Source organism: Prochlorococcus sp. MIT 1327, assembly GCF_047304785.1.
In the GTDB taxonomy this organism is placed as follows: domain Bacteria; phylum Cyanobacteriota; class Cyanobacteriia; order PCC-6307; family Cyanobiaceae; genus Prochlorococcus; species Prochlorococcus marinus_D.
In genome coordinates this window covers 975,774-1,033,444 of sequence record NZ_CP138972.1, presented here as the reverse complement: position 1 = coordinate 1,033,444, position 57,671 = coordinate 975,774, and the positions used below count along the sequence as shown (strand labels likewise).

The window sequence follows — 57,671 nt, the reverse complement described above, 5'->3', positions numbered from 1 at the left end:
GATCCTGCATCACAAAATCGACATCACAGGCAATATGGTGGGGTCAGCCTTGAAATCGCATATCACCATGAGCATCCTCAACCAACGTCTAAAGCTTGCGCTACTGAGCCGCCAGAAGGGAGTTAACGCTGTCCAGCAAGGCTTCACCCTGGTGGAGCTGATGATCGTAATTGTCATCGTCGGCATCCTTAGCGCCGTTGCCCTGCCGCAATTCACCGGAATTAAAGAAAAAGCTGAGCTCAACACACAACTCGGTGAGGGGGCTGGGCTTGCCAAAGAATGCGCAGCAGCAATCATTACTGACGGGCCATATCCAGGTAATTACCCCACTACATCAACAGGCCTAACCATCTCGGGAAATTGCAATGGCGGAGATTCAACGAAACCCCCTACAGCAAATATCACCTACACAACCGAAGCTGATGTTACTGGAGGCAGGGCAAAATGCAACGGCAAAGCATTAGACGCGGGCAAAGCATGCGAGATCTCTGTGGACAAAAGCACCGGAGAAATTAAGCAAGCATCAAAATAAACTTAAAGATCAATAAAAAAGTCCAATCGAGCACCAATAAGCATGTGAGCTAATTACATATATTTTATCAATAGACAGAATTCGCCGTCGGCCAATGTTCTGTTGTGGGCGATGGGCGAATTCTGTAAAAAGAGGTTTGCCCAGAAAAGTTAGAGCAAAAGCCGGACGTTGCCAAGAGATAATGTACAAAGGCTCTTCCTTGAAGTCACCTTCTGCATAAGACTCTAAACCACTTCTCAGAATTCTCTAAGCCTTGTGTAAAAGCAGGCCTCTAGATTGACAGCATGAAGAACATACTTTACATGAAGCTTCTTGCAAGGAAAAATGGCGAGCAAATTGGCGCCTTTACGCTTGTCGAGGTACTACTTACGGTAGTAATTATAGGGATCCTTAGCGCAGTTGCGTTGCCAACATACTTTAATCAAGTACAGAGAGCTAAGCAAAGTGAAGCAGTCGCAAATCTTGCACAGATACAAAATACCCTGGCAGCCTATCTCGACGAGTTCAATAAAATCCCCACTGGCTGGAAAGAGCTAAATGATATTGCAGCGATCATGACAACTAGCGGACCAGCAAGTCTTACCACATTCGGTTCAATCAATCTACCTGGAGAAAATTACACAGTAAGCCGCACGGACAATCAAAGCAGAAATACCTACTTTGAATTCACAGCCACACCAACAACCAAAGATTCAGAAATGGCCGAGTTCAATGTGATGGCTTGCATTGATCTTGCTACGGGCGCTAGCGATCTAAAACAGGGTAGAAAAGACAGCATAAATGCAATTAGCGAATCTGATCTTGTCTGCATTAGGAAAAGTTGATGCATAAAATCAAGAAAGGATTACTTCATCATTACCCCTGGTCTTCTCTACAGAGAAAAGCCACAAAAGGGGAAGAAGGCCTGGCATTATTGCTAGCACTGCTAACGGGTTTAACCTTACTGACCGGCGCAACTGGGTTGTTCATCCGTCAACTGATGGCCAGGAAGTTAGGGGCAGCAGAAAGCTATCAACAGATGGCCGAAGCCGCTGCCGTCAATGGCTTTAACCGAATCCTAAGCAAACTCAATCAAAATGATCCGGAAAACTATAGAGGATTTCTTTTTACACTCGATAATCTAAAAAATACAAATAACCCCAATGATGGATTCTTCTGGGAACTCATCAATACAACAGAAGCACAACATCTTGAAGAACTATGTACTGATACCTCAATGGGATTACCCATTCATCCATCCAGTGAAGAAGCGCAATGGCCAACAGGCCATATGGGCAAAGGAAATACAGAAACGTTCATCTCAGTACCATTTATTGATGACAAAATGAAAACCCAGCGCAAGGATAAAAAGGGCAGCATCCAAACATTTTACCGACTGCGTGATTACTCAAGCCCAGGCAAAAATGGACTTGGTGAAGGAGTCTTCCAAATTGAGGGTATCGTCAAAAGAGTAGGTACTTCAGACGAAGACTATTTAGCTCGAACACTTCTAACACGTTCTTTATATGTCAGTTCAAGTATTGTGAAACCTGAGGATTGGGGGATACTTGCAGCAAAGCATTTCGACCTAGGGGCTACAGAGATCGAAGGCGATGGCATAATTCTCTGGCATGTGGATGAGAATATAGCGGCTGAGATCCTTAAGTCAGACCGTAGTGGTTGTAAAGATGACCTTCTCAGCAGAATCAATGGCAGCTCGAATTCAAATGTGAATCGTATTTGGCCTATTATGGGTAGAGATAAGCCAAGCTCATTATCAACGATATTATTTGGTGACAATAAAACCGGAGAGAAGAATAATGACTTCTATCCAGGCAGTTCAAATATTGAGCGTGTATGGAGTTTTGATGACACAGGAAATAAGCAAAGTGAGTTTTACTGTGGTGAAGAAAAGATAGTATGCACTAGAGCCAAGAATGGCAAAGATCAAACACCCCCTGAGATAGAAGTTACGAGTAAGGCCATAGGGACAGATACATCAGATTCTGATCAACCAAGCAAAAATCAAGCTGGCCAGAATTCTCTGACTTCATCAAAAGGCATTACTAAGACTTATACTCCTGTAGACAGAAAGAAAGACGCGAACCTATTTTGCCATAAAAACACTTGCAAGCAGAAAGCAAACAATAAGTGGGTGAAGATAAAGAAGAGAAATAATGCCTGGGAATTTAGCAAAAAAAATTATTTTCCACGCAAGGAATTTTGGTGGACCAATGAGATTGTTAGAACAGACTTTATCGATGAAGCAAAGTCCTGGACTGTGCGAATCAAACAAGAAGATATATGCATACAGCAAAGCAATAAGAGCGTTGCTTGCCATATCTACGTAGAGCATATGGACTTAGAAAACACAAAAGTATTCATTGAAAACAACAAGAGGCCTGTTGTCATACATCTAGAACTACCTCCTGATGATTCAAAGTTCATCTCAGGTCTAAGTAGTGGACGGATTGAGCTATCAGACAGTAGTAAACTTTGTGGTGTTAACTCAGGGGAAGTAAAATGTAACAATAAGCCCGAAAGACTTGTCATCAGCCAAGCAGTGAGCAGTGAATCTTTGAACTGCTACGAAAAGCGATTAAAGGGTGATAATGCTAATGCTGGATCAAGTTTGCAGTCAATTCTGAGTATTGCTGGCAATAGCCTACCAGCCGCATGGGTATCTCTAACAGGCGGAACATTTACACTAACCGGTGATGCAACAATGAATGGCGTAGTCTGGGCCAAAAGCTTCTGCTCACAAAACAATAAGCTCTATCTAAGTACTAAGAGTTCAGATAATGATAAAGGGTCTGTTGTACAAGCAGCTGATGAACTCTGGGAGTGGAATGAAAAGGGATTAGTACAAGGTCACAATGCGCTATCCCTTGGTCGCACAATAACCCGCGGCGTACGAGGCACAGGCCTAGATATGTTCAGGCGATGGTGAAATACACGCAATCTAGTGAGAACCTGCAAAGATCTCTATGGAATCAATCCATTGAAAAGATCATAAGCAATCACCTGCTTAAAACAAATCTCAAAAAAATTAATTGGATAACACCTTGCCAAAAAAAACAAGGCTTACGCGCGTATAGACAAAATAATTGGCGAGTAATAACAGATCGGCTAAGAATTTTCACTAATAACCATAATGGCAATCAAATAGATCTCGAAAAAAGTGGGTCAGGCTTCACCATCCTGGAAGTCCTGATTGCTGGTATCTTACTGGCCATGGTGATGACTGCAGTAAGCAGGTTCTCACTTTCGGCGCTGATAAACAGCAAGAATCAACTTGAACGAACGCGAATAGAGGCTGCAATTAATGACAACATTCAGCTCTTGCAACAAGCTGACTCTCTACTTACTTATGACTCAATAGCAAGCGAAGGTGAGCAGCAGTCTGCCTGCAATGACCCTCCCAATTACCTTAAGGAGCAAATCATGGAGAGCGGGGGTCGACTATATGTCCCAGCTCCAACTCTCAAAAACGAATCAAAGAAGAATATGATCAAGAGAACAGTTAATACCACTTCTCAAAAAGAGATAACAGTAGTTATCTACAGCTTTAAAGGGCCAGGAGCAACAATAGTAACCAACAATGATTATGCTGAGCTGATCCATGAAACTGAAATGCAAAATGCTACTGAACAAAGAATTCTAGAACTAAATCCAAATTTCCAGGCAAAGTGCTACAAATGAAATACTTACGTTATGAGGAAGACCACTCGCAAGGCTACAGCCTGCTAGAGCTTTTGGTTGTCATTACAATTGTAAGTATTTTATCTGCTTATGGGTTGCCAAAATTTCGGCGAAATGTAGCGCAAGGACAAGTGGATCGCTACACACAATTTATCGAATCTGGCTTGTTCAGCTTACGGGCAAGGTTGGGGCAGTCAAAAACAAGTTGCAGATTCAGCCTTGATCAGGATCTAACCCAAAAAACATTTGGGCCACCTTGGCTTCTGTTGGAATTTCAGCAACCTGATGGTTCTCAAAGCAATAGTCAACGCCTGAAGTGTTGCTGGAATCAAGATGGCGAGATTGTTAACTGCACACCAGATTTGCTAAAAGGAAAATCACGTTATCGCTTTCTCACCATTGAAGGAAGCAGAGAATCAAAAGAGGTCGAGGTTTCTGCGACACAAGCAAGCTACGAATTATCACCACCGGGAACCAGCGCACAACGTGACAATCTCACAATCCTGGTTCGATCCAGACATAGTGCCCAAGAGCCTCTGCTGAGAACCCGATGCGTCGAGCTCTCTGGCAATGGCCAGATTCACAGCGGAACCTGGAATGATGACACTGGTTTCTGCGACAGCAGTTAATCGATGTCTTCAGACAATCCTCAGGAAACATTCACAGCTGATTGAGAAAAAAAGACCTCAAACCTGTCATCATCAAACTGTCAAAAGCCATAGTTCTATGGCACTTGATTCATGAAACTGCTAAAAAGCCTTTATTATCACCGTCGGTCTTATCCTTTACCCAGCAATGGCTTTGGGATGTCTGAAGCCGTCGTTGCCGCGGGAGCAGGCATTCTGCTAATCGGAGCATCCTCATTAGCGCTGCGCTCAACGCAGACATTAATGGATAGAGCTGAACGCAAGGCAACCCTACGGCAAAACACAACCAATGGTCTCCGCCTGCTGCGATCAGAAATTGAACGGAGTATTCACATCCTGGTGAATAACAGCGAAGCTGTACAAACTGGAATGGAGCATACAGACATGGCAAATGAACAATATCAAGAAACTCTCCAACAATGTGGGCTGCTCGCAGAAGCTCGAAATCAAGTGTTCAAACCAGTCTTCGGCATCAAGATGGCTGAACTGAACACCCCAGTTCTTTATGGGCTAAGTATTAATTCCAATAAAGCAGGCTATGCACTGATGCGATGTGGTGCGCCACTCAGTCTTGATGGACGCTATAACGAAACAGAAGATTCATTTATTGCCAAAGCAATTGAAGATATCGGAGTAATGAAATGTACAAAACCCGAAGGTGACTGCGAACACTTAACAAACAATGAGGGTGAGAATAAAAGCCTAAGAGAAATCATTGATGGCCTTGATGTCACCTTTACAGCTGACAGCACACCAATACGCAAGTTTATGGAACCTGCTCTTGGTGTGATGACAGATAAACAACGCAAACTGATCAAATTTATTGATCCGAACCCCAACAATGATCCTCAGAAATTTGAAACTGAGAGTTATCTTGAGGCGATCAGCGCTGCACGCACAGTCACCAGATACCCACTTTATCTCGCTGCATTCGCAAGAGCAGACAAACGCATTGAGAACTATGGTGATGATGACAATAGTGTACTTAATGGGGCCTACTTCCGCAATGTAAAAAGTAAAAACATCCGCTTCCTTGTAGACGGTTCAGGTTCCATGAGTGCTTGCATCCTTTGGGGTAGTACTTATGGCGAACGGAAAACATATTGGAGTGGAAGTTACTATTTCTCGTCACGCCAGAACTGCTCATTGACCAGAATGGAATCACTGCAAACAGAACTCAGCAATCTCCTTGCAGCACTTTCTCCAGACACAAAAGTCAGCATCCAGTCCTTCAGCTCACCGGGCCGTAAAAACCACAGAGCTTGGGAACAGTCAAGAGATGGCTTGGTTAAGATAGGAGATGATGGCATGCGCGAATCCGCAATTGCATTCGTTAATTCACTGGATAACGGTCGCCCCACTAAGTGGGGCGGAACCTATCCCTGGGAAGGATTAGATGCCTCTTTCAAAGATAACGAAACAGACACACTTTACTTCCTCTCAGATGGAGAGCCTAATGCCGACCGCATGGGTGGTAGCTGGCAGGCCAATGATCATGACCCTACAGTCACTCACTATTCAAACTACAACAACACACGAGAAAAAGTACTCAAAACAAACACGATAGCCCTTGGGTTAGAGTCACCTTGGATGGAGAAATTATCAGCCAAAACCACAGGGGATTATCTACAAGTCGATAAGGATTACGTAACAACCAATTCCAGTCAATAAAAAGATCACAATCAACTTTCTTGATTTAGTTTCAACACAGCCATGAATGCTTCCTGAGGCACATCTACTTTGCCCATCGCCTTCATCCGCTTTTTACCCTTGGCCTGCTTCTTCAGCAACTTTTTTTTTCTTGAGATGTCTCCACCATAACACTTAGCAAGCACATCTTTACGCATCGCACTGATGCTCTCACTGGCAATAATGCGACTACCAATGGAAGCCTGTAAGGGAATTTTAAACTGTTGTCTTGGGATCAGCTCTTTGAGCTTCTCCACCAGACCCTTACCAATGCTATAAGCCTTATCACGGTGCGCAATTGTGGTAAGTGGGTCAGCCTTTTCAGCATTGATCAAGACATCCAAGCGCACCAGATCATTGCGGCGATAGCCAATCAAGTGATATTCCATTGAGGCATAACCCTTTGTGCGACTCTTCATCTGATCAAAGAAATCCGTCACCACTTCAGCCAAGGGCAGCTCATAAATTAAGGTAACTCTCTCAGTGGTGATGTACTTCATATCAATGTATTCACCACGTCGTTCCTGGCACAAACCCATCAGAGTGCCGTTGTACTCATTGGGGGCATAGATCTCCATCCGTACATAAGGCTCCTCTATTGATTCCCGCTTCTGCGGATCTGGCAATGTTGCAGGGTTATCCACCATCAACATCTCTCCATTAATCATGTTCACCTTGTAGATCACTGAAGGAGCAGTAACAATCAAATCCAAGTCGTATTCACGTTCAAGCCGCTCCTGCACAATTTCCATATGCAGGAGTCCTAGAAAGCCACAACGAAAGCCAAAACCCATCGCACTGCTGGTTTCAGGTTCATACTTCAGTGCTGCATCTGAAAGCTGCAGCTTGTCAAGCGCTTCCCTTAGATCTGGATATTGATCTGCATCCGTAGGAAACAAGCCACAAAACACCATCGGCTTTGCCTCGGTGTAACCAGGTAGCGGCTCATCTGCTGGGGCATTGAGGAGGGTAATCGTGTCTCCAACCCGTGCATCAGCAACCGCCTTGATCGAAGCCGCCAGATAACCCACCTCCCCGGCATGAAGTTCATGGACCTCACACTGATCTGGTGACATCACACCGATCTCATCAAGCTCATAGCTCTTCTTGCTGGCCATCAGCAACACTTTGTCCTTCGTGCTGATACGGCCACTGATCACCCGGAAATACACAATTACGCCTCTGTAGGAGTCGTAGTAGGAATCGAAGATCAATGCCTTCGTTGGCTCATCGAGGGTATCTGCAGGGGGCGGGATGCGATCCACCACCGCCTGCATAATCTCTGATACGCCTAAGCCTGTTTTGGCAGAACAGGCAATTGCTGTTGAGGTGTCAAGACCAATGATCGCCTCGATCTCCTCTTTAATCCGTTCTGGATCAGAGCCAGGCAGATCAATCTTGTTGAGCACAGGAATAATCTCTAGATCGTTTTCCAGCGCTAAATAGACATTTGCCAGGGTCTGGGCCTCAACACCCTGACTGGCATCCACCACCAACAGGGCCCCTTCACAGGCCTGCAAGGAGCGGCTCACCTCATAGGAGAAATCAACATGGCCAGGGGTATCAATCAGGTTGAGTACATAGCTTTCGCCATCGGCAGCCGTGTAGTTCATCCGGGCAGCCTGGAGCTTGATCGTGATGCCCCGCTCTCTTTCCAAATCCATGTTGTCGAGAAACTGCTCCTGCATATCCCGACCGGACACCGTGCCAGTGTCCTGCAACAGCCTGTCAGCCAAAGTCGACTTGCCGTGATCGATATGGGCAATGATGCAGAAGTTCCTCAAGCGAGAAACGGGAACGTCGGTCATGCGTTGGCGAATTCCCCTCTCGGGCGCTTTGGAGTCAGAATCAAGATTCTAAGGATCCTGCTGATCTGAACAGCCATGAAGAATGCTGGTAGCAATCTCATCAGGCCCATTGCTGAATGAGTGTATGGAGCAATTTTGCAACATCTACAACCTAGATTTACTCAAAAGCATCAAATGTTCTTCGCTGGGATACTGATGCTTAAAGCTTATTCATCCCCATCACAGATTATCTCGATAGTGTCAAAAGCAAATAAAGCAAGAGACTGTCTCTAAAGAACTAAAGCAAAACTAGCAAAATAGCGCCTTACGGCCCAAGCAACAACCCTAAAAACAATATTCACAGCAACAGAAGTCAACATATTCAAATTGAGAACGGCTTTGCAATAATCATGCAAACAAGAGATATTCAACTAGCAGGATCTATAGCGATCAACTTATACAGACGAGAGTCAAGTATTAAACAGAGACTGAAGATCACAGACCTCGAATTGATGAGCAAAAGCGAGGGAAAGGTCATCTCTGTTGATCAAAATTCTCATACAATCCAAAGGGTGAGATAACAAATCGATCAGCCAACCCTCACTCATCTTCAAGCCTTAAAAGCCCGTTCTCGAAGGAGAATCGCAGAACGCACAAGCGTCTAAACACTGGCTAGTAAATCATGAATTATTCACATAAGACCCATTGAGAAACAAACCTCAAAGCCAGGGCTTTAAAGCTTCTCCTGTCCCCCCAACTTTAGAGCCACTGACCAATTATCACAACATCAAAATCAGACCATCTTTTGATCAAGTGAAACTGAGTAATGTATTGCTGCGTATGCGCATCTGCCTCAGCAGTAAGGGATCAGAATTAGGGTCATGGCCATAACTCGGCAACAATTTTTGCAATCGTTGTTGCCAAGATTCACTTGCCATACGCTCGCTCCAGCAACGCTGCAACACTTCCAGCATGACCGTCACCGCTGTACTAGCCCCAGGCGAAGCCCCTAATAAGGCAGCTAGGGAGCCATCTTCAGCGGATACCACCTCTGTACCCATCTGCAACCGCCCCCCCTCGGCTGTGTGTTTGATGATTTGTACTCTCTGTCCGGCAACTGAAAGCGTCCAATCATTCAACTGCGCATTGGGAAGAAATTGCTTTAAGGTTTCAAATCGATCTTTCTCACTCTGCTGTAGCTCTGAGAGGAGATAAGTGACTAAATCAAAGTTTTTAAAGCCCACCTCCAACATGGAGCGAAAATTGCTTCGCCGTACCGAACGCAAGAGATCCAAGCGGGAGCCTTGCTTGAGGAATTTGCTACTGAAACCCGCATAAGGCCCGAAAAGCAACGAGCGGCATCCATCAATCCAACGGCTATCAAGATGTGGCACAGACATTGGAGGAGCACCCACCTTCGCCTTGCCATACACCTTGGCGTGATGCCTTGCCGTTAAACCTGGCTCAGAGCAGACCAACCACTGTCCGCTCACTGGAAAGCCTGCATAGGCAGCTGCCTCTGGAATGCCAGATCGCTGCAACAAAGGCAATGCCCCCCCCCCTGCACCGAGAAACACAAAAGGTGTCTGCACAGAGCGACTTCCAGAAGAATGCTTGAGATCAAGATTCCACTGGTGCTTGCCGAGCCGGTGCAAATGAACGACTTCGCAGCCGCAACTCAATTCCAAAGCTCCGCTGGCTTGCAATGACTTCACATAGGCCCCTGTCAGCAATCCGAAATCCACATCCGTACCCCGCTTAATGCAGGTTGCAGCAACAGACTCTGCATTGGCTCGCCCTTCCATCACCAATGGCATCCATTCGGCAAGCTCAGCGGCATCAGTACTCCATTGCATGGAGGCAAAGGCAGGCAGTGCACTCAATTGCTGAAAGCGCTGATGCAAGAAAGCCAAATCAGCATCGCCAAAAACCACACTGATATGAGGGACCAGATGTAGAAATTGCTGTGGTAGCAACTTGCCCTTTTCCGTCAACGAAGCCCAGAACTCCAAAGAGCGCTCAAAGGCGGTATTAATGGCCAACGCCTTAGCAGTAGCCACGCTGCCATCAGGCTGACGAGGTGTGTAATTCAGTTCGCAATTAGCCGCATGACCAGTGCCTGCATTGTTTTCTGCCGCACTGCTCTCAAGACCCGGCGCCTGCAAACGTTCGACCATCAACAAACTCAGCTCAGGATCGAGCTCATGCAGCAGGGCCGCCAAAGTGGCACTCATAATTCCAGCCCCGACAAGTACCGCGTCGTAGCGAGATTGGGATCCAGCAACATCAGAGACGGCCACAACTTGAAAGCACCCCTGCTGGCAAGGTTATGAGCGAACCCCCTAGGCTGGATAGATCCAAACGTGCAGAGCATCCATGAGTACAGAAGCCATGGCCCTCACCAACGAGAACGTGGAAACCGTTCTCGATGAACTAAGGCCCTTTCTTATGGCAGACGGCGGCAATGTAGAAATCGTCGAAATTGATGGTCCTGTGGTGAAAGTGCGTCTTCAAGGAGCCTGTGGCAGCTGCCCTAGTAGCACCATGACCCTGAAAATGGGTATCGAACGCAAGTTGCGCGAAATGATCCCCGAAGTCAGTGAAGTGGTGCAGGTGCTTTAAAGGCTGTAACCAGAACAACTCTTCCGCATGAAAATTTTTAGCATTTAGAAATTCATGGCTTCGTCCAAACACGACGGTTGAGATTGAGCTCTTCAACCACACCTATCGCCATCGCCATGTCGTCCACATAGCTCTTGATCAGTGTCTTGCTCCAAAGAGTGCGAAAAACTCTGGCCTCGAACATGTCATGGTCGCTCGGGATAGCCACATAAAAGTTCTCTCCACAAAAAGAAAGACGAAGTTTTTGTCCGGTTCGCTGCCGAAATGAAACAATCCGCTCCATAAGGTTCGGGGTGAGAATGTATCTTGCTTCATTTTGATCATCCCCGTAAACCACAAAATACTTCTCGAAAGCAGGATCTTCCAGAGTGATCAGTTCGGGATGTCGGCCAATCTTTTGAATATTTTGAAAAAATTTTCCAACACACCCAAAAAGACGTTCGGCTACATCTGGAAGCACAACAGTGGTGCCTTTAATTTGCTTATTGAAGTCTGCGACGAAAAACAAACCATTGAAAATCGTGTGCCATGAGGTGTGCGTGGCTCCATCAGAATCGGTGCTCTGAGACTGATATTCCGCATGAACCTCGCTGAACTCGATACGGGTCTTTCCCAAAGTACAAAAAACCCGATCCTCGCAACGGTAACGATCAGGAGCAGTATTAAATAACCCACTTTGCACAAACTGAGACTTAGACACCCGACGGTGTGGATCATATTGAAGAGTTGAATCAAAGAAGTTGACGATCGCTGTAATAACCTGCAGCTTGAACTGCGTCTTATATTGCTTGGTCAGTTACCTGTAGACGATGGCAAAGACAACCACCACTACGGGAAGCAAAATAAAAGCTGCGATCTGCGAGATCAGCTGAAAAGCTAGCAGAATGAAAACAGCAATTATCAACAAAACGATTAAGAATATAATCTTCAATATTTTCTGCAGAATGAGCTTTCGTTTGTCTTCAAATATCCGTAAAACTGGCATGATCTCCTGGCGGAAATAAGAAGGGTGACCAGCAAAAAAGGATCTTTGGTTGACCATTAGTCAGCAAATATTTTAGCCGCGTTAGGGTTCTCTCTTTCGATAGCAGGCATTTCAAAAAGAGGGCGGAGTCGATAGCCGATCAGCCCAGCCAAAAGATTACTAGGAAACATTTCAATGGCATCGTTGTAGTCAGTGGTTACGGGATTAAAGGTACGTCTGGCGGCAGAAAGCTGCTCCTCGATCTCATTCAAGGATCCCTGAAGAGCAAGAAAATTTTGGCTAGCCTTAAGATCTGGATAATTCTCAACTGCAACCATGATTGACTCCATGGCCTGGGAAAATTGATTTTCCAGCTCAACCCGGCCACGGGTGCCCATCCTTCCACTCTGAGCCATCCCTCGAAGCTCGGTTAGCTTGGCGAGGGTAGCTTGGCGAGGGTAGCTTGCTCATGCTGCATATACTGATTCACTGTTGAATGAGGTTCGGGACAAGGTCATATCGCTTCTTGAGCTGAACATCTACAGATGCAAAGGCGTTTTTAACTCGGTTCTTTTTCGCGACTAGTGAATTAAACATCACTGCCACTACAACAAATATTAGCAAGATTGCTAACAGGAAGAGGACAGCGCTAGGTAAAGACAAAAGGAAAAGACAACTGTTTTGGTATTAACATCCCTAACATAGGAGGGCAAGAAAAAGTGAAAAGTTAGAAGAAATGTAAGAAGTCATAGAGCTGGAGCCTTGATTGGTTAGGATCAATTATTACCGTTCATAGAAAAACATTCCATGCCCAACGAAGAAGGGGATCCCCGTGACCAAATGCCCAACCTTTCTCCGCTACCGAGCTCAAAAGAATTGCTGCAGCTTCCTCTGCAAATAGTAGTGTCTTTTATAATTTTGGCCGCATTATCCTATCTAATTGGCATGGGAGGAATAGTGCCAAAATTCGGTTTATAAAACAAGCAGAGAAGCACGACGAACAAATATTCATTTTTTTCATTAAGCTTATCAACCTGTACATTGTTCATCAAAATAGGCGCCAAAGGGGAAATGTCTACTTCTAAACACGATGGTGACCTTCAAGCATTTTTCTATTTTTCCTAAGAACTTCTTGGGAAGCACTAGGATAACTTCGAAGTACAAAAAACCATGAGAAAAGATCAATCGCGAAGTAAACTCATTTCCTTAGATGGCGAGTCATGGGTAAAAGTGTAATGTGATGGTGGTCATGAATATCTAAAAGGGGATGAGCCAGATCATCTGAGAGATGAACTTACAGTACCCCAAAAATCAACATAACATAAATTAAATAATAAAAACCCTCAAGGGTCAGGTTCTAGTGTAAATAAAAAGGATTATGAAAAGTGCTGTGAGGTCAAATAAGATCGATTTCCCTTGATAAAATCTTAAAAATCTTATGGACTTATGAAACTACTGGCAGATTAGTATTAAACCAATAACCAACCCTAAAGAAACTATCGAAAAGAATGATTCGAAGATAGTGAGAGAGGGAATGCTTCTAGTGGTGTCAAAAACCACACCCATAAGACGAAGCCATCTCAGGCCACCTTGGTAAATCATTCTCTGATGATGACCTGGGAGAGGTTTATGGTGTAGCAAGTAGGTTAATATCATGAGAAGCACCTTAGAACAAACACTTACTTTCTCCCCTTTGACGAGTTATGACTAAGGACAAAACTGACTTGGAAATTCTTTTGTCTAAGGATGAAGGCATTGAACCTCCTGATGAAGATGATGGTAGTTGGAGATTTGACTATATGGATGATAAGGTTATCGAAGAGCTGATGAGAGTTGGCATCACCAAACAGACCTATGAGATTTTTCTAATTGACGTCTTTAGAGACAAACAGTCCTTCATAGATGAACACCTAAATGGTGATACCTCAATAGTAGATATTTATTCAAATAATGATGAGATGTTTAGGAATAATTATCAAATAGGTTGTTACTGGGTGGACAAAAACCTGAACGACACCCACTATGGATTCAACTTTCCCTTTGTTGTTTTCTACCATCAACAACACAGAAAGGAAGAATGGACACGTTACGTCTCCGTAGATGATTAATTACCGCTTCATATGAATCATCGTAGCCCTGGCTAGGGAGAATCCTATGATCAGATATTACATAAAATTCTATTCACTGAAATGCACTACAAACCAATACATGGTCTTGATGTGATTCATAGAGACATCTGCCCTGCACTCGCTAACAAGATCTAATTTAACGAGTGGGCTTTACTTCAACAGCCTAAGAAATCTGTTGCAGTGCAATCCTTTTCAGAAATAGAGCATCAAACCCATAGCAACAGCTTTACAAACATTATCCACAGATTTCAGGGGTAATCCCTATAAAAAAGCCATGGAGTATGAGTATCTATTGGCTATAGATACTCAGTAAAAAACTGACTGGATAGATATTAAGCCAGTGAATGGATCTTCTTCGAACCACGTTCTCTCACCAAGGATTTTTCCATAGATAGCGCCCACTGTTCTCTTCCCGCGTGACAGCTATGCAATTAGTAGAAATAAGCCAAAGAGCCTGAAGAATTGGCGTGGGATTGTAAAGGTATACCTTTGGGAAAGCATTTTTTAGGGCAATAGTGGCTTTGCCTGCATGGTAATGAGGCATCCAAGGTGCTATGTGATGAATGGCATGAGTAGAGCCTATCTTGTGATGGAGGAAGTCAATTACTTTTCCATATGGCCTATCAATCGATAGGAGTGCACCTCGCAATTGGGAAAATTCTGAACTGCCAAGGTGGGGAACATCAGTATCAGTATGATGCAACCAAGTGTAGGTCACTAACCAGATATTAACTACTAACAAAGGAGCTATATAAATTGCGAAAACAGTAACAAAGCCATCATGCAGGCTCCAGGCAATCAAAGCAAACAAAGTCAGGCCTATCCCCCAATCGGAAAGCCATACTTTATTGATCCATTTTTTTGTCCACAATTTTTTAGAGAAAGGTGCGATCGGCCAGAAGTGATTCGATAGGCCATATTTTGGGCCTCCCGTCTTCCCAGTAAGCAAATAGGCTGGCCAGCCAAAAATCAGATGAAGCACAAGCTGAAATACACCATATTGAAATTTTCCTAATTTGCCTGCTATGGCAATATCTTTTTCTCCACCAGCTTGCTCATCAATTCCATTGCCACGAATAACCAAAGGCACGTGGGTCTCACCATTAGCGATATGGTTTGTATAAGTATGGTGAACTAAATGTGAACGCTGCCATGAGAAATATGGAACAAGAAGGATCGAATGCAACACATATCCAACGAATGTTTCTAATTGCCTATTTTTCGAAAAAGCACCGTGGCCGCATTCATGGGCGATGACCCATAATCCCATTGCTGTTGTGCCAGATACAAGCCAATAGAGAACCCAAACAGGCAATATTTCCACACTAAGAGGAATGGAAAACCCAATAAAAATTACAATGGCCTGTATAATCAGAGATTGTGCTAGATAAGCAAGGGAAGTATTGGTGCTGCAATTCAAGCATTGATCAGGCAAAACAGCCTTAATTGCAGCCAGATCAGGTATATCGGCTTTGGAAACCTGAAGCGCCTTTCCATTGAGGCCAGACATCATGATCTCTTTAGCAGCTTTTTGTCTGAAAAATGTTTTTTCATGACTGTCTGAATGATCTTGCAATGACTATGATTAGAAAGGGCACATTCGATAGGATAATTGATACAATCCCTGATTGCCGCTTTATGGGCAACTCAAGATGAAGGCAAATCATCTTACTTAGCTTATGAGCCAGCATGCTCCTTGCTTCGCCCAACCATCAGCTGTCTAGATCTAAGTCAATTTCTTTAATCTAAAGTAATAGGACATCAGTAGATAGTTTGAGATTGCCTATAGAGATCGATGAGCTTCAATGACTATCTCTATTTGAAAAGACTTACCTATTGACCCTTTAAACGATGTTTCTCCGATTGTGGCCCCTCACATCCATAGAGATAGCACGTTGCCGCATGTAGCTTAGACGGGCCTTAGTAATGGAGTGCAGAACCTTCCTGTACTACACGTAGGCCAACAGCAATATCAATACCAATCCAATAATGCTTAGAGATCTCTGCCCAGCACTTGCTAACAAGACCTACTTCAACTAAGCAGCACTACTGCATCTCCCTATGAAATCGCTTGCACTACAATGCTTTTAAGGGATAGAGAATCAGACCTATACCAACAGCTATACCAACAGCTATACCAACATTTTCCGCAGATATCAGAAGTAATCCCTACAAGTAAAAATCCATGAGGGATAGGAGTTTGTGAATATCAAGCAGGCTCCTTCGCTGTGATTGTCACCGCTCAACGCACCTTGTTTGCCCTAACTAGATCACGTCTCCAAGAAATAGCTGTGCGTTGCAGAGGGACTATGGGTACAATGAGGCCCGCTTCCGATCGTTAAATGGCGTGAAAGATTTGTTTGGTTTTTCTCTCTGTCTCCTGCTGACTGCTAAATATAAAACATAAATCTAAAATCTAATGTCAGAAGAACAACTGAAGGCATTCATCGCCAAAGTTCAAGCCGATACTTCACTACAGGAGCAGCTCAAAGCAGGAGGAGCTGATGTTGTTTCTATTGCAAAGGCTGCTGGGTTCACGATTACCACAGAAGACCTAAACTCTGATCGCCAAAATCTGACTGATGATGAGCTGGAAGGTGTGGCTGGGGGGGGCTGTGGCTGTTGGTCCAAGTTGGTAAACACTTTGGACGGCATCTAGTGCCACAATTACAATTACACTAACAATTACTGCTAAAAGCCTACACACTCAAAGCCGCCCATACAGATCACGAATCAGGCAAGATCTGTTCTCAATTAGCTCATTTATTGAGAATCTTGTAGAAAGTGTTGATAGTACTTTGACTCAAAGTATTCTAGCCCAGTCATAGCAGTTATTTTAAAGGAATATTGTATAGGAGATAGGAAATCTATTGTATAGACATCTTCGGACGACTCTTTTCCACAGGATATACAACTTCTGAAGGGGGCTAAGGGGCAAATGAGGTCCTTCTACCTACGTAATAACACTTCAGACATTTGTGTCATGAAATCTTAGCCCGATCTGAAATTATTTTTTCTGGTAATTTCTTCGGAGGCTAGCTATGCTAACAAGAGTTAAAAATCACTAATGTCAGAGGAACAACTCAAGGCATTCGTCGCCAAAGTTCAAGGCGATCCTTCACTGCAGGAACAGCTAAAAGCAGAAGGAGCTGACCCTGTTGCTATTGCAAAGGCTGCTGGGTTCTCGATCTCCACAGAAGACTTAAACACTAATTATCGCCAAAACCTGTCTGAAAAGGATCTGGAAAATGTGGCCGGTGGTGTGAAGAATTGGGAAGAATGGTTTTGTACTGAAATTTTGACTTGCTGAATGTCTGCTACTGTTAAATTGTGATGCTTCTCAATGAGCCTACACACTCAAAGCCCCTGCATTGACAGGGGCTTTTTACTTCTTCAATGACTTCCCTATTCGCTTAAAACGGCATCCGATACCTGGTATGATCTTAAAGAGTAGAAGCTAGGTAATCTCAGGTAAGTTCCTAAAATATTCTAGTTCTAGAAATTCCTCTCAGGACCTGTGACCAAGATCACAACTAGCAATGATTCGGATCAATGACTTAGTAGAGGAATTGGCAGATGATGTGTTCATCCGAGGGATAGATCTCTCACAACCCATTCAAACCAATGACAAATAACGAACTTACAATTGAAGAGCTGAAAAGTGTTTGTGGTGGTGTTTATTGCCAATCAAAAGAGGAAGGTTGTCCTTTCGTGGGTTGGCATCCAAGAAACAACAATTTCTCACAGGGGCAGACATCTTTCTCACAAGGACAAACCTCTTTCTCACAAGGACAAACCTCTGTGGTGAATGACAGTCGCTGGCAGGTCAATACCTTTGGGTTGAATAATTCTGAACTACCACAAGCACAAAGGGCGGATTAGAACAGGTGTAGTTTCTATTATTGGTGATGAAGGGTAAATAGACCTAACCAATCCTTACGTTATTCAACCAGTCCAACATCTCCTGCTTCTGCTTTTTGAGTTCTGCTGGTGATGGCTTGCCAGGTTTAGTTGGATTAGGTTTATAGGGAGCCTCCAATCGGTTGGCTCTTTTTTGTTGTGTTGGCTTTGCAGTCTGCTTAGGGATCTGTTTGATTGGTTTGTTAATGGTAAGTGGTTGTTGCGCTTGAAGTTGCTGTTGTTGTAGCTGTTTTATTTCAGATATTAGTAGTTGTTGACCTGGAGAAACCCTCTTCTTCTTGCTTCTAGTTCATTCAATGCTCACCAGCCGTTTAAGTATGCGACTACCCCAGTGGCATTTGGAGCCGCTTTACTCTTATGGCGGTAGTGCTTACAAAAACGCTCATAGCATTTGGCACATCCATCAATCGTTGCCGAGAGCCTTAAAAAGGCAGGCGGCCATTGGCTAATGCCGTCAGCTTGCAACCTGCTGTAGTGAAAGTTTCATACAATTCAATGATGCTTAAACTCATCAGCCTTAGATTGGGCTATAGATAAAGAATAGACAAGTACATCTGATGCCAGAAGAACAACTCAAAGCATTCATCGCCAAGGTTCAAGCAGACACTTCACTGCAGGAACAGTTAAAAGCAGAAGGAGCTGATGTTGTTGCTATTGCCAAAGCTGCTGGGTTCACGATTACCACAGAAGACCTAAACTCTCATCGCCAAAATCTGTCAGATGAGGAGCTAGAGGCTGTGGCTGGTGGGGCTGTGGATGGAGGTCTGACACTGGCAACCTGGCCATGCTGCTGACATCACTGCCTGCTGGGTTCTGTTACTAGCTACTAATAGCGAACTAGCACATAAGTCATTAGAACAGCCTACACACTCAAAGCCCCTGCATTGACAGGGGCTTTTTACTTCTTCAATGACTTCCCTATTCGCTTAAAACGGCATCCGATACCTGGCACCTTAAACTTACAAACAAGAACTAATTTCTAATCCAATGTCAGAAGAACAACTGAAGGCATTCATCGCGAAAGTTCAAGCAGATACCTCACTACAGGAGCAGCTCAAAGCAGAAGGAGCTGATGTTGTTGCTATTGCACAGTCTGCTGGGTTCTCGATCTCCACAGAAGACCTAAACACTCATCGCCAAACCCTGTCTGATGATGAGCTGGAGAGTGTAGCCGGGGGCGGGAATGATACTGTTATTACGAAAGAATACAGTTGTTATGTAACCTCGGACAAGGGCTGTTGTTAAACTTTTCTACCACGCTTGCACACGCATTAGCAGGGGCTTTGATTTCTTCAACGACTTCACTATTCGCTTAAAACGGCATCCGATACCTAGCAAGAACTTGATGAATAGAAACTAGCCAATCCTCACGTTATTCAACCAGTCCAACATCTCCTCCTTTTTCTTTTTAAGTTCAGCTGAAGAACGCTTACCAGGTTTAGTTTGATTAGGTTTTGCATACGGAGCTTCCAATCGGTTAGCTCCTTTTTTATGTGTTGGTTTAGCTGTTGTTTTTACAGTCTTCTTTGATGTCTGTTTGATTGGTTTGTTAATGGTAAGTGGTAGTTGAGTATTTAGTTCTTGTTGTTGTAGCTTTTCTATTTCAGGTATGAGTAGTTGTTGAACTTTGAGTTGTTGTCTTGCGTTGGGTTGGGCTTGCTTGGGGCGTAATGATTGAGTAGGCATGTATTGATCAGTTTAAGCAGTTAAGGAAGTTGTATTAAAGATGGAGGTTCACTCGCTCGCTTTGCTCGCTCGTTCACCTCACCATTAGCAATAGGAAGCTAAAGAGCTGTTGTGTCTTGCGTAAATGGTGTGTGGTCCTTATGAGCAGAGCACCTTCTCTAACCTGTTCATCAGATGAGTGTGATGCAGGTAGAGGTGTTTGATTGTCTCTGTGTCTTTGTCCTCTTGTGCTGCTAGCAGCATCTTCTCGTAGATGCCGACTTTGCTGAGCATGGAGCGGCAAAGCTTTTCTTTAGCGGTAGTGAGTGTCGTCATGGTGTTGGTATGTCTATGTTGTCTTTCCTCTTAGAGTAGGGGGGTAGGCGTCTTTTTCTAGTGCTTGCAAGGGTTCTCAGTCAAGAGCATCAAAGAAGCGGTTGATGATTAGCTCTTCTGGTGTCGTTGATTCTTTAGGTCTTTTAGGAATCAGCTGTAAGGGGGTAGGCGTTGGGGGATCTTCTTTGTCTTGAGTCTCTTCTCTAATCCCCTTGAGCCATTCATCGAGCATCTCATCTGTCATTTCAGGTTCTAAGGCTTCTGCTTGTTTTCGTTGTTGCTCTTGTTGCCAGATCTCAGTTGCGAGCTGCTCATCCCAAATCTGGTAAGAGAGCATGATGCGGAAGATCTCCTTTTCTTTTTGATTGAGAGCTTCTGTGTCTTTGAAGTCATTGATGATCTGATCGATGAGATCGTCTGCATCTAGCTGCAGCATGGCGTCGATAGTCGTTAGCTGTGCTTGATCGCCAAGCTGCTGCATCATCAAGCCTCGTTGCTCGTAGAGCTGCTTGTCTTTTTCTTGGCCCAATGCTTCTGCTTGTTGGTAAGCAGCTTTGGCTGATACTTTGAGCCTTGTGAGTTTGGATGGCTCGCCTTTGTGCGTTTGGCTCCATTGCTTAGCCAATGAATCTTGAGAGAGCTTGGGAGTGTCTTGCAGCTTGGTGATGGTTTCATCTTTGATGGCTTTAGCGAGCCAGATGATTGCAAGCCTGAGGATTTCTTTGTCTGTAAGTTCGAGTTGATCAGCTAAGCAGATTGCCTGATGCTTTTCTGCTTTAGGAAGACTCACCCAGAGAGGCCTAGAGCGCCCTGTATGGCCCTTTTCTGCTGTTGACGCTCTAGCGTATCTAGAGGCGCTTTGCAGGGCCCCAAAGCCGCTCCTGGAGGCCTCGTGAAAGGCGATGCGAATGGCTTCTCTTTGATTGCATTGAAGAGAGTTAATCAGACCTTCTAGCATTTGCTCTTCTTGCGCAGATAGCATCGTTGTCATGCGTGCTGCACACTTTTGAGTTGATTGAATGATTGGATGCTTTGAAGAATCAAAGCGATGCTGCTTGATGGGAAAGAAGGCCTTGGACTTTGATGTTGTATTGAACTTGTTTTGATTATTGTTGTCCATAGTTAATCTTTAAATATTTTTAGTAAATCGACTGTCTCTTTTCAAGACAACGAATGAACTGCCTCAACAACCTTTTTCCATACCGAGCCTCCATACATTTGTGTCGTAGATCGAGGGCTATGGCCTAGAAGCAAACCTATGACCTTTTCTGAATAGTCCTGCTCAACGAGCTGGGCAGTCACTCGATCTCTGAAATCCTTGGGTGATAGGCCTGTTATTTGTTTGCATGGCTTTGAAAGATTATGCCCCCAACGAATTTCATCTGTTTTGCGATCAATCGTTTTTAGACTTGGCCATATCAGACCATTAATTCTACGCAGTTCCTGCATTAATTCATAGATCTGTGGATGCAAAGGGATTTGACGTTGTGAATAATGGGTCTTTAAACTTCTCTCATCAGACCAAGTAACATTAAAGCGATCATCATTGATGTCTTCTCCTTTTAAACCACATACCTCAGAAAGACGGCAACCACTGTAATAAAGAATTTGAAAGATTGGGAGATATTGACTGTTACTTTGGTCCCACTCATTAATCGGCCGACAAATAAATGAGCCTTTCTTTTGCAACTGCCTAGCAACCTCTCCAGGAGTCAATCGCACTGAAGCTGGCAAACCCTTAAAAATATGCGCTACACCTCGTGCTTCACTCAAGCTGGTCCATAGACCTGAGAGATAAGCCAGCTGCACTTTTACAGTGTTCTTACTTAATCCCCTCCCTAACAACTTTTGCTTGTAGGCCTCAGCCATTTCGCGAGTACACGAAAGAGGGCTCGCTACTTGGCAGAAATTCATGAACGCTTCTAGAACCTTGACCCACTGCACGTAGGTTCTTGAGGCAGGTTCTTTTTGCTGACGTCGTAACTCAAGCAAGTCTTCTGGCATCAACAAGCTCTCAGACTTTTCGATGCCTTGGAGCAGATCAAAGCCTCTTTTGGCCTGTTCACTACTTAAGAGGCCTTGCACTCTCAACATCTCAAGGCCGATTGCCATATCACCCTTCTCAGCCTGAGGAGTCAGCCCAGGCAGAACCTCTAACAGCTCATCAGTAGTCAGGGCAGCTTGCCCCCGTGCCTCTGCAATCAGCGCATCAGTTCTCTGCAAGAAAGCCTTCTGGCGGGCTCTTGCCTCATGCAGAGTCTTCCCACCTGGCTCTTTAAACACTGCTTTGCCGATCACGCTCCTCAAATCCCTAGGAACTGCCCGTTGCAGCACGTAGCTTTGACGAGCCTTAGTGATGTAGTTCGGGACCTTTCTGAACGGCACCTATACCAACAGCTATACCAACGCTATTCTAGTGATGCTTAGAGATCTCTGCCCAGCACTTGCTAACAAGACCTACTTCAACTACGGCGGCCAAGGACCACTGCCAACGCCTTCCCTTGAAGCGATTACTGCAAGCTGGCAGAACATTCAAGAGCTGGGTCCCTTTACTAACAGCGTATGGCCCTATGTAGCCAAAGAAATCCAGGCCACTCGTTCACACTTAGCCAAGCTCTGCGGCGTTACCCCCCATCGCATCGCGCTCACTGAAAATGTCACCAGTGGCTGTGTCTTACCGCTCTGGGGCCTGCCTTTCTCAGAAGGCGATCGCTTGCTCATTAGCGACTGTGAACATCCAGGAGTTGTTGCGGCATGCATTGAACTGGCCCGCCGACAACACCTGGCAATAGACACGCTGCCTGTAAAAAACTTGCGTCATGGTGCTAACGATCAAGCGACTAGCGACAGCCTTGTACTGGAAAGACTTGAGCAACACCTCAAACCAAGCACAAGGCTGGTGGTGCTCTCCCACCTGCTATGGAATACAGGCCAGGTGATGCCGATCTCGGCTGTTTCAACAGCCCTCAGCCATCATCCACAACAGCCTTTCTTGCTCGTGGATGCGGCACAAAGCTTCGCCCAAATGCCTGTACAGGAAGCCGCTGCCGCTTCAGATATCTATGCCTTTACGGGGCACAAATGGGCCTGCGGGCCTGAAGGGCTTGGTGGAGTCGCCCTCTCAGAACGGGTGCTCACCGAAGCGAATCCCACCCTGATTGGCTGGCGCAGCTTGCAGAACGAAGGCCATCTTCAAAACAACCAGGCCGAACTCTTCCATCACGACAGTCGCCGCTTTGAGGTAGCAACCTCTTGCGTGCCGCTGATGGCAGGCCTGCGCTGTTCGTTGGAGCTGCTCGAAACCGCAGGCTCGCAGCAGGAACGACTGAGCCAGATTCGCCAAGGCAGCCAAAAACTATGGAATCAACTACAACAGCTCACAGGCGTTGAAGCACTGCTCAACAGTGCCCCAGCCGCTGGTCTTGTCAGCTTTGAGTTACCCCAAGGCCCCCCAGCTCCTGATGTGGTTCAACAATTAGGCAACGATCAGCTCTGGATTCGGCATCTCGAAGATCCAATCTGCCTACGTGCCTGCGTGCACATCACCACTGAAGAGAAAGAACTCAACACACTTACAACCGCACTCAAGCAGCTAGCTAGCAAAGGAGAGCCAAGCAATTAACCGTTAGCTGCGTTATCTTATTTGCCAAAAACAGATATATAATCGATCTCAAAAAATTGATCTCAAAAGTTCCATTATCGACAACAAAACAAGCCTATGAATCATAAAGAAAATGAAATCAAGCCACTAACAGCATGCCTGACGTGCATCAAATCATAAAGCCCTTAATTAAATAGATTTAAAAGGAAAAACAGCCGATAACTAGACATTAGAGGTGGTTTTATTCAGCATTTAATTAGCACTTAGCCAAGCCGGCAAAGTGCTACATCGGCAATGATCTCACAAAATGACTATGCTTGAATCGTCAAGTCGGTTTCAGCAGGGATCAGCTGCTGAAGGAAAGGGGGAAAGTCCGGTGAAAGTCCGGCGCTGTCCCGCAGCTGTAAAGCGCAACCGCCCTTCTTAGGGCACTTGCGCGAGTCAGAATACCCGCCGAATTTCTATCGACGAGGATCGAATCATTCCTACCAAGCTTGCCCATCGGCACTCTTCCACACTATTGCGCAGCTACAGCTGGCTCATTGCAGCCATCCTGTCCACTCCAGCATTACTAGCGATGCTGGTTAAGCCAGCTTTCGCCCATCACCCCTTCGCAATGCCAGAGGCGGGAAATCTCAATGCCCTGCAGGGTTTAATCAGTGGGGTTGGCCATCCACTACTGGGGCCAGACCACCTCTTGTTTCTGTTGGCGATTGGCTTCGTGGGCTTGAACAGACCACGCCAATGGCTGGCACCATTACTAGCAGCTGGTCTTCTCGGTAGTGCGATCTCCCTACTCATCCCCCTGCCAGAAACTCTCTCTGTTTATGCAGAAGCACTTGTCTCACTGAGCCTTGCCGTTGCTGGCCTTGTGGCTTTAGGCAAAGCATCTCCCTTGCTTTTGGTCCCTTTAATTTCCCTACATGGATATCTATTAGGTGGAGCAATCATAGGAGCAGAGCCAACTCCACTAACAGCTTATTTCCTAGGCTTGTTCATTAGTCAGGGAAGTATTCTTTTGCTTGTCACAACATATTCAAAGCGTCTTCTTGATAGCATCGGCAACGGTGGACAACACATTACCGCAGGCATTTGGATCGGCATTGGAGCCGCTTTTACCTGGTCACTATTAATTCCTTAAAAGACAGTCTACTTGCAAATTAAGTCTTCTATTTTAAACAAAATAAACAGTTGGCCATATGATGCAAAATACAAGACTTCAGCCAACGATCACTAGACCCTTTAAGAGCCACAATAAGACCAACAACGTCAAGGCCTTATTTTGTTCTTAGTGTGAACTCTTTGTTAACACTAAGAACAAAGCCTCATCAAGCACCCTCTGTTCGATAGAGGGTGCATCAACTTTGCAGTCGCAATCTGAGCGCCCGTTCAGATTCCTCGCGATCATCAAAATGCACCTTGATGGTTCCGAGGATCTGGTAATCCTCATGGCCCTTGCCTGCCACCAACACCACATCACCAGGGGCTGCCTCGGCAATCGCAAGCGCAATCGCCACCGCCCGGTCAACCTCCACAGTTAAGGCTGTGCCTTGAGGGATTCCAGCCACCACATCAACCAGTATTTGCTGGGGATCTTCTGTGCGGGGATTGTCTGAGGTCACCACCACGCGATCGGCCAACCGCGCTGCAATCGCAGCCATCTGAGAGCGCTTGCCACGGTCTCTGTCTCCTCCACAACCAAACACGCAACACAAGTTTTTACTGGTGAACGGCCTGGAAGCCGTCAAGGCATTCTCCAGACCATCAGGGGTGTGGGCGTAATCCACCAACACAGTGGGCACTTGACTGGAATCAGCTGCAGGGATCAACACGCGCTCCATCCGCCCAGGTACGCCGCGGAAGTCTGCGATCGCTTTCAACAACAACTCCAAAGGCAAGCCCTGTTGCAACAAGACCCCAACCGCCTGAAGCAGGTTCATCAAGTTGAAGCGACCCAGTAATGGAGAGTCAAACCAGCCCTCACCACAAGGGCTGATCAGACGACCTTGAACCCCAGCGGAGCTCATCGTCAGCTCCGTCATTGTCAGTTCAGCGTCACCTCGCTGCAAAACACCCTCGGCAAGAGAGCTGCGCCAACAGGTATCGCCGAGACGCTGGGCCAATCTTGCGCCCCAGGGGCCATCAATATTCACCACCGCCTTGGCTGATCCAGATTCCAGCAACGGTGGTGCAAACAGCTGCGCCTTGGCCTCGAAGTAAGCCTCCATCGAAGAGTGATAGTCAAGATGATCTTGAGTGAGGTTGGTAAACACGGCACCAGCAAAACGACATCCCGCCACCCGTTGTTGTTCAAGGGCATGAGAGCTCACCTCCATCGCTCCCAACTCAGCACCGGCCTCAACCGCTTGCGCCAACTGAGCCTGAAGGCGATCAGCAAAGGCCGTGGTATGCGTTGCGGGAACGCTGTAGTTAGGCCAGCGATTCACGAGGGTGCCAAACAAGGCAGTTGATCTGCCCACAGCCACACTGAGATGCTCAATCAGATGGGTGGTGGTGGTTTTGCCATTTGTCCCCGTTACCCCGATCAGAGCAAATCTCGAGGAGGGCTGCTGCCAAAAGGCCGCTGCCAGCTGTCCAACCCATGCTGCAACCGGCTCTGGTACCACCACTACCGCATCTGTAGGCCCAGGCGGCTGCAAGGCTGCTGCTGCGGGTCCAATCACCGCCGCCTCTGCACCAGCGGCCAAAGCCTGACGCCAAAAGCTGCCGCCATCAACCTGTTCACCAGGTAAGCCCAGGAATAAACAGCCTTGAGCAACCGAACGGGAATCACAGCTAACCATTGCAAGAGAGGGATTCGCCAATCCCTCCGGCACAGGGAGTCCGACAGCCCGCAACAATGAATGGAGCATCTGGGTCATTCCAGGCCCGCCCATGGATGGAGCCGTTCTAGTCCGATCCAAGCGCCTTGGTGCAGGCCTGTTGCAACCAGCGGAACAGTCCTTCCCCCCCAAGCCGCGGCGACACCCGCGGCAGCTCTAGCGAAAACTGTTGCTCCAGTTCAACCAACACCAAAACAGGAACCTGCAAGTCGTAATGGTCGCGGATACTGGCGGGTGTCGCACCATCATCGATATCGATCACACATAGCGTTAAAGGTGGCTGGAGTTGATCCAAAGCCAGCTCACGCAGACGTTGTTCAAGCCCCTCACAGAGACAACAACCATTGCGGCTGTAAAGCAACAACCTCAAGGCCTGCATTAATCAGGCACCGGGTCGCAACCACAAGGGGTAAAAGGATGGCAACGAGACAGGCGCCGCAGGGTGAGCCAACCACCGCGCCATGGTCCATGACGCTGGATCGCTTCAAGCCCGTAAGCACTGCAACTTGGGATGAAGCGGCAATGGGGCCCAAGTAAAGGGGAAAGCCAGGTTCGATACAAGCCAATCAAGGCAAGCAGCACTGAACCAATGGCTCGATTGAGCAGTGCAAAGATGCCGCCGGATAGAGTATTGGATTCGCGCATAGCGAGCCGAAGGCTGGGCCTTGAGGTCCAGCATGACGTATCGGGAGCGCGAACTATCCTATCCAACCTGCCTTAACTCATGTCTCGATACCGCGGCCCTCGACTGAGGATCACGCGGCGCTTGGGAGATCTACCAGGTCTCACCCGGAAGGCCGCTAAGCGGTCCCATCCCCCCGGTCAGCACGGCCAAGCCCGTCGCAAGCGCTCCGAATACGCGATCCGCCTCGAAGAAAAACAGAAGCTCCGCTTCAACTACGGGATTTCCGAACGGCAGCTTGTGCGCTACGTGAAGAAAGCCCGTGCCCAAGATGGCTCTACAGGAACCAACCTGCTCAAGCTGTTGGAGAACAGACTCGATAACGTCTGCTTCCGCCTCGGTTTTGGGCCCACAGTTCCAGGTGCTCGTCAACTGGTGAACCATGGCCATGTGACCGTGAACGGCCGTGTTCTCGACATTGCTAGCTACCAATGCAAAGCCGGTGATGTGGTTGCCATTAGAGAGCGCAAAGGCAGCAAAAAGCTGGCCGAAGCGAACCTAGAGTTCCCCGGATTGGCAAATGTGCCGCCACACATTGAGCTCGATAAAGCAAAAATGAGCGCCAAGATCATTAGCAAGTGCGAACGCGAATGGGTCGCACTTGAGATCAACGAACTGCTGGTGGTGGAGTACTACTCCAGAAAGGTTTGAATCAAAATCAGCCAAGCGTTCTTCAACAGGCCCCTGCTTTGCAGGGGTTTTTTGTTGCTGTTGCCTACCCTGCTCAAAGCCCTCTCTAGGTCGTGGCCCCAGCTCAAAGCGATCAACAGCAGGTTGCAGGGATCAGCACCCGCGCCATCCACCACGGCGAGAGCTTTGCAGCAGAGACCGGTGCCGTAATGCCACCGATCTTTACCAGTTCAACCTTTGCCCACGGCAATCCTCAGGGCTTCGACTACACCCGTTCAGGCAATCCCAATTTCCGCATCCTCGAATCAGTGTTGGCAACCGTAGAAAGCTGTCAATTCGCCACTGTCTTCGCTTCAGGGGTGAGCGCCATCACAGCTATCGCCTCCACACTGCAAGCCGGAGATCTGGTGCTCTGTGAGGAAAATCTTTACGGCTGCACCGTGCGCTTATTCGAGCAGGTTTTTAGTCGTTTTGGTGTACAAACAGCCTGGTTGGATTTCACCAATCCATCAGCGCTTGATGCCATTGCAGTTCAAAAACCCGCAATGATCTGGCTGGAGAGTCCAACCAATCCCCTGCTCAAAGTGATCGATCTAGCAGCCGTCTGTGATGCCGCTGCAGCAGAAAAAATCCCAGTTGTCGTCGACAACACGTTTGCCACAGCCCTACTGCAACAACCACTGCAGCTAGGCGCCACCCTCTCACTCACCAGCACCACCAAATACATCAACGGCCATTCCGATGCCCTTGGCGGTGTGGTCTGCAGCGACGACCCGCAATGGCAGCAAAAGATGGTGTTCGCACAAAAGGCCTTGGGATTACAACCCTCCCCATTTGACGCCTGGTTGATTACTCGCGGCATCAAAACCTTGCCACTCAGGCTGGAACGCCAAATCACTAATGCTGCCGCCATCGCTGATCAACTGGCCATCCATCCACGCATGCACTGGGTGCGCTATCCATTCCGTTCAGACCATCCCCAGCAGGCTGTAGCCCGCAAGCAGATGAGTGGTGGTGGTGCCATTGTCACGGCCAGTCTCAACGCTGACCAAAGCCAGACTTACGCCTTCTGCAAGAGCCTGCGCTATTTCACGATGGCCGAAAGCCTGGGCGGTGTTGAAAGCCTCGTTTGTCATCCCGCCACCATGACCCATGCCTCAGTCGATCCAGATGTCAAGCGAAAACTTGGCATCGATGATGGTCTGGTGCGCTTCTCCGTGGGCTGCGAAGACCTCGCTGATCTCAGCACAGATTTAGAGCAAGCCCTCAAACAGCTGTAGTGAGCCCACGCGACCTACTGCAGGATCCCTGCTGGCACGCTGATGACCTCGGCAAAGCTCTACCAGATAGTCCCCATGCCGTTTCGGTAGCCCTACCCCGCTGGCAAGACGTGGTCGCCTATGAGGAGAAAGACCCTGCTTGTCTTAAGGCCCTGCAGGCCATCTACCCCCGTTTCGGCTTCCATCCACTGGTAGCAGAGATCGCCCAAAAAGCACGAGAAGAGCATGGCTGTGCAGATGGCAGTGCCTGGCCCTATCCCACTGCTGCTGCCGCTGAACGAGCCAGATTTCATTGCCAACGCAGTGAGCCGATGGCAAAAACAAGCATCAAAACCTTACTGGGCCTGCCATGTTTGCTCACCGACGCAAAAGGCTGCAGCGCTGCAAAGGCCTTCTGGCAACACAGCGGCCTTGGTGCATCCTCACGTCAGGCTGCTAGTGCACTTGGGCACGAACCATTCCCCTCACTGCAAGCCAGCGCGAACGCCCAGACGTTGCTAAGACGACGACTCGCAGAGATCTATGGCTGCGAGCCAGAGCTCGTGCAGCTCCATCCCTCTGGGATGGCTGCTCTCACCAAAGCCCTGCAAGCGATCACAGCGTTACGCCCCGGCAAACCCTTCTTGCAGCTTGGCTTCCCCTATGTGGATGTGCTCAAGCTGCCTGAGGTGGTGTTTGAAGGTTGCGACCTTCTACTGACAACAGAGCTGAACCGATTGGCCCTGGAACTTGATCGCAGACAACCAGCCGCTGTGATCGTTGAGCTACCCAGCAACCCCATGCTGCAGTGCGTCGATCTGCCAGCGGTAGCCCGCCTGGCAAAGGCTCGTGGTATCCCCGTGATTGCTGATGACACCATCGGCTCACCACTCAATCTTGATGCGCTGCCCCATGCAGACCTGGTGTTTAGCTCCCTCACCAAAAGCTTCGCCGGCCGTGGTGACATCCTGGCGGGTTCTCTCGTTGTAAGCCCCAACTCCCGCTGGCGAGAGGAGCTGTCCAGAGAGCTCTCGACGGCCCTAGCTCCCCTAGGGGATGCTGATGCCATCGCCTTAGAACAAGCCAGCCGAGATGTGGCCCAGCGGCTGCCGCAGCTCAACAACGCCTGCCAAAGATTGGCAGACAAGCTGGCCTGTCATCCCTCTATTGCTCGAGTACACCACCCAGGCCAATGCACCAACTTCCAAGCCCTGATGCGCCCTGGCGCCGGCCACGGCTGCCTGCTCTCTTTTGAGCTATCGGGGGGGGTAGCGCAAGCCAAGCGGGTGTATGACGCCCTGCAGGTCTGCAAAGGTCCAAGCCTCGGCACAAGCTTCACGCTGGTGTGCCCCTATGTACTGCTCGCCCATTACAACGAACTGAGCTGGGCAGAATCCTGTGGAGTGCCGAGCCATCTGCTGCGTGTATCTGTAGGGCTTGAAGATCCCGATACCCTTTGGCAACGCTTTGAGATGGCGTTGAAGGCCTAACCGTAAGCAACCCATCACATGGACGTCACAACAGATCATCGTCCTCACCAATAGAGCCAAATTCCAGCTAATGATGTGGTCGATTCATATGCACGCATGTCCCGCATTTACGAAGACAACAGCCAGGCAATCGGCAACACTCCACTGGTCAAACTGCACGCCGTCAGCAAAAACGCCAAGGCAACTGTTCTCGCAAAGATTGAAGGCCGCAATCCCGCCTACAGCGTGAAATGCCGCATTGGCGCCAACATGATCTGGGATGCCGAAAAGCGGGGCTTACTGAGCAAAGAGCGCACGATCATTGAGCCCACCTCTGGTAACACAGGCATCGCTCTGGCCTACACCGCAGCAGCCCGGGGCTACAAACTGATCCTCACCATGCCCGAATCAATGTCGCTAGAACGGCGGCGGGTGATGGCAGTGCTTGGTGCAGAACTCATTCTCACAGAAGCCGCCAAGGGGATGCCAGGCGCCATTGCAAAGGCAAAAGAGATCGCCGAAAGCGATCCCCAGAAATACTTCATGCCCGGTCAGTTTGAGAATCCGGCCAATCCCGACATCCACAGCAAAACAACCGGTCCAGAAATCTGGAACGACTGTGATGGCGCCATTGATGTGCTCGTATCTGGCGTAGGCACCGGCGGCACGATCACAGGTGTCTCCCGTTACATCAAACAGGAGAAAGGCAAAGCCATCATTTCTGTAGCAGTCGAACCAACCCATAGCCCGGTCATCAGCCAAACCCTCAACGGGGAAGAGGTCAAACCTGGTCCTCACAAAATCCAGGGCATTGGAGCCGGCTTCATTCCCAAAAACCTCGATCTTTCTTTAGTGGATCGTGTTGAGCAGGTCAGCAATGATGAATCCATCGCCATGGCCCTGCGCTTGGCAAATGAAGAAGGTCTACTGGTGGGCATCTCCAGTGGTGCGGCAGTTGCAGCGGCTATTCGTCTGGCAGAACAACCTGAATTTGCGGGCAAAACCATCGTGGTAGTGCTGCCAGACATGGCCGAGCGTTATCTCTCCTCAGTGATGTTTGAGAGTGTGCCCACAGGCATCATTCAGGCCCCTGTAGCTGCCTAAATCGCCTCCAGCTTGAAACTGATCAACAGGGGCGGGCCGCCGGCAACACCGCCTCTGGATCAATCCACATCGCATCGCCATAAGAGAAAAAGCGATAGTGGTGATCAATGGCCTCGGCATAGAGCGCCAGCAGCCGTTCACGACCAACCATGGCACTCACCAACAGCAATAGAGAGCTTTTGGGCAAATGGAAGTTGGTGAGCAGTCCATCCACCACGGCAAAGCGGTAACCCGGCTGAATCACCAAATCCACTGGTCCACAAAACGACTGCAGGAATCCGCCACCTGCCAAAGCAGCACCTTCAAGGGCCCTGACGCTGGTGGTTCCCACAGCAATCACCCGGCCTGCTCGTGCTCGAGAAGCCATCACCGCCTCAACAACTTCGTCGCGCACCTCCACCCACTCGCTGTGAAGCTGCAAATGCCTCAGATCCTCAGTTTCAACTGGTCGAAACGTGCCTAAGCCCACATGCAAGGTGACACTGGTCAGCATCACTCCCCGCTGCTTGAGAGCCTCCAATAACTCATCACTGAGATGAAGCCCCGCCGTTGGCGCCGCAACGGCGCCGGGGCGAGATGCATAACGGGTCTGATAACGCTCGCTATCACTTGGATCATGAGATTTGATATAAGGCGGCAATGGCACTTCGCCGTAGCGCTCAAGCAGCAACTCAAGCTGCTCGGCATTGGCGTAATGGCTCGGGAACTGCACAACCCGTCCGCCACTAGCGCTGTCTTTGCTAATCACCTGCAAAGCAATGGGCTCCTCGCCTAGAGCCTCGAGCCAAAGCTGATCACCTGGGCGCAAACGTTTAGCAGGCCGGCCCAAACACAGCCAGCGACCCTCACCACGCGGCTCAAGCACTAACAACTCGGCCAAGCCACCACCTGATCGCCGCACCCGCAGCCGAGCCTTAAGAACGCGAGTGTCATTGATGACAAGCAGATCACCAGCTCGCAATTCCTCCTGCCAATCCCAAACCTCGGCATGTCTAGCGATGGGAGGCTTCATCCCCAATGGCTGCACAATCAAAAGCCGCGCCGAATGTCTTGGCTCCACCGGCAGCTGAGCTATGCGCTCAGGATCAAGCGGATAGTCATAAGAACTGAGCAGAGAATCTCTTGGGTCTAGAACCATTCTTGAAGACTTGCTTTATGAGTGACGTTCAAAAAACCGTTCAGAAAGTTCTGGGTTCACAAACCACCAATTTTTTGGTCCGCTGGTCATTCATATCCATTTTAATGCTCGAACAGGGAAGAGCATCCACCAGAGCAGAGCGACAGATCAGCAGCCCTTGCACAAAGGGTGAGAGCAAACCAAAGCAAATCTCCTGGTAATCAGCATAGGTTTTCTATCTTCTCTGCTGAGGGCGTTCAGCATCATCCTCATCGCGCATTGCGGCACCATGCCTTGATGCTATTCAGCTTAAAATGAATAGGGCGAAAACTATTGATTTACAGTTCAAAAATTCTCTTGCAAAAATCATGCAAAAGCCTGCCTCTGTTGGGATTAAGTAAAAACTTGTGCGATCTAAGACGCAATTGATGAATGCATTTAATTGTTTGCATAGGATTACCTCTCAATGTCAATTCAAAATCATGATATTGACAAAATTGATCTTTACCTATGGCCCTGAGAAGAAATCACATCATGCCATTACTTACATCAGATTCCTTGCAGAAATAAACCATCATGCTGAGCATTGCAAACTCGATCCTTTCGCATCTGTGCTCATTGTTCAAGACTATACAATTGTCAGTAGCAATACAAGGTCAAAAGATTTGTCTATGCATGGGCATTAAAAGGATCAATTGCATCGCCTAACCAGTTTAACCTCCCAATCTAGTATGTTTCAATAGCACACGATTAAAAATTACTAGAAAAGCGAATCTCTTTACTGCTTATTTTCTTTTCCTAATCACTGTATTCTTCCCTCTATCAATTAAATCACAACCAAGCAAAGGTATCACTAATGACCATGATTATTACTCTCCATGGAGCCCTGGAGACGCTGGGGTTCATGTGAATAAAGATGGCTATGTCTTTGATGCCTGCATGTCAAGATTTCCCGAAGATTGTGAAAAGGAACCCTACATAAATCTTGGCAAGTGGCAACGGATAAGTGATGAAGTCATGCAAACACAAAAGGGAACTTATTTCTGCAGAAATGAATCTCTTAAGAGAGGCACATCTACCAATAACCTATTCAGTTGCACAAAAGAGGGATGGGTGAAGAAGATTTGTCCGCAAGGGAGATGTGTAATGGGTGGAATGAGAGATCTTTAATGCTTACTTGAGTTTGTTGCTCTACTTCAACTCAATTCTGACATTTAGCAAACCTCAGTCGCCCATCCAACCTCTAGTTCCCTTCTCATGATCCATGAATGACACGTGCAGTTGAGCTGCGCTCATTTGAGCGTGGTGCCTACTGCTGGAGTGAATAGATAGCAGCAATGCAAGGATGTTTTTCCAAAAACCCTCTACGCCCTCTTTCAAGCTGAAACGCCAAAGTGTGTGGGAAAAAGTTGTCAACCCAAACGACCTTGCCGATCAACTATCCGGCTAGGTAATAACGCACCACGCAAAAAACTCGGCTGTAGTCGCCAGACAGGGCCTTAAACAAATAGACAGCCCGCTGATTGAGAAGCGTCTGATCCAGCCAATAGCGAGTGATCACCAACGCCATTACCACAGTGGTCGTGCGCTCCGGATGAAGCTCTTCCTGCTCCACGACATAATCACAAAAAGGATCAATCACTGAACTAAAGCGACTCTCCAAAAGGCGGAGCTCGAGTTCACCTGGATGATCGCCAACAAGTCTGTCCCAGGCGGTACGAATTGCGTCTGGATCATCATCGTCGCCCAGCACAAAGACAGCCGTCACGGAATCAGCAATGGAACATCCATAACGCAACGCTTCCATGGAGGCACGCCACCAACCCGGGATCCAAACGATGCAGTGATTACCCAAAGGAGGTTGGCGAGGCTCCACCTGCAATGGGCCAAAGTCAGGCTCCAAAGCGAGCGCTGCATAAGCCTTTCGATAGCGGCGTCGAATCTGCGCCAGACCCCAGACCAATGCAGGGATGGCAATCACCACAGTCCAGGCCCCCTCCTGGAATTTGCTCACCACGATCACCATAAGCACCACAAAAGTGGTGACTGCACCAAAAGCATTCATCAACAGTCGACCCTGCCAACCATTCCCCCGCAACAGCCACCAACGACGGACCAATCCCAGCTGAGAAAGGGTGAAGGCAGTGAAGACCCCCACGGCATAAAGGTTCACGGCAACAGTGGTATCGCCGTGGCAGATCACGATGATCAGCGCCGTGACCAGCAAAAGAACGCCGATACCGTTCTGGTAGACCAAGCGATAACCAATCCAGCTCAACTGCCTTGGCAGGCAATGATCTTCTGCCAACATCGCCGCTAAACGAGGAAAACCTGCAAAGGCGGTGTTGGCCGCCAAAACAAGGATTAAGAGAGTGGAAAGCTGCAGAGCCCAAAGCAGAACACTGCCCGAACCAAAAGCCCGCGAACCGATTTGAGCCAACACAGTGACCCGATCATTCGGAGCAATGCCATACATGTAACCGAGCCCACTAACCGCCAAAAACATGGCTGCGAGCAACACACCCATCACCAACAACGTGCGACGAGCATTGACCACCGCAGGTTCCTCAAAAACCTTCACGCCATTGGCAATGGACTCAATACCAGTCATCGCTGAACAACCTGAACTGAAGGCCCGCAGAATCAAACAGGATCAAAAACCACCCCAACGGCTGAACGGATTGAACAGCTGGTGGCATATCCGGCACGAAGCCATGCTCAAAAATCAGATCCTTCAAACCGGCAAGGATCAACAAAGCCACCATCACCACAAAGGCATAGGTGGGCAAAGAAAACAGACGTCCAGTCTCTTTGAGGCCCCACAGATTGGCCCAGCCAATCAACGCCAACAAAAGCAAGGCAAGCGATACCTCGTGATCAAGCATCGATGGCACAAGGGAGGAGAGAGCCTGAGTGCCAGCCATGAGGCTCACCCCCGCGGTAAGGGTGTAATCGATCAGCAATGCCGCAGCTGCGATCAAACCAACGTTGCGGCCAAGGTTGTCGCGTGCCACGACGTAGGAGCCGCCCCCTTTCGGATAAGCCTCAATCGCCTGGCGGTAGGAGAGCACAACGATGGCAACCAGAGCAATAATCCCCAGGGTGATCGGCACAGAAAGGCCAAGGGCACCGCTGCCGCCAAGAATCAGAACGCCAAGTGCAGCTTCAGTGGCATAAGCCACTGACGACAAGGCGTCCGACGAGAGGATCGGCAAAGCCTGAACACTGGGCAGCCGCTCATCGTCAGCCTTGTTGCGGAGGAGTGGATGCCCCAGAAGTTTCTGGAAAAAGCTCAAGTCGTCTTGGAATCGTTTTCTTCAGGATGCACACAAGGAAGCAAACGGCACTTTCATAGGTCTATGACGTAACACCGAGAGCTGATGAGCTTGCACTACTTACTTACTACAACTAGAAGAACCAACAGAACGGTCTGAAGCGATGAAACCCATTTCCTTTCCCACCCTTGGAGGTGCATTGCTGGGCTCGCTGTCGGTCTTACTTGCCTCCTGCGATGTCTCCAGAATCACGGGTAATGCGTCAAGCTTCTCAGGGAGTGTTTCCGTATTAGGAAAGCCCGTCAGTGAAGCCAAGGTTTTGCTCTGGCAGTCTTCCGCCAAGGATGGAGCGAAGAAAATCGTTGAGACAAAAACCTCTAAAGATGGGGCGTTCAAATTGTCCATACCCCGCAATAAGGATAAGGTCACTTATTTAATTTCTGAAGGAGGAAGTATCGATGGGCAAGATGCTGGCAACTTGAAAATGCTCAGTGTTCTTGACTCCAATTCCAACAAGTCTGTCGTCATCAACGAACTGACGTCCGTGGGATCGGTGTGGCCCAATGCTCAACTGATCAACGAAAATAAGATCAGTGGTAGCAAAACAGCTTTAGCTATTGGTTCGGGACATGTAAGTCACCTAGTCAATACAAGCACTGGCAAATATGGCGAAACACTTCTGAATGGCTTAAACCTACCCAACTCCGAGACGATGGTTCGTCTCAACGTTCTTTCCAACCTATTGGCCCTTTGTGGCAATAGCAATACAGCCGGTGGCTGTAATCAGTTCCTCAATCTAACCAATTCAGATAACAGCCTCAACGCACTAATTTCTATCGCCAAAGAGCCGTGGGCAAAAGCCAGTGAGCTCTACAAACTGTTCACTCAACAATATCCACTCAACAAGGCAGCACAAATACGAGAAGGCGCAACCCTTCCCTACCTGTTATTTGAACCGAAGAGCTTCTCACTCTCGATCCGTCTGGAAGGTGGCGGCGCCATGGCACTCGGAAAAATGATGTTTGACAACAACGCCAATATGTGGAGTGGTGCCAACTGGATGCCTGGTTCACAATCTGGTGTCATCAACTCTATTGGCGGAGGTCTCACCAGGTTCAACGCCAGCGGAGAAGCCTTATCTCCCTCTCCCCAGGGGTATAACGGACAGGGGCTGAATGGCGTGGGCTGGGGAACAGGAGTCTCGAAGAATTATGCCTGGGTAGGCACTTTTAACAACAAGATCGGGGTCTTTGATCTTGAAGATGGCAAACCACTTGGCCCCGCGATTATTGATGGCAAGATCGGCCAACTGCAGGCAGTAACAACCGCAGCGAATGGAGATGTATGGATCGCAGATAACACCAAGGATCACATGATTCGTTTCCCCGATGGTGACTATAAGAATGGCGAGCGATTAACAATCAAAGGATTACAAGCTCCTTTTGGTATTGCCGTGGACCAGCAAAATAGAGTCTGGGTAACCAGCAGCTACAACAATAAACTCACCATCTTCCCTGGAGAAAACCCTGAGGCAGTGAAAACCATTGATATCGCCTTAGGGGCAAGAGGTGTAGCAATCGATTCCAAAGGCAATGCTTGGGTCGCCCAGCAGACTGATTCAGCAACGCTAGTTTTACCTCCTGGGTTCAGCAAGGCACCTCCACGCCCAACAACAATCATGCAGGAATTCATGCAAGGGCTTGAATATGCAAAAGCAAATCCGCAGCAAACAAGCTCTGGAATGATTGCACTGATCTCACCTGATTTGAAGACGATCAAATCAGACATTGCAAAAGGAGATGTCTATATTCCCTGGGGTGTAAGCATCGATGGCAATGACAATGTATGGGTTGCAAATCTTTTTGGTAGCAGTTTGATGCATATCTGTGGAGCTAATACATCAAATTGCCCTGAAGGGAAAACGACAGGTGATGTGATTCATGATTATCAGAGTGGTGTTATTCAAATGAACACCGATGTAATTATCGATGATGCCGGCAATATCTGGAGTGCGAACAACTGGTATGACGAAAATGCCGTCATCAACAAGAGCTATTTAGGTCGAACGTCGACGTTTGCTGGTGGTCAAGGATTCGTGGTGACCTACGGGGTCGCCGGTCCGGTCAAGAACCCTTTACTTGGTGTGGTTAGGCGTCCTGAATGAAATCAAGGCCGCTCGCTATCACTTTTTGGCGAGCGGCAAAAGATTGTCAAACCTGGATCTGAATCCTGTTTAGAGCGCCAAACTCTCTACCCGCGTCTCAATCAGCTCTGCCAGATCCTTTAGGAAGGCGGCCCCATCGGCGCCATAGATCACGCGATGGTCGGCAGTGAGGTTCACCTGCATCTGGCGCTTGACCGCAATCGAGCCATCCTTTCCTGCCACCACAGCAGGCCGCGATGCCGCTACCGCCAAAATTGCACCAGTGCCAGGGGGCAAGATTGCATCAAAGCGGTCCACTCCAAACATACCCAGATTGGAGAGTGTGAAAGTACCAGTGCTGTATTCCTCGGGTTGCAACTGCTTGCTGCGTGACCGCTTCACAAGATCTGCCCACTGCCGCGACATCTCATAAAGATCGGTGCGATCAGCGTTCTGCAAAACCGGTGTAATCAGACCGCCATCGTCCATCGCCACTGCAACAGCAACATTCACCTGCTCTGGATAGACCATCCCAGCGGTGCTGTAAGCAGCATTCACCTGGGGATGACGCACTAGCGTCAAGGCCACGGCTTTGACCAGAAGGGCTGTCATCGTGACGCCCTTAGGCTTCACCTGCTTGTAAAAAGCATCCAACTGATCAGTCGTGATCGTGTAGCCAACCCTGAAGCAGGGGAAGGCCAAACTAGCCTCCATATTGCGGTTGACCGCTTGTTGGAGGTTGTTGAAGGCTGCGGTTTCTCCCGGGGCCCCAAAACTCTGACCTACAGGAGATGACACTGCATGAGCAACGCCTGCAGAAGTTGCATGCGTCGTTGCGAAAGAAGCGTTTCCTTCAGCAACCTGAGGCACACTGATCGGCTGACCTGCAGCCAGCTGCACGTCTTCAGCCTGGATACGGCCATGGGGTCCGCTACCCCTCAACTTGGCCAGATCAACACCCATCTGCGCAGCAAGTTTTTTAGCCCGCGGTGAAGCAACGATGCGTTTGTCAGTGTCTACTGCTTGGCTGGCAACAGGCGGCGGAGCAGCAACAGGGGGACTCTCCACGACGGGCGCTGGAGTAGATGCTGGGGCAGGGTCATCGACAACTTTTGCAGCAGTCTTGAGAGGGGCAGAATCAGACGGTGGCGCAGCAGGGGCATTGGCCTGAACAGCCGCGATTTCGCCCTCACTTTCAACGATCAAACCAATCGTTTCGCCCACTGGAGCCGAACGACCAGCAGGCATCAAGACCGCGGCCAAGTAGCCATCTTGAAATGACTCAACATCCATATCCGCTTTATCTGACTCCACCACAAGCACCGACTCACCACGCCCAACCTTGTCGCCAGGTTGCTTAAGCCACTCAACGATCTTGCCCTCCGTCATCGTTGAGCTCAGAGCAGGCATGAAAATGTCGTGAGTTGCGATAGTCCTGTCCTCGACTTGAATTTTGAGGGGTGCTCAAACCTCGTTGCAACTTTCCTAAGGCAAATATCAGGAGTTGGCTGAAGTTGATCAATCAAAATTTTAAAGCGAAGGCCCCCTCGCGGCAGCCTCGCCTATACAAAAGAGTCGCTATGTATAGGCGAGGCTGTTAGATTTGCCCATACACAGTCAGTCGATCGTGAGAGCAGGGCAATTCTCGGCAAACTTTCATCCCGATTTGCTGGATGCATTCAGATCACGCTGTAAGCAGAAGGGTGAAAAATACACAAAGGTCCTGGAACAATTGGCAACGTTATATCTGCAATCAGAGGGATCGATCCTTTTCAATCATGCTGCCTTAGAGCCTGAAGCCAAAAGTCATGGCCCAACTGAAAGTATCAAGGCGCAAAAACCTCTGCTTGAACTAGAGAAAAAAATCAAGAAACTGGAAGAGCAGGGCGAGAAAACTGATTACGCTATCGGCGATGCATTCGACAGAATCATGGATTGCGAACGAGTATTAGGGATAGGCAAATACTCAAAAGCCATGCAAGTATGAACACATCATTCTAAAAAAGCTGATTGATTCAGAAAGGCTGAAGCGATTTCTAGCATTATATTAATGCTTAAGCGCTAACACTGGGGCTCGAGATATTTATTGGTCAAATGAATAATCCAAAAGCCAATCAAATAGATGCTAGACAACCAACATGCCATTGCTGAACATTTCAATCAAAGTCGCATGAGCATGACGAAGTAAGCGAAGAGAATTATGCTCCCAAATCGAAGGGTGATGTAATGCATCAGCTACCTACTGGAGATAGCCAACAATCAGCATCTCAAGCCAATCGTGCAGGAATCTATGCAATCAGATGTACAATTAGTGGCCACATGAAAGCTGTCACAAATCTACCTTTTAATGCTACTAGCTATATTTTTAAAAGCTCTAGAACCTGTTTTTGCAGTTAGATTAGACACTAGAATAAGTAGTTAATGCACAGCATGATAGAAATGCTAGAGTGTAACGGCGAGGATCGTAAGAGTCTGGCTTGCTAAGCTCAAAAACAATTGGTCATTCTTTCCAAAGCTTAAATGCTGATAAGACTGATTCGCCACTTAAACAGAAGACACCCCTGGGCACTTAGCTTATGGGAGAACAAATATAGCTGGAACTCAGTTCTCATCTCAGGCTTTCTCTGGGTCAATATATTGCCGATGCGCATAAGCAATTAAGAAAGGAACGCCTCTCAATTGAGAGGCAATTACTTGAAGTAGCTCTTAGGCATTAAATCATCAGAATTCAGACAAGACGTATCTAAAAAAATCCAATCCAAAGACCTATGGCCTAAGGAAAAGGGGGCTTGCGTTAACTCCAAAGTTTGTATCTAACATTATTTTCAACACTTAAGCCCAGTTTCAAAGGAGGTCAGGCCCCCTCTATCTCCTCCACAACACCGTCGCGTACAACCACAGACACCTGCATCTTCTTCACCAGGTTGTCACCCACGCTCAGGTCACAAAAACTTTCAATCTGACCCTGCTCAACAATCTGCTCCATCTCTAGTTCGCGCACCTGCGCCTGCTGCTGAAGCAGGTTGCGCTTCTGTTCCTCCAACTCACTGCGCTTGCCAGCAACCTGTTGCTGCACCTGGGCCACCTGCTCCTGCACGCGTGGGTCGAGGGGATTAGCACTCTGGCGACGCACCTCATCAACCACCTGCTGACCTTCCTGCTCCAACTGGGCCAACTGCTGATCGGTGGTGGCAATGGCGTTGCTGAGCTCACGCTCAGCCTCCTCCTTCCAATTTGGTGTAACTACCGCGCGAACAGTAATCGAGCGCTTAATCGAAAGGGTCGTGCCTTCGGACATGAAAGTAATGAGTAAGGGCTAAGGGTCTCAGCCTGTGACCATAAGGTCAACTGCCAGCTGAAAACGCAATCAACAGCGACCATAAAGGGCGGCAATCAATGCCCCATCTCGGAGCGTGATCCGATCGCGCCGCTGCTTGAGAGTCTGAGTCAGCAAACCGTTCTCGATCGTGAACGCCTCCACCAGAGCAACACCCGCCAAGCGTTCATCTGCCCGAGAGCCTGAGCGCTGAGCCAGCAATCGATTGAGTTCGCCGCGCAGCAAGCGTCGCAACGCCTCATCCCCAGGAGATCCACTCAGGCCAGTCTGCATCGACAATCCCTGATCCTCTGCCCAAGCCAGCATTTCCTCCTCCCTAGGCACGACCAGTGCAGCAAGCTGCCGCTCGTCCTGGCCCACAAGCATCACCTGTTCCAACAGTGGACTCGCAACCAATGCCGCCTCCAACGGACCAGGCTCGATGTTCTCGCCACTACTGAGCACGATCGTGTCTTTAGCGCGACCAGTCAGCACCAAGGAGCCATCGGGCAACAACATTCCCAAATCACCGGTATCAAACCAACCCTGCCCATCAAGCACCTTGGCTGTGGCCTCTGGTTTCCTCAAGTAACCCGCCATCACTTGAGGCCCCCGCACCAACACACGGCCACGTTGACGGAACATCAAGTCCACGCCGCTTTCAGGGTCCACGATCCGAAACTCAGTATCAGGAAGAGGCGGTCCTGAACTGCCACGAATATTGCGCCAAGGCCTTCGGCAACTGACGACTGGGCTTGTCTCAGTGAGGCCGTAGCCCACCAGCAGCTCCAGCCCAACCGCCTCAAAGAAGGCATCCACATGGGGTGCAATCGCTCCACCACCATTAATCGGAAAACGTAGCCGCCCACCACAGAGCTGATTCAACACCTTGGGCCAGAGCAGAGCACCCGCCAGACCATGCAAAGGCCAGCGCAGCGTTGCCTCCAACAAAGCCAGCGTCCGGGTGGTCAAAGGCAGCGGCTCCAGCAGCAGATTTCGAGACCGACGCCAAGCCTTTCGTTGCGAGCCACTGTTGGCAAGGGCCATCCGCAGCAAGCGTTGCCGTCCTGTTGGCATACCCTTAACCGCTTCATCAAAGCCCGCCTGAATCGCCTCCCAAAGCCGCGGCACCGTCGCCATCACGATTGGTCTGACCCGCGGCAGATCCCGCTTCAATTGCTTGATCGTGGTGTAGCTCTGGGTACATGCACACGAAAAGAAGTAATACTCCGCGCTGCGTTCGTAGGCATGCCAAATCGGCAGCACACTCAACACCGGCGCACCCGGAGAGGGGAAAGCGACACAAGCCAAGCACCTCATCTGATGGAGGAGGTTGGCGTGGCTAAGGGGCACACCCTTTGGCTGCCCTGTTGTTCCAGAGGTGTAGAGAATCGTGGCCGTCACAGTTGCCGCTGAGCCGGAATCGCGATCCTTAAAGGGATCTGGTGCAGGCTGACCCGCTCCTGCAGCAAGCAGTTCCTGCCACCCCATCACGCCATCAGCGGGCTCACCTTCAAGCTGTAAAACCAAGCGCAAAGACCTGCGCTGCTCATCGGTAAGAGCAAGCTTGTGCCACAACTCGGCGTTCTGTACCACCAAGGCAACAGCGCTTGAATCCGCAAGGATGTAGCGCAGCTCTTCCAATGGAGCAGTCGCTCCTCGCACCGCATTAGCAGCACCAGTGCGCATCAAACCTTGATCCGCAATCAACCAACGGGGGCTGTTTTCAGCAAAAAACGCCACCACATCTCCAGCGCCGATGCCGAGATGGCTAAACGCAGCAGAAGCTAAAGCGATCTGCTCAGCAAGCTCTCCATAGCGAAAGCGTTCAGGATGAGTCGCATGAGGAGCATCAACCGCCAGGATTTGGCCATGCTTCTGCGCCAACCAAAGCCAGATCTGATCAACGCGGCCCATCTGGGCGACATGACCCTGATGCGCTAATCCATCTTCTTCATGTGGAGAAGGGCGCCAAACCGCCTTGGCTAGAGAACCCTCATAGTTGTGGTCTTTCAACCTGCTACCTGCTGCTACCTCATCTGACATCTTCAATGCAAACAGGGCTAAGAGCGCTAAGAATCGGACGCAAATGCCCCTGGCTTCGCTAGAGGCTCTGGGATCTGCCAAACCAAACCGAAACGATCACTCAAGCTCTGACGCATCAGAGGCTGCACCTCCGCCACCGTGAGCCCAGGGATCCATTGATTCAGCCGACCCACCGGGTGACCCACCAAGCCGCAGGGGACAACGGCAGAAAAGCTCTCAAGATCACAATCCACGTTGAGAGCCAAGCCATGTTGAGTAATCCAGCGACGACACCCCACGCCAATCGCAGCCACCTTGCGACCTTCCAGCCATAGCCCGGTGAGTCCCTGCAAGCGCTCACCTGCTAATCCCAAAACAGCCAAAACATCAATCAATACCTGCTCAAGCTGACGCAGGTACCAATGCAGATCCGTTTGATAGCGCCGAAGATCCAACACGGGATAGACCACCAACTGCCCAGGCAAATGGTGGGTCACCTCACCACCCCGATCAATGCGATGCAACGCAGCAGGCGGATTGTTGGCATCAAAGAGCAGATTGGCCTCGCTTGCACCGCGACCGAGGGTGTAGCAAGCCTGATGCTGCAACAACCAAACCGCCTGCGGAGCAAGGGGGTTGGCAAACAAATGTTGCTGCCAATGCTGCTGCCAAAGCCAAGCCATCTCGAAGGGCACTGTCTCACTGCACTCAAACAGAAAAGTCGATCGGGATTGTGCCGATGTAGAGGTAGTACCTAACTTGCCGATATCAATCGGCACCGGAGGAATGCCATGAAGCTGCTGATCCATGGTCGCAATCTTGAACTAACACCTGCCCTACGCGAATACACACAATCAAAACTGGAGCGGGCGATTCAACATTTTGAAGACATGGTGAAGGAAGCTGATGTGCACCTTTCAGTCGCCCGAAACCCGAGCGTGCCTCAACAGACTGCCGAGGTCACCGTTTTTGCTAACGGCACCGTGATCCGCGCTCAAGAACGCAGTGAAAACCTTTACGCCAGCATTGATCTGGTAGCCAGCAAGCTCTGCCGGCAACTACGCCGCTACAAGGAACGGCACAGCGATCACCATCACAGCCCCGGGCATCGAGCCTCGTCAACGCCGACCACCGAAGCGGTGATCGATGAAGCCCCGATCGACGGTTCACTACTCGATGGCAAGGAGGCCCACCTCCCCAGCCCAGGCGTTAGGCGCAAATACTTCGCCATGCCGGCAATGACCGTCGAACAAGCCCGGCATCAATTAGACCTGATCGACCATGACTTCTACCTGTTCCGCGAACAAGAAAGTGGCCAATTGCAGGTGATCTACCGACGTAACCATGGCGGCTACGGGGTTATACAGGCTCGAGATTAAGCGTGAGCAATCTTGATGCCTGGACCCTCCCAGCAGCGTGAATTACCGGATCTAGCACCACTGATCAATCAGGCACTGCTCGATCCCCACCTTGATCAAGAGGTCCTACAGCAGAGCTGTGATGCAGCACGTCACTTCGGCTTTGCAGGTGTATGCACCAACCTAAATCGCCTGCAGGCGGCGCGCGAACGACTCGGTCCTCCAGGTCCAACGCGGCTGATTGCCGTGATCGCTTTTCCCTTCGGTGCCATACCAAGCACGCTCAAACAAGCCGAAGCGGAATGGGCCGCCGATCATGGAGCTGAAGAGCTCGATGTGGTTCCAGACTTCTGGGCCCTCAGCCAAGGCCGAGCAGAACTCTTTGCCGAAGAACTCGCCGAGATCTGTGCACTAGGGCTGCCTGTACACGTCATCCTCAACATGACCCGCCTGCCGGCGGATCGCCTGAGCTTGGCCGTCGACGCCGCCATCGATGCTGACATCAGCGGGCTGCAAAGTGGGAATGGTTTCGGCCCAGCTGTAACGGCAGCTGATATTCGTCTGCTGGCAAACCTGGCTCGTGGTCGTTGCGGAATCAAAGCGGCTGGGGGGTTACACACTCTCGAGCAAGCCCTAGAAATGATAAAAGCAGGCGCAACCCGTCTTGGCACCAGCCAAGGCCCAGCTCTCATGCAGGCACTACGCCGTGGCCAAACGTGAGTGGAGAACGACGCCTCAACGGCCTCTCTTTGAAGGTGGGACCGCTCGGGGAACATGATCGACTTCTCACTCTGCTCAGCGATCAAGAAGGAGTGACCCGCCTTGCCGTACCTGGGGCGCGACGACCACGCAGCAGCCTTGCGGCAGCAGTGCCACTCAGCTTGCTGGAGCTGCAAGTCGCAGGACGCCGAGGCCTAGCAAGGGTGCGGCAACTCAAGGTATTGCGCAGCTTTAACAGTGTGGGGAAGCAGCTAGAGACACTGGCGGCTGCCCAGGCCCTTGCAGAACTCAGCCTGATGTTGGTAGCAGGCAACGATCCTCTACCTGGCCTGCTCAACACACTGCTGATGCATCTCGAACGACTCGAGGCCCTCAGCCAAGCCCACCCAGCGCAGCCAAGCACAACCCTGGCCTGCAGCGTGCAAGCGTGCGTGCATTTGCTTGCTCTAGGCGGCTATGGCCTGCCAGTACAGGAATGCTGTCGCAACGGCACAGCGCTGGAGCCACCCCTGGGCCAATGGGAATGGCGCTGCAGTTTGATGCCAGAAGAGGGTTTTGCAATCGGCGCCCTACCCGGCGCAGCACTGCAACTGAATCCCTCAGAGCTAGCCCTATTGCAGCGGCTGCTTCGCCCTGCCCTGCCCATGCGACGCGATGGAGAGTTAATGGGTCCGCCAGAGGTGTGGCTGCGGTTGCTCGCGGTAGTGGAATGCTGGATCCGCACCCATCTGCCACATCACATGCGAGCTCTAGGGATGTTGCGCGAGGCCATCATCAGCTCAGGCGATGGGCGATCATAACCGCGGCACCACAAGCATCTTGAGCGGTCCAACTCTAAACAGCCCCGAACCGACCCTCCCAACCGGCTCGAATCCAGAAGGACGCCGCGGATTGGCAGCGGTGATCAAGCTGGATGGCTTTCGCCGGCTGTGGATCGGTCAGATCTTCTCCCAACTGGCCGACAAGTTCTACATCGTTTTGATGGTGTACCTGATTGCCCAGTACTGGGTGAGCAGTACCCCTCAAAGCAATGAGGCGCTTGCAGAGGTGGCGGCGGCGATCCGGATGGATTTCGAAACCCGCGCCCAAAAGATCACCCTGCTTGCCACAGGCATTTATGTAGCCAACACCATTCCAGCAATGTTGCTGGGAACCGTGGCGGGTGTCTGGGCTGATCGCTGGCCGAAACGTCGCGTGATGGTGGCCTCCAACGCACTGCGTGCTCTGCTAGTGCTCTTGGCCCCAGTTTGTCTCTTGCCAGGTCCCCATTGGCTGGGTCTCAGCTGGGGGTACTGGGCACTGCTGGTGATGACCTTGCTGGAGTCAGTTCTCACCCAATTCTTCGCGCCAGCCGAGCAAGCAACCATCCCTCAACTGGTGCCAAAGGAACATCTCCTGGCTGCCAATTCCCTGTATCAAGCAACCAGCATGGGCGCCACGATTGTGGGCTTTGCCCTTGGTGATCCAATCCTGCGTCTACTCAAACAAGCCTTCCTCTCCCTAGGACTCAATGGAGGGGAATTCCTGCTCCTACCGTTCTGCTACGGCATGGCAGCGATCAGCCTCAGCACGATCCAGATGCAGGAGCAGCCCCGCGACAGCTCTAGAGAAAGTGTCTGGAAGGAAATCGGCGATGGTCTGCAGGTGCTTCGTCAACAGGCTGCTGTGCGAGGGGCCATGCTCCACCTTGTTGTGATCTATAGCCTGCTAGCCGCCATGTACGTGCTGGCGATCACCTTGGCAGGTTCGATCAAAGGTTTGGGGCCAACTGGTTTCGGCATGATCTTGGCGATGAGTGGGATTGGGATGGCCCTGGGGGCTGTGGTGATGGCCCAAACCGGCCACCGCTTCAACCGCCGCAACTTGTGCGCAACCGGCCTGGGCACAATCGCCTGCACCCTTGTGCTGCTGGGGGGAGTGCTTGGTTCTCTGGGACCAACTCTTTTGCTATGCGGCTTGCTGGGCGTGGGAGCAGCCCTTGTAGCGATTCCAGCCCAGACCACCATTCAAGAAGACACGCCAGAAGCACAGCGCGGCAAGGTGTTTGGTCTACAAAACAACCTCATCAACATCACCCTGAGTCTGCCTCTTGTGCTGGCTGGCGCTCTGGTCAGCAGCTATGGGCTCGTGCCAGTGCTGTGGTTGCTTGCTGCACTTGCCCTAGTAGCAGCTTTATTAGAGCGCCCTTGGCAGCGCTGCTAGCTTTCACATTCGGCAGGAGGATTGCAGCAGGTGGCTCACATTGCCTGGCTAGGCAAAAAAACACCGTTCTGCGGCAACGTCACCTACGGTCTCAACACGACTGAGGCCCTAAGACAACGCGGCCATCAGACCAGTTTTATTCACTTCGACAATCCAGGCGGCCTTAGCAACGGCGAGAGCGCACTGTTGGCCAATGACCCAGAAGTAAGCCTGCCATACCTGGTGAAATCGCAGGTTTACACCATTCCCTTCCCAGGAGCGCAGCGAGAACTCAGGGAATCATTAGAAAGGCTGCAACCCGATCTCGTTCACGCCAGCCTCACCCTTTCCCCCCTCGACTTCCGGCTGCCAGAACTCTGCGAGCAAATCGGTGTGCCATTGGTGGCAACCTTCCACCCACCATTTGATAGCGGCATGCGCCACCTCACGGCTGGCACACAACAGCTCACGTATCAGCTCTACGCCCCTGCCCTGGCTCGCTATGACAAGGTGATCGTCTTCTCCGAGCTGCAAGCTGAGGTTCTTACCAAACTTGGAGTACAGGAACAACGACTCGCCGTGATCCCCAATGGCGTCGATCCTGAATGTTGGGCACCAACAAGTCCCCAATGCACCAATCCAATGCAGCAAGAGGTGCTTGGACGTGTGGGAAATGAACGAATTTTCCTCTACATGGGACGCATCGCAGCAGAAAAAAATGTGGAGGCACTGCTGCGCGCTTGGCGGCTGGTAGAGACCAAGGGCTGCCGACTGGTCATCGTTGGCGATGGCCCTCTGAGTTCGACCCTGCAAAACAACTCAACCCCAACGAAAGAAAACGACGTGCTCTGGTGGGGCTATGAGTCAGATCTCAATACCAAGGTGGCCCTACTGCAATGCGCTGAAGTCTTCCTCCTACCAAGCCTGGTCGAAGGTCTGTCTCTGGCACTGCTAGAGGCCATGGCAACAGGTACAGCCTGCGTGGCCACTGACGCCGGGGCTGATGGGGAAGTGTTGGATGGCGGTGCGGGCATCGTATTAAGCACACAGGGTGTCACCAGCCAATTACGCACCCTGCTGCCGGTGCTCCGCGATCAGCCCGTACTAACAGCCGAACTGGGTCGCCGCGCCCGTATGCGCGTGCTGGAGCGATACACCATCACCCGCAACATCGATGACCTGGAAACGCTCTACCGCGGCTTATTAGGGGCGACAAAGATGGCGGCGGCCTAACTCAAGCCAGTTCACGGCTACGTTGAGCAGCTGCAACAACCGCCTCAATCAAAGCAGAACGAACCCCGGCCCGCTCAAGCTTGCGCAGTGCGGCAATCGTGGTGCCACCCGGAGAGGTCACCATGTCCTTAAGCTCCGCAGGATGCAGTTTCTGCTCCTTAAGCAAGGCTGCTGTGCCAGCAAGGGTGCGATGGGCAAGATGATGGGCCAAGGACCTCGGCAGGCCTGCCGCTACCGCACCATCAGCCATCGCCTCAACCACCAGTGCCACATAGGCAGGGCCGGATGACGTCAACGCCAAAAAAGCATCCAACTGCGACTCCGGCAATTCCAGCACCTCGCTCACCGGCAAAAACAATCGCTCAACAGCTAGGCGTTGCTCTGGCGTGACTCCCTCTCCCCAAGACAATCCAGTGAGCCCAGCGCCTACCAAGGCAGGGGTATTTGGAACGGCACGCACACAGGCATGAGCGGGGAAAGCCTGCTGCAAACGAGCCAAGCTCACGCCAGCAAGCACAGAAATCAACAGCTGCGGCCTATCTGCAGTTTGCTTAAGACGAGCTGCTGAAGCCACTATCTGATCAAGCTGCTGCGGTTTCACCGCTAGTAATTGAATGGGCGCCATCCATGCCTCTGCCGCAGTGGGATCATCTGCAGCTTTCAAACGCAGACCGATTGGCAGCTGATCTGCGAGACGTTCAACACTTGCGCCACTGCCCACAACCGCAACAAGCTGCTGCGGAGCAAGCTCTCCCTGCTTCAACAGAGGCAAAACAAGAGCCTGAGCCATTCGACCCAGGCCGATTACCCCCAAAGAGCAGGGCATGGAGTGATTAGAGGCCACCAGCGCTGGTGACCTCCCAGGCCGGAACAGGCGCCACACCAGTTTGTTGAGACGATGACCGTACTGAATCGTGCTCCTGGCTCACCATCGATGGTGCAGAAGCCTCGTCATAACTGGTATTGGAAACCGTGACACAACTAGGAGCAAAGAGAAAAATGCTCTCTCCTACCCGCTCTTGGTGACCATCAATGGCAAAGGTGCCACCAGCAACAAAATCCACCGCACGCTGCGCCTGATCAGGTTCCATCATCGTGAGATTGAGGATCACAGTCTTGCGTTCTCGCAGGGCCTGAATGGCACGAGGCATTTCATCAAAACTCCTTGGTTCCATCAGGTTCACCTCAGCAGAAGTCGAACCAACCCCTGGCATACCAATCACATTGGAACCGGAGAAACCCCCGCCGAGATCAAAAGGGCTGGAGTCTGATGGCGTCGCCAAAGCACCACCACTGGCATGATCACTTCTGTGATCAGCATCCATATGGTCATCGGTGTCGTAATCGAGGTCGTCGTAATCGCTGTCGAGATAGTCATCACCAGCGACGACAGCACGAAGACGGGAAATAAGCGACACCGGTGGGATCCTCTCGCGATGATGTGAACGTAAATCGGCTTAAAACCGACTGAAGGCAAGTTCCCCTTAGAGGAAGACTGCTTAACCTGATACCTAAATAGCGCTCTAAGCAGGCCGGGGCAAGGGTTTAGACAGCATTAATGTCATCTACGGAAGAAGACTTAGCCATTGAACGCGCGCCAAAGACAATTGACCCCAGCCGTAACCAGGTAGCCCCTGCATGCATAGCTTCAAGCCAATCACCGCTCATTCCCATCGAGCAATCAGGCAAACCAAGCTGATCTGCAAGTTCACGGCACTGCCGAAAAAGCTCCTGGCGTTGCTCGAGTGAAAGCTCTATAGGAGCCATTGTCATCAGACCAATCAACTGCAAATGAGACAACTGGATCAGATCGGGCCAGGCCTGCTTGAGCTGCTCTTGAGAGAAACCACCCTTAGAGGGATCATTCCGAAATTTGACCTGCAACATCACCTGCGGGCAGCACTGCTCTTCAGCAGCAATTCTTGAAATGCGTTCTGCCAAAGCCAGAGAATCCACGGAATGGATCACGGCAAAGGATCTCACTACTCCCCGCACCTTGTTCGCCTGTAGACGTCCAATGAAATGCCAACGCAGACCTTTGAGATCAGCCAAGGCCTCCAACTTGGGCAAAGCCTCCTGCAAGCGACTCTCTCCAAAATCCTGCTGACCAAGCTCGGCAAGTTGACGGATCAAGGTTGCGGAATGCCCCTTACTCACAGCCAAAAGATGAACTCCATAAGCAAGCCGATCAACCAGATCGTGCCAACGAGCAGACAACGTCACATCAACCTCAGATAAAGGTCTGAGCAAACAACTGCTGCCAACTCTCAAACTCAGGGGAGCGATCACGCCGACAATGGGTCAGATGAAGTTCGGCGTAATGGCGCGCGTCTTGATAGGGAATCACCTCAAACTGTGCCCCTCGAGGTTGCAAGGTGACGAGAAAAAACATCCTCTGGGCATAGAGCGTGGCGTAAACGTCTCGACCATCGCCGGCGGGGGCCACGAGATAGAGCATTCCGAACGTGGGGTGATTGAGATAGCGCTCGGCGCTCACCTGCAACAGTTCATCATCTACAAAGCACCGTACTTCCCACGCAAGCCAAGCACAAATAGCAGCAACATTGCCGAAGCGATGTTGAGCCAAAGGGCCGCTCCAGTCAATAACACCTGAGGGCGGAACTGATCGGGCGGCAACCAAAGACCTCCACGAGCAAGCAAAGCTTCTGCTCCTTGCTCAGCTCGCAAGAGGATGTTGGCCAAGAGGCGTTCGCCCACTGAGAGAATCAAAGCAAAGGAGGCCTTGAAACCCAACTGCCGCAAGTTCACGGCTCGGCTAGCGAGAGACCGTAAGAGGTTCTGCAACTCCTCTTGCACCAGGGGTAGAAAGCGCAAGGCAAGCAGTAACTGAAAGCTAAGCCGATCGACAGGTACACCAATCAAGGCCAGCGGTGCCAGGCACCAGCTCAGAGCCCAAACCAAATCTTCCGGCTGGGTGGTGAGCAACATCAAGTTGACGCTATGCACCACAGTGAAGATGAGAGTGGAGGTGTTTAATCCCAACTCAGCAGAACGACGACTAACCACAAAGGGCCCCAATGCCAAAGGACCAAGGCGCAGGGGACCAAGCCGCAGCAACTCCCAAGACAGACTGGTCACACTCGCCCCCGGCAGTTCCTGCGGCGAGCGCACAGCAAGGGTGGCTGCGTTTTCCCCCGTCGGCAACATCATGGCGAACAAGCCCACAAGAGCGCCCAGAAACAGCAACAGCAGCAACGATCGCCACCAGATCCGCACCGGCAGACCACTGGCCAAGGTGATCAAGAGAAGCGCAACAACCAAACCAATACGCCACAACGAGCCAGCCAGTACTGGCGTGAGCAGGAACATCAACACCCAGGCCAGCTTCAAACGGGGATCGAGAAGACGCAACCAACCGGAGTTGCCAGCCACGTACTGCCCGATCGGAAGCTGACGCAACCAGTCCATGACCTATCCCAAACGGTTCTGCTGACGAGCCAGCTCGCGTTCGGCAGCCCGTTGCTGTTTACCGCGCCAAAACAGCTTCAAGGGAGTGCCATCAAAACCAAGCCCTTCTCGTAACTGCCGTTCCACATAGCGGCGGTACGTATCGCCAAACAACTTCGGGTCATTGACAAACAACGTGAAACTAGGCGGCCTGCTCGCCACTTGAGTGCCGTAATAAAGGCGTCCCTGGCGACCCCCACGGGACGTGGGTGGACTACGCCAACTCAAGGCTTCCTTCAACACCTCATTCACCACCGAGGTGCTCACCCGACGACGGTGCTGCTCAACTGCCAAGGCGGCCAAAGCAAAGATACTTTCCACCCGCTGCCCAGTGAGTGCAGAAGTGAACAACATCGTGGCCCAATCGAGAAAGTAAAGCTTGGCGCGCAGCTCTTTTTCAACCATCGGCATGGTGTGACTATCTTTCTCAACCGCATCCCATTTGTTCACCACCAGCACGCATGCGCGGCCATCATCTTCAATCCTGCCGGCCAAGCGCTGATCCTGCTCTGTGACCCCATCAAGGGCATCAATCACCAACACACACACATCGCTGCGTTCAATCGCCTTAAAACTCCGGTTGATGCCAAAAAACTCAGGGCCGTAATTCACACTGCGCCGACGGCGTATGCCAGCTGTATCGATCAGTCTCCAATGATGGCCTTCACGTTCAAGACGTGTATCGATGGTGTCGCGGGTGGTGCCACGAATCGGGCTAACAATCGCGCGTGGCTCACCACAAATGGCATTGAGCAGGCTTGATTTACCCACATTGGGCCTGCCAATGATGGCCATCTGAATCGGTTCATCCTCTTCTGCCTCCTCATGCTTTGGCGGCAGAAGAGAGAGCACACGATCGAGCAGATCACCTGTGCCAGCACCATGGATTGCAGAAATCGGGAAAGGCTCTCCCAGGCCAAGACGCCAAAACTCGGCCGCCATCGCCAAACCCTGGTCTGGCGATTCGCACTTATTTACTGCCACCAGCGTGGGGCATGGTTGCGTGCGTAACCATTCAGCGATCGACTCATCTGCAGCCGTAACACCCTGCTGACCATCAACAATCACCAGTGCTACAGAGGCTTCCGCCAGAGCCAAGTTGGCCTGTTCGCGAATCTCAGGCAAAAACTCACTGTCGTCATCAAAAACCAAGCCACCGGTGTCGACCACCTTGAACTCACGATCTCCCCAAAAACCATCCTGATAGGTGCGATCGCGGGTGACGCCAGGCTTGTCATCAACAATCGCCTCGCGACTGCGACAAAGTCGATTCACCAGCGTGGACTTGCCGACGTTGGGGCGACCGATGATGGCGACAATCGGACGCGCCACTTGGCTGAATCCTTGCAATAATTCTCGACCCTACAGAGGCATCAAACCGAGACGGGATGATGCAGCTCTGCAATCAGGGTTCACTCAACAATCGGATCGCCAGGATGCCCTTTGACGGGGGCAAGGGGAGGGTCAAGACGTTGCGGCAAGGGGCCTTCGGCGGGAAGAGCGTCTCCCCGTTGCGCCAACCAGGCCAGCAACCAATTAACAGCCGTCGCACGACGGGTGCGACGAGGGTAGAGCTCATCAATGCGATAGCCAGCGAAATCAAGCTGCTGCTTTAAAAGCTGTTTGTGTTCTTTTGCGATCGAGCGGGTGAGCTGTACAGCTGCCGGCCGCTGCGCAATCACAGGCGGGGCAGTGGGGAAGGCCTCACGCCAGGGCTGCGGCGTTTGGGGCCCGGCAGACCAAGCAGACGTTGAATCAGCGCCGGGTTGATAGCCAAGCCGCTCCCAGATCAATTCGGAAACAAACCGATCGCTCAGACGATCTTCGAGAATCTGGATTAATAGAGCCCGGCTAAGAGGCCAAGTCAGAGAGGGATACCGCAAAGGAATTTCAGAGCAATTCAAGACCTAAATAAGAAGCAAAGCCAATTTCACCGCTCACAATCATTGTATGTGGAACCAGACCAAGGTTTCTTCAATCAGATGTAGTCAATCACATCATCAGCGAGAAACTCACCCTTATCCACATCCAGCAAGGTGGTGTGAATGCCATCTGCTGTGAGCAATAGATCATCACCAACTTGCGTCAAGGAAAGCTCAACTCCATCGGCTACACAGATGCGATCGTATTCAGCGATTGAAAAGGCGATGATGTGATCATCGCCTTTTCAACATCAAAACCAAACAGCCAAGATCCTTATTGCCTCAAATCAAAGCTAGAGATGCTTGCTAAGGAGTGCGCTGGCGTATCTTAAACAGGATGAAACTGCCATAAAGCAACATCAAGGTTGCCATCCCACCAACAACAAGCAGGGTAGAAGCGTTCAGAGAATCAAGCATAAATTTTATTTTAGGTTGACTGTCAAGAGTAATCGAGATTGAGAGGCAAGCCATGGGCAAAATCGGGAAGAGCTAGGCAAGCAATAAGAGCTCATTAACCCAATCAATCGCTCGCCACAGTCAACATCAGCAAAGCCAAATACTCCACGATTGGCACTTGATCAATTTAAATTCGTCGATACGATGATGCAGCTTAACTACCAACAGACGGTATGTCTGAAGCACATCTCAAGGCATTCATGACCATGCTGCGTGCGTGCCCATCTTTAGAGCAGAAGCTAAAAGCCGAAGGAACGGATGTATTGATGCTTGCCAAGGCTGCTGGCTATACAGTCACGATGGAAGATTTAGAAAAAGGCATCTTTGAATACTCAGGCGCAGAGCTTTCACATGATGAGCGTGGATATTTCAGCAGTGGCTATAGAAAAGAAATGAACGGATGAATACCAAATCAAGTTTTAGCAGCAGCAAAGAGAAAAGGGCAATAATCACAAATACAGAGTTCAGGAACGAGTTTGATTGATTTTAAAGAAGATAAAAGCAATTAACAAGACAAAGCCCAGCAGCGTACCCGCCAATAGATAGTAAAAATACGAAACGGGCACATCGAAGAAAAAGGGAAGAGGCATTACAAAAAACGTTTAGACAAATTATAATGGCTAATTCCTCTAATTTGCTAATCGTGCATCCCTTCTGTTGATCATGAAACCGGGGGAATTTAATTCAATCTCAGAACAAGTTCAATCCTTAATTCTAAAAAAGTCTAACGGGAAAGGGCCTAGGGTGTCTGCTTCTTTTTCTTCATTATTATGTTGGCAACTGAGCAAGACACCTTCACCTAAGCCATGCTCGATGCGTACATGGATATCACCGGTCTTTTGATTCGCCTTAAGAAAGACAGGCCCTTCGCCAGCAGGCTTATCAACGACATTCATGGCAGACCAATTAAAACGAGATTCCATCTCTCGTAAAACAAAAATTGCCAAGCTAGAGGAAGGGGCCATGATTCCCACTGTGAACCAATCAGCGTCGCCCATAGAGGCACAAAGCTGATCAAGCAAATACTTCGATTGTGTCGCATCAAGATCAGGAGCCGAACGGAGACCATCGAGATCCTTTAATGACTTAATCACCAGCTCAGACATGTCACAAAGGCTACATATTCTTGTAATCATTATAGCATAGCCCCGCCATCAAGGATGCGGAGACATGATGGTCTTTGACAAGCAAAAATGACTTCCCAAAAAGCCAAAGTTATACTTGTAATCCAATTTTTGTCCCACGATAACAAGCGAAAGCTTCTCCAACTAACTCATTCTCACACCTCATTTAGCCCACCATCAATCATACAAAACCAAAAATTCTTATTTTTAGAGAACGCTCCCTTGAATGAAGAGAGGCCATTCTCTCTAGGATATTGATCCGATCACTCTGATCATCAACATTGTGCCTGAACTCAGCCTGCCCGGCAGGGGAACAACAAGGGCACTGCGCTGCAGAGTGCTGCAATCGCCCCTTGCAGGCGTGAGTGATCAGATCTTCCGAATCCTGGTTCGGCGCTGGGCGCCAGATGCATTGTTATTCACGGAAATGGTCAATGCCACCAGCCTGGAGCTGGGCCACGGCCTACAGAAAATCGACGAACTCGCCAATGAAGCCGGGCCCATTGGCGTGCAATTGTTCGATCACCGCCCAGAAGCAATGGCCGATGCTGCACAACGAGCAGAGGCTGCTGGTGCCTTCCTGATCGACATCAACATGGGCTGTCCTGTGCGCAAGATTGCACGCAAGGGCGGTGGATCTGGTCTGATCCGTGACCCACAACTGGCGGCAAAAATCGTGAGCACTGTTGCTGCAGCGGTCAAAATCCCAGTCACCGTGAAGACAAGGCTGGGCTGGTGTGGCAGCGATGCAAAACCAATTGAATGGTGCAAATCACTCGAGCAGGCCGGCTCCCAGATGTTGACATTGCATGCTCGAACTCGAGAGCAAGGCTTCAAAGGCTCAGCTGATTGGCACGCCATCGCTGACGTCAAAAGCGCACTGCAAATCCCCGTGATTGCCAATGGCGATGTCAAGAGTGACATGGATGCCAAGCGCTGCCTGGCGATCACTGGAGCCGATGGCGTGATGGTGGGCAGAGGCTCGCTGGGAGCGCCATGGCTTGTGGGCCAAATCGATGCAGCACTATCCGGCCTACCAGTGCCTGCAACGCCTGGAGCAGCAGAGCGACTCACCATTGCTCGTGAACAACTTGAAGCGCTGGTCCAAGCAAAGGGGGAACATGGCCTCTTAATTGCTCGTAAACACATGGGATGGACTTGTAGCGGCTTCCCCGGCGCATCAAAACTGCGCCATGCCCTGATGCGTGCACCAACGCCAACGGATGCCATATCACTGTTAGAGCAAGCCAGCGCAGAACTCATAACGGCATGGCCAGAAGCGACCAACGCCTAATCCAGCCTCAAGTTGCGATCAAGCCGCTACCAAGCCACATCCAATCACCCAGCCAATATCACTAATCAATCGCCGTCATCAACTCAACGGCTCATCATCCAGTTGCGATCAATGGCCTGCTCAAGCTGCTAAGAGATTACGTGTGCCTGTAATCGCCTGAACTGCAAGCAATACAGCAACCAACACGTTGGCGTAAACATGCAGTCGTCGCATCGAGAGATGACGAGCAATCTCAGGTTTGGCTGCCACCGAGGCAATTAACAACCCGCTCAATAACACACCGCTCCAGTAGTGGGAGCGCCAAAAGTCTGCATCGAAAGGGTTGTCTGTGAGGCGATTGATCTCCGGTTGTGCTCCCAGCAGCAGCAATGCCAACCAGCAAGCGAGGCCCAACAGCGCACGCGCAGCAGGGCGCCTCACCTTGAGGAGACGGAGGTAGATCACCACAGTGCCCAACTCTGCAAAGGCCAAGGCCACG

55 protein-coding genes, 2 pseudogenes and 1 riboswitch (1 of these 58 only partly in view) are annotated in these 57,671 nt (G+C 50.0%); of the genes and pseudogenes, 29 read left to right on the top strand and 28 right to left on the bottom strand.

Annotation, left to right across the window (positions count from 1 at the left end):
• The first annotated feature begins 67 nt into the window (after positions 1–67).
• The 6 genes and pseudogenes from SIB80_RS05010 (at position 68) to SIB80_RS04985 (ending at position 4,842) form a co-directional block, all read left to right on the top strand.
• Positions 68–532, top strand: a complete 465-nt coding sequence (locus tag SIB80_RS05010) for a type IV pilin protein (protein WP_169189787.1) — start codon at positions 68–70, stop codon at positions 530–532.
• A 302-nt stretch (positions 533–834) separates the two neighbouring features.
• The gene (locus SIB80_RS05005) at positions 835–1,356 is read left to right on the top strand and encodes a type II secretion system protein (protein WP_063419703.1); all 522 of its coding nucleotides are present in this window, start codon (positions 835–837) and stop codon (positions 1,354–1,356) included.
• On the top strand, positions 1,356–3,461 hold the full coding sequence (locus SIB80_RS05000) for a hypothetical protein (RefSeq protein WP_063419649.1): 2,106 nt from the start codon (positions 1,356–1,358) through the stop codon (positions 3,459–3,461). Before SIB80_RS05005 ends, SIB80_RS05000 begins: the two co-directional genes overlap by 1 nt.
• On the top strand, positions 3,455–4,213 hold the full coding sequence (locus tag SIB80_RS04995) for a hypothetical protein (RefSeq protein ID WP_063419650.1): 759 nt from the start codon (positions 3,455–3,457) through the stop codon (positions 4,211–4,213). The genes SIB80_RS05000 and SIB80_RS04995 overlap by 7 nt, the downstream gene beginning before the upstream one ends.
• A pseudogene (locus SIB80_RS04990) lies at positions 4,210–4,302 on the top strand (prepilin-type N-terminal cleavage/methylation domain-containing protein); the annotation flags it as partial. The gene SIB80_RS04995 and the pseudogene SIB80_RS04990, both read left to right, overlap by 4 nt.
• Before the next feature lie 177 nt (positions 4,303–4,479).
• Positions 4,480–4,842 (top strand): hypothetical protein, encoded by a 363-nt coding sequence (locus SIB80_RS04985; protein ID WP_236066037.1) that lies wholly within the window; start codon positions 4,480–4,482, stop codon positions 4,840–4,842.
• A 149-nt stretch (positions 4,843–4,991) separates the two neighbouring features.
• Here the strand turns inward: SIB80_RS04985 and SIB80_RS04980 are convergent, their stop codons facing one another.
• Positions 4,992–5,123, bottom strand: coding sequence for a hypothetical protein (locus SIB80_RS04980; protein WP_268873944.1), 132 nt, complete (start codon positions 5,121–5,123; stop codon positions 4,992–4,994).
• Between the two features lie 76 nt (positions 5,124–5,199).
• On the opposite strand from SIB80_RS04980, the gene SIB80_RS04975 reads away from it, so the two are divergent.
• A complete protein-coding gene (locus SIB80_RS04975) occupies positions 5,200–6,531 on the top strand; it encodes a hypothetical protein (protein ID WP_236066028.1) in 1,332 nt (443 codons plus the stop codon).
• A gap of 11 nt (positions 6,532–6,542) precedes the next feature.
• Here SIB80_RS04975 and lepA read toward each other — a convergent pair whose 3' ends face one another.
• Both lepA and SIB80_RS04965 read right to left on the bottom strand, forming a co-directional pair.
• Entirely contained in the window at positions 6,543–8,357 is a 1,815-nt protein-coding gene (lepA, locus tag SIB80_RS04970) for a translation elongation factor 4 (RefSeq protein WP_063419653.1), read from the bottom strand.
• Between the two features lie 788 nt (positions 8,358–9,145).
• On the bottom strand, positions 9,146–10,636 hold the full coding sequence (locus SIB80_RS04965; RefSeq protein WP_063419654.1) for a malate:quinone oxidoreductase: 1,491 nt from the start codon (positions 10,634–10,636) through the stop codon (positions 9,146–9,148).
• Positions 10,637–10,712: 76 nt separating this feature from the next.
• Between SIB80_RS04965 and SIB80_RS04960 the strand changes: the two genes are divergently transcribed.
• Positions 10,713–10,958, top strand: coding sequence for a NifU family protein (locus SIB80_RS04960; RefSeq protein ID WP_011129633.1), 246 nt, complete (start codon positions 10,713–10,715; stop codon positions 10,956–10,958).
• A 52-nt stretch (positions 10,959–11,010) separates the two neighbouring features.
• On the opposite strand, the gene SIB80_RS04955 is transcribed toward SIB80_RS04960, so the two are convergent.
• Positions 11,011–11,658, bottom strand: coding sequence for a DUF3137 domain-containing protein (locus SIB80_RS04955; protein WP_236066029.1), 648 nt, complete (start codon positions 11,656–11,658; stop codon positions 11,011–11,013).
• A 341-nt stretch (positions 11,659–11,999) separates the two neighbouring features.
• Positions 12,000–12,338 (bottom strand): LemA family protein, encoded by a 339-nt coding sequence (locus tag SIB80_RS04950; RefSeq protein ID WP_413681506.1) that lies wholly within the window; start codon positions 12,336–12,338, stop codon positions 12,000–12,002.
• A 1,287-nt stretch (positions 12,339–13,625) separates the two neighbouring features.
• Between SIB80_RS04950 and SIB80_RS04945 the strand changes: the two genes are divergently transcribed.
• Positions 13,626–14,030, top strand: coding sequence for a hypothetical protein (locus SIB80_RS04945; RefSeq protein WP_063419655.1), 405 nt, complete (start codon positions 13,626–13,628; stop codon positions 14,028–14,030).
• A 391-nt stretch (positions 14,031–14,421) separates the two neighbouring features.
• On the opposite strand, the gene SIB80_RS04940 is transcribed toward SIB80_RS04945, so the two are convergent.
• On the bottom strand, positions 14,422–15,564 hold the full coding sequence (locus tag SIB80_RS04940) for a fatty acid desaturase (protein ID WP_063419704.1): 1,143 nt from the start codon (positions 15,562–15,564) through the stop codon (positions 14,422–14,424).
• Between the two features lie 906 nt (positions 15,565–16,470).
• On the opposite strand from SIB80_RS04940, the gene SIB80_RS04935 reads away from it, so the two are divergent.
• From SIB80_RS04935 to SIB80_RS04915, 5 genes are all read left to right on the top strand, one after another.
• Positions 16,471–16,710, top strand: coding sequence for a Nif11-like leader peptide family natural product precursor (locus tag SIB80_RS04935; protein ID WP_063419656.1), 240 nt, complete (start codon positions 16,471–16,473; stop codon positions 16,708–16,710).
• A 408-nt stretch (positions 16,711–17,118) separates the two neighbouring features.
• Positions 17,119–17,361, top strand: a complete 243-nt coding sequence (locus SIB80_RS04930; protein WP_063419657.1) for a Nif11-like leader peptide family natural product precursor — start codon at positions 17,119–17,121, stop codon at positions 17,359–17,361.
• 314 nt (positions 17,362–17,675) lie between these two features.
• Positions 17,676–17,933, top strand: coding sequence for a CCRG-2 family RiPP (locus SIB80_RS04925; RefSeq protein ID WP_063419658.1), 258 nt, complete (start codon positions 17,676–17,678; stop codon positions 17,931–17,933).
• Positions 17,934–18,529: 596 nt separating this feature from the next.
• The gene (locus tag SIB80_RS04920) at positions 18,530–18,766 is read left to right on the top strand and encodes a Nif11-like leader peptide family natural product precursor (RefSeq protein WP_063419659.1); all 237 of its coding nucleotides are present in this window, start codon (positions 18,530–18,532) and stop codon (positions 18,764–18,766) included.
• A 193-nt stretch (positions 18,767–18,959) separates the two neighbouring features.
• Positions 18,960–19,217: a Nif11-like leader peptide family natural product precursor gene (locus SIB80_RS04915; RefSeq protein ID WP_063419660.1), complete on the top strand. Its 258-nt coding sequence runs from the start codon at positions 18,960–18,962 to the stop codon at positions 19,215–19,217.
• A gap of 111 nt (positions 19,218–19,328) precedes the next feature.
• Here the strand turns inward: SIB80_RS04915 and SIB80_RS04910 are convergent, their stop codons facing one another.
• The 4 genes from SIB80_RS04910 to SIB80_RS04895 form a co-directional block, all read right to left on the bottom strand.
• Positions 19,329–19,658: a hypothetical protein gene (locus SIB80_RS04910; protein WP_063419661.1), complete on the bottom strand. Its 330-nt coding sequence runs from the start codon at positions 19,656–19,658 to the stop codon at positions 19,329–19,331.
• A gap of 138 nt (positions 19,659–19,796) precedes the next feature.
• Positions 19,797–19,973: a hypothetical protein gene (locus SIB80_RS04905; RefSeq protein ID WP_169189948.1), complete on the bottom strand. Its 177-nt coding sequence runs from the start codon at positions 19,971–19,973 to the stop codon at positions 19,797–19,799.
• Between the two features lie 76 nt (positions 19,974–20,049).
• Positions 20,050–20,964, bottom strand: a complete 915-nt coding sequence (locus SIB80_RS04900; protein ID WP_236066031.1) for a hypothetical protein — start codon at positions 20,962–20,964, stop codon at positions 20,050–20,052.
• A gap of 170 nt (positions 20,965–21,134) precedes the next feature.
• Complete coding sequence (locus tag SIB80_RS04895; RefSeq protein WP_169189842.1) at positions 21,135–22,358, bottom strand: site-specific integrase; 1,224 nt, start codon at positions 22,356–22,358, stop codon at positions 21,135–21,137.
• Positions 22,359–22,392: 34 nt separating this feature from the next.
• Between SIB80_RS04895 and SIB80_RS04890 the strand changes: the two genes are divergently transcribed.
• Both SIB80_RS04890 and SIB80_RS04885 read left to right on the top strand, forming a co-directional pair.
• Positions 22,393–23,595, top strand: a complete 1,203-nt coding sequence (locus tag SIB80_RS04890) for an aminotransferase class V-fold PLP-dependent enzyme (RefSeq protein ID WP_063419663.1) — start codon at positions 22,393–22,395, stop codon at positions 23,593–23,595.
• 293 nt (positions 23,596–23,888) lie between these two features.
• Positions 23,889–24,047: riboswitch (cobalamin riboswitch) on the top strand.
• A 104-nt stretch (positions 24,048–24,151) separates the two neighbouring features.
• Positions 24,152–24,715 carry a HupE/UreJ family protein gene (locus SIB80_RS04885; protein WP_169189844.1) on the top strand — a complete coding sequence of 188 codons (564 nt, stop codon included), beginning with the start codon at positions 24,152–24,154 and terminating at the stop codon, positions 24,713–24,715.
• 217 nt (positions 24,716–24,932) lie between these two features.
• On the opposite strand, the gene SIB80_RS04880 is transcribed toward SIB80_RS04885, so the two are convergent.
• Genes SIB80_RS04880 through yidD form a run of 3 tightly spaced genes read right to left on the bottom strand, consistent with a single transcriptional unit; the run spans position 24,933 to position 27,062 of the window.
• Complete coding sequence (locus SIB80_RS04880) at positions 24,933–26,456, bottom strand: UDP-N-acetylmuramoyl-L-alanyl-D-glutamate--2,6-diaminopimelate ligase (protein WP_063419707.1); 1,524 nt, start codon at positions 26,454–26,456, stop codon at positions 24,933–24,935.
• Positions 26,457–26,484: 28 nt separating this feature from the next.
• Complete coding sequence (locus SIB80_RS04875) at positions 26,485–26,796, bottom strand: glutaredoxin family protein (RefSeq protein WP_011826725.1); 312 nt, start codon at positions 26,794–26,796, stop codon at positions 26,485–26,487.
• Complete coding sequence (yidD, locus tag SIB80_RS04870) at positions 26,796–27,062, bottom strand: membrane protein insertion efficiency factor YidD (RefSeq protein WP_063419664.1); 267 nt, start codon at positions 27,060–27,062, stop codon at positions 26,796–26,798. The genes SIB80_RS04875 and yidD overlap by 1 nt, the downstream gene beginning before the upstream one ends.
• A gap of 79 nt (positions 27,063–27,141) precedes the next feature.
• Here yidD and rpsD point away from each other — a divergent pair, with 79 nt between their 5' ends.
• The 4 genes from rpsD (at position 27,142) to cysK (ending at position 31,561) form a co-directional block, all read left to right on the top strand.
• Positions 27,142–27,750 (top strand): 30S ribosomal protein S4, encoded by a 609-nt coding sequence (rpsD, locus tag SIB80_RS04865; protein WP_011129606.1) that lies wholly within the window; start codon positions 27,142–27,144, stop codon positions 27,748–27,750.
• Between the two features lie 92 nt (positions 27,751–27,842).
• Positions 27,843–29,009: a trans-sulfuration enzyme family protein gene (locus SIB80_RS04860; RefSeq protein WP_063419665.1), complete on the top strand. Its 1,167-nt coding sequence runs from the start codon at positions 27,843–27,845 to the stop codon at positions 29,007–29,009.
• Positions 29,009–30,478 (top strand): PLP-dependent transferase, encoded by a 1,470-nt coding sequence (locus SIB80_RS04855; protein ID WP_063419666.1) that lies wholly within the window; start codon positions 29,009–29,011, stop codon positions 30,476–30,478. The genes SIB80_RS04860 and SIB80_RS04855 overlap by 1 nt, the downstream gene beginning before the upstream one ends.
• Positions 30,479–30,574: 96 nt before the next feature.
• On the top strand, positions 30,575–31,561 hold the full coding sequence (cysK, locus tag SIB80_RS04850) for a cysteine synthase A (RefSeq protein WP_011129603.1): 987 nt from the start codon (positions 30,575–30,577) through the stop codon (positions 31,559–31,561).
• Between the two features lie 22 nt (positions 31,562–31,583).
• Here the strand turns inward: cysK and queA are convergent, their stop codons facing one another.
• Positions 31,584–32,699 carry a tRNA preQ1(34) S-adenosylmethionine ribosyltransferase-isomerase QueA gene (queA, locus tag SIB80_RS04845; RefSeq protein WP_063419667.1) on the bottom strand — a complete coding sequence of 372 codons (1,116 nt, stop codon included), beginning with the start codon at positions 32,697–32,699 and terminating at the stop codon, positions 31,584–31,586.
• A gap of 1,417 nt (positions 32,700–34,116) precedes the next feature.
• Positions 34,117–35,974 (bottom strand): annotated as a pseudogene (locus SIB80_RS04840) (APC family permease).
• Positions 35,975–36,116: 142 nt separating this feature from the next.
• Between SIB80_RS04840 and SIB80_RS04835 the strand changes: the two are divergent.
• A complete protein-coding gene (locus tag SIB80_RS04835; RefSeq protein ID WP_063419669.1) occupies positions 36,117–38,117 on the top strand; it encodes a hypothetical protein in 2,001 nt (666 codons plus the stop codon).
• A gap of 69 nt (positions 38,118–38,186) precedes the next feature.
• Here the strand turns inward: SIB80_RS04835 and SIB80_RS04830 are convergent, their stop codons facing one another.
• The gene (locus SIB80_RS04830) at positions 38,187–39,506 is read right to left on the bottom strand and encodes a dihydrolipoamide acetyltransferase family protein (RefSeq protein ID WP_063419670.1); all 1,320 of its coding nucleotides are present in this window, start codon (positions 39,504–39,506) and stop codon (positions 38,187–38,189) included.
• A gap of 217 nt (positions 39,507–39,723) precedes the next feature.
• Between SIB80_RS04830 and SIB80_RS04825 the strand changes: the two genes are divergently transcribed.
• Positions 39,724–40,083, top strand: a complete 360-nt coding sequence (locus SIB80_RS04825) for a hypothetical protein (protein ID WP_063419671.1) — start codon at positions 39,724–39,726, stop codon at positions 40,081–40,083.
• Between the two features lie 867 nt (positions 40,084–40,950).
• Here SIB80_RS04825 and SIB80_RS04820 read toward each other — a convergent pair.
• From SIB80_RS04820 to lipB, 3 genes are all read right to left on the bottom strand, one after another.
• Entirely contained in the window at positions 40,951–41,394 is a 444-nt protein-coding gene (locus SIB80_RS04820) for a YlqD family protein (protein WP_063403467.1), read from the bottom strand.
• Between the two features lie 69 nt (positions 41,395–41,463).
• Entirely contained in the window at positions 41,464–43,329 is a 1,866-nt protein-coding gene (locus SIB80_RS04815) for an AMP-binding protein (RefSeq protein WP_370520974.1), read from the bottom strand.
• Between the two features lie 155 nt (positions 43,330–43,484).
• Positions 43,485–44,216: a lipoyl(octanoyl) transferase LipB gene (gene lipB / locus SIB80_RS04810; protein ID WP_063419708.1), complete on the bottom strand. Its 732-nt coding sequence runs from the start codon at positions 44,214–44,216 to the stop codon at positions 43,485–43,487.
• A gap of 12 nt (positions 44,217–44,228) precedes the next feature.
• Here lipB and hpf point away from each other — a divergent pair, with 12 nt between their 5' ends.
• From hpf to SIB80_RS04785, 5 genes are read left to right on the top strand one after another with little or no spacing between them, the layout of a single operon-like run.
• The gene (hpf, locus tag SIB80_RS04805) at positions 44,229–44,816 is read left to right on the top strand and encodes a ribosome hibernation-promoting factor, HPF/YfiA family (RefSeq protein ID WP_063419673.1); all 588 of its coding nucleotides are present in this window, start codon (positions 44,229–44,231) and stop codon (positions 44,814–44,816) included.
• A 15-nt stretch (positions 44,817–44,831) separates the two neighbouring features.
• Positions 44,832–45,515: a deoxyribose-phosphate aldolase gene (gene deoC / locus SIB80_RS04800; protein WP_063419674.1), complete on the top strand. Its 684-nt coding sequence runs from the start codon at positions 44,832–44,834 to the stop codon at positions 45,513–45,515.
• The gene (gene recO / locus SIB80_RS04795; protein WP_063419675.1) at positions 45,512–46,315 is read left to right on the top strand and encodes a DNA repair protein RecO; all 804 of its coding nucleotides are present in this window, start codon (positions 45,512–45,514) and stop codon (positions 46,313–46,315) included. The genes deoC and recO overlap by 4 nt, the downstream gene beginning before the upstream one ends.
• Positions 46,302–47,717 carry an MFS transporter gene (locus tag SIB80_RS04790; RefSeq protein ID WP_063419676.1) on the top strand — a complete coding sequence of 472 codons (1,416 nt, stop codon included), beginning with the start codon at positions 46,302–46,304 and terminating at the stop codon, positions 47,715–47,717. Before recO ends, SIB80_RS04790 begins: the two co-directional genes overlap by 14 nt.
• 30 nt (positions 47,718–47,747) lie before the next feature.
• Positions 47,748–48,929, top strand: a complete 1,182-nt coding sequence (locus SIB80_RS04785) for a glycosyltransferase family 4 protein (protein ID WP_063419709.1) — start codon at positions 47,748–47,750, stop codon at positions 48,927–48,929.
• 1 nt (position 48,930) lies between these two features.
• Here SIB80_RS04785 and proC read toward each other — a convergent pair whose 3' ends face one another.
• From proC to SIB80_RS04750, 7 genes are all read right to left on the bottom strand, one after another.
• A complete protein-coding gene (gene proC / locus SIB80_RS04780) occupies positions 48,931–49,755 on the bottom strand; it encodes a pyrroline-5-carboxylate reductase (protein WP_205909560.1) in 825 nt (274 codons plus the stop codon).
• 7 nt (positions 49,756–49,762) lie between these two features.
• Positions 49,763–50,347 (bottom strand): cell division protein SepF, encoded by a 585-nt coding sequence (locus SIB80_RS04775; RefSeq protein ID WP_063419678.1) that lies wholly within the window; start codon positions 50,345–50,347, stop codon positions 49,763–49,765.
• 127 nt (positions 50,348–50,474) lie between these two features.
• Positions 50,475–51,152, bottom strand: a complete 678-nt coding sequence (locus SIB80_RS04770) for a YggS family pyridoxal phosphate-dependent enzyme (RefSeq protein ID WP_063419710.1) — start codon at positions 51,150–51,152, stop codon at positions 50,475–50,477.
• Positions 51,153–51,159: 7 nt separating this feature from the next.
• Positions 51,160–51,426 (bottom strand): PipX family protein, encoded by a 267-nt coding sequence (locus SIB80_RS04765; RefSeq protein WP_063419711.1) that lies wholly within the window; start codon positions 51,424–51,426, stop codon positions 51,160–51,162.
• 17 nt (positions 51,427–51,443) lie between these two features.
• Positions 51,444–52,358, bottom strand: a complete 915-nt coding sequence (locus SIB80_RS04760; protein ID WP_063419679.1) for an energy-coupling factor transporter transmembrane component T family protein — start codon at positions 52,356–52,358, stop codon at positions 51,444–51,446.
• A 3-nt stretch (positions 52,359–52,361) separates the two neighbouring features.
• The gene (gene der / locus SIB80_RS04755) at positions 52,362–53,729 is read right to left on the bottom strand and encodes a ribosome biogenesis GTPase Der (RefSeq protein WP_063419712.1); all 1,368 of its coding nucleotides are present in this window, start codon (positions 53,727–53,729) and stop codon (positions 52,362–52,364) included.
• 80 nt (positions 53,730–53,809) lie between these two features.
• Positions 53,810–54,301, bottom strand: a complete 492-nt coding sequence (locus SIB80_RS04750; protein ID WP_063419680.1) for a DUF1823 family protein — start codon at positions 54,299–54,301, stop codon at positions 53,810–53,812.
• A gap of 647 nt (positions 54,302–54,948) precedes the next feature.
• On the opposite strand from SIB80_RS04750, the gene SIB80_RS04745 reads away from it, so the two are divergent.
• On the top strand, positions 54,949–55,179 hold the full coding sequence (locus SIB80_RS04745) for a Nif11-like leader peptide family natural product precursor (protein WP_063419681.1): 231 nt from the start codon (positions 54,949–54,951) through the stop codon (positions 55,177–55,179).
• Between the two features lie 297 nt (positions 55,180–55,476).
• Here SIB80_RS04745 and SIB80_RS04740 read toward each other — a convergent pair whose 3' ends face one another.
• Positions 55,477–55,881, bottom strand: coding sequence for a DUF1824 family protein (locus SIB80_RS04740; protein WP_063419682.1), 405 nt, complete (start codon positions 55,879–55,881; stop codon positions 55,477–55,479).
• A gap of 301 nt (positions 55,882–56,182) precedes the next feature.
• On the opposite strand from SIB80_RS04740, the gene dusB reads away from it, so the two are divergent.
• The gene (gene dusB / locus SIB80_RS04735) at positions 56,183–57,193 is read left to right on the top strand and encodes a tRNA dihydrouridine synthase DusB (RefSeq protein WP_063419683.1); all 1,011 of its coding nucleotides are present in this window, start codon (positions 56,183–56,185) and stop codon (positions 57,191–57,193) included.
• A gap of 120 nt (positions 57,194–57,313) precedes the next feature.
• On the opposite strand, the gene SIB80_RS04730 is transcribed toward dusB, so the two are convergent.
• Positions 57,314–57,671, bottom strand: partial view of a DUF4079 domain-containing protein gene (locus tag SIB80_RS04730; RefSeq protein ID WP_063419684.1) — the 3' portion only. 293 nt of this gene lie beyond the right edge of the window; the window shows 358 of its 651 coding nt (coding positions 294–651); its start codon lies off the right edge, out of view; it ends in the stop codon at positions 57,314–57,316.

Coding starts and splice junctions, on each gene's coding strand:
- SIB80_RS04940 (WP_063419704.1), bottom strand. CDS start 15,564: ATGATGTCTGGCCTCAATGGAAAGGCGCTTCAGGTTTCCAAAGCCGAT.
- queA (WP_063419667.1), bottom strand. CDS start 32,699: ATGGTTCTAGACCCAAGAGATTCTCTGCTCAGTTCTTATGACTATCCG.
- deoC (WP_063419674.1), top strand. CDS start 44,832: ATGCCTGGACCCTCCCAGCAGCGTGAATTACCGGATCTAGCACCACTG.
- SIB80_RS04760 (WP_063419679.1), bottom strand. CDS start 52,358: ATGGACTGGTTGCGTCAGCTTCCGATCGGGCAGTACGTGGCTGGCAAC.
- SIB80_RS05005 (WP_063419703.1), top strand. CDS start 835: ATGAAGCTTCTTGCAAGGAAAAATGGCGAGCAAATTGGCGCCTTTACG.
- SIB80_RS04745 (WP_063419681.1), top strand. CDS start 54,949: ATGTCTGAAGCACATCTCAAGGCATTCATGACCATGCTGCGTGCGTGC.
- SIB80_RS04925 (WP_063419658.1), top strand. CDS start 17,676: ATGACAAATAACGAACTTACAATTGAAGAGCTGAAAAGTGTTTGTGGT.
- rpsD (WP_011129606.1), top strand. CDS start 27,142: ATGTCTCGATACCGCGGCCCTCGACTGAGGATCACGCGGCGCTTGGGA.
- SIB80_RS04920 (WP_063419659.1), top strand. CDS start 18,530: ATGCCAGAAGAACAACTCAAAGCATTCATCGCCAAGGTTCAAGCAGAC.
- SIB80_RS04880 (WP_063419707.1), bottom strand. CDS start 26,456: ATGACCCAGATGCTCCATTCATTGTTGCGGGCTGTCGGACTCCCTGTG.
- SIB80_RS04945 (WP_063419655.1), top strand. CDS start 13,626: ATGACTAAGGACAAAACTGACTTGGAAATTCTTTTGTCTAAGGATGAA.
- SIB80_RS04935 (WP_063419656.1), top strand. CDS start 16,471: ATGTCAGAAGAACAACTGAAGGCATTCATCGCCAAAGTTCAAGCCGAT.
- SIB80_RS05010 (WP_169189787.1), top strand. CDS start 68: ATGAGCATCCTCAACCAACGTCTAAAGCTTGCGCTACTGAGCCGCCAG.
- SIB80_RS04910 (WP_063419661.1), bottom strand. CDS start 19,658: ATGCCTACTCAATCATTACGCCCCAAGCAAGCCCAACCCAACGCAAGA.
- SIB80_RS04960 (WP_011129633.1), top strand. CDS start 10,713: ATGAGTACAGAAGCCATGGCCCTCACCAACGAGAACGTGGAAACCGTT.
- SIB80_RS04890 (WP_063419663.1), top strand. CDS start 22,393: ATGCTTAGAGATCTCTGCCCAGCACTTGCTAACAAGACCTACTTCAAC.
- SIB80_RS04820 (WP_063403467.1), bottom strand. CDS start 41,394: ATGTCCGAAGGCACGACCCTTTCGATTAAGCGCTCGATTACTGTTCGC.
- SIB80_RS04790 (WP_063419676.1), top strand. CDS start 46,302: ATGGGCGATCATAACCGCGGCACCACAAGCATCTTGAGCGGTCCAACT.
- hpf (WP_063419673.1), top strand. CDS start 44,229: ATGAAGCTGCTGATCCATGGTCGCAATCTTGAACTAACACCTGCCCTA.
- yidD (WP_063419664.1), bottom strand. CDS start 27,062: ATGCGCGAATCCAATACTCTATCCGGCGGCATCTTTGCACTGCTCAAT.
- proC (WP_205909560.1), bottom strand. CDS start 49,755: ATGCCCTGCTCTTTGGGGGTAATCGGCCTGGGTCGAATGGCTCAGGCT.
- SIB80_RS04885 (WP_169189844.1), top strand. CDS start 24,152: ATGCTGGTTAAGCCAGCTTTCGCCCATCACCCCTTCGCAATGCCAGAG.
- SIB80_RS04835 (WP_063419669.1), top strand. CDS start 36,117: ATGAAACCCATTTCCTTTCCCACCCTTGGAGGTGCATTGCTGGGCTCG.
- SIB80_RS04830 (WP_063419670.1), bottom strand. CDS start 39,506: ATGCCTGCTCTGAGCTCAACGATGACGGAGGGCAAGATCGTTGAGTGG.
- SIB80_RS04815 (WP_370520974.1), bottom strand. CDS start 43,329: ATGGGCCGCGTTGATCAGATCTGGCTTTGGTTGGCGCAGAAGCATGGC.
- SIB80_RS04900 (WP_236066031.1), bottom strand. CDS start 20,964: ATGACAACGATGCTATCTGCGCAAGAAGAGCAAATGCTAGAAGGTCTG.
- SIB80_RS04995 (WP_063419650.1), top strand. CDS start 3,455: ATGGTGAAATACACGCAATCTAGTGAGAACCTGCAAAGATCTCTATGG.
- SIB80_RS05000 (WP_063419649.1), top strand. CDS start 1,356: ATGCATAAAATCAAGAAAGGATTACTTCATCATTACCCCTGGTCTTCT.
- SIB80_RS04905 (WP_169189948.1), bottom strand. CDS start 19,973: ATGACGACACTCACTACCGCTAAAGAAAAGCTTTGCCGCTCCATGCTC.
- SIB80_RS04915 (WP_063419660.1), top strand. CDS start 18,960: ATGTCAGAAGAACAACTGAAGGCATTCATCGCGAAAGTTCAAGCAGAT.
- SIB80_RS04875 (WP_011826725.1), bottom strand. CDS start 26,796: ATGCAGGCCTTGAGGTTGTTGCTTTACAGCCGCAATGGTTGTTGTCTC.
- SIB80_RS04950 (WP_413681506.1), bottom strand. CDS start 12,338: ATGGCTCAGAGTGGAAGGATGGGCACCCGTGGCCGGGTTGAGCTGGAA.
- lepA (WP_063419653.1), bottom strand. CDS start 8,357: ATGACCGACGTTCCCGTTTCTCGCTTGAGGAACTTCTGCATCATTGCC.
- SIB80_RS04930 (WP_063419657.1), top strand. CDS start 17,119: ATGTCAGAGGAACAACTCAAGGCATTCGTCGCCAAAGTTCAAGGCGAT.
- SIB80_RS04740 (WP_063419682.1), bottom strand. CDS start 55,881: ATGTCTGAGCTGGTGATTAAGTCATTAAAGGATCTCGATGGTCTCCGT.
- cysK (WP_011129603.1), top strand. CDS start 30,575: ATGTCCCGCATTTACGAAGACAACAGCCAGGCAATCGGCAACACTCCA.